Raw genomic sequence first — 57,671 nt, 5'->3', positions numbered from 1 at the left:
CCCGAGCCGGCTCTCGGATCGTTTCTTCTCGTCGTGCTTTTGCTGCTCCTACCGGGCTGCGGCGGCGGCGGCGGAGGAGGAGGTCCGACGGCGCCGCCGCCACCGCCGCCGCAGGGCATCGTCTTCACTCCGGCCACCGGCGGCGGCGTGACCATCTCCATGGTTCAGGTGGGGCAGAACGCGACGACCCTGACCTTGGACGTCACCGCCACCGGCGTGACGGATCTTTACGGTGTCGCCTTCGATCTGCAGTTTCCCTCGCAACTGTTCGACCTCGTCAACTCGTCGGAACAGCCCTTTCTCAGCCAAAGCGGCGGAACTCCCACCACCCTCCAGGTCAACGAGGTGTCCGCCGGCCAGGTCGTGGTCGGCTTCACCCGCCTCGGCGGTGTATCCGGCGTGTCCGGAACCGGCGCGCTGGTGCGCCTGACCTTCCAGGCCAAGGCCAGCGGCAGCGGCGGTTTCGCCTTTTCCCGCAATCAAACCTTCTCGCCGGCGGGAACTCTCGGCGGAATTTCCTGGCTGGGCGGCTCGGTGCAGGTCACTCTGTAGGATCTGAAGACAGCCAGGCGGGCACGCCCCGAAAAGGGCGTGCCCAGGGGAGCACTAACTGCTGCAGTTGTTGATGCAGTTTTCCCAGTAGCACTGGGAACAGCAACCACCACCGCCGACACACCACTCAAAGCGGCACCAGATGTGCGGTTCCGGCCAGCAGCTCACCGCGCACAGGCAAACGAAGCTCTGATGCTCCTTCGACTTTTCCCGCGCCCGCTCGCCGGCGCCGTCGGGGTTCAGATTGAGCTCTTCGATAAAGGTCTCGGTCTTGTGATCCACAGCGTCGTCGGCGGGTTCCGCGGAGGCGATGCCGGTGAAGGCGAAGCACATCAGGATGGCGAATACCAGCGCTACGGTCCTTTTCATCACAATCTCTCCAGTCGCGTCGGTCTCGTTGCGAGAGCTCTCCTGACGGCCCGGCCGGAACTCCGTCGGTGGACCGACGAAACACCGCGAAGCCGTCGAGTCGTCACCGGTAAGAGCGCGAGAACTCGGCGAGCTATGACAGGGGTCACTGCCCGGCCTTTCGGAAGGGCCCTTGCAGGCGACTCAAACCGTCTGAAGGCAGTCAGGCGGACGCCTGGATGCAGCGCTCGAGGATCCGGCGGGCTTCGAGGAGGCTCGGGGCTTGTGGCGGGAAAGCCTTTTCCAAAGAGGCGATGGCCCGGCGCGCAAGGAGTTCGGCGTCGGCGACTCTGCCGGATTCGACCCACACTTCCGCCAGCCGGTACTCCAACCGAGCCACCATGCGGTGGTCCTCGACGAAAGCCCGCCGAGCCATCGGCAGGGCTCGCTGGAGCAAGGGCTCGGCTTTCTGCCACTCGCCCTGGGCGGAGTACAGCTCGGCGAGAAAGAGAAGGGTGATCGCGATGTGCCCATGATCGTCACCGACCAGGCGCTGATTCATCGCCAGAGCTTCCTGAAACATCGACTCCGCCAGTGCGAAACGCCCCTGCGCTTGGTGCACCCGGGCCAGGGCATTGAGGCTGCCGGCGATGTGGACATGATCCCCGTCGAACAGACTGCGATTCATGGCGAGGACCTGGCGATAGCGCTCTTCGGCGGTTGCGAGATGGCCGCGGTGTTGATCGATCCATGCGAGACCGTAGAGGATGCGCGCGAGCTGGGAGTGGTTCTCTCCGAAGACCTCTCGCCCCAGCTCCAGGCCCTCGAGAAAGAGCACCTCGGATTCTTCCTGATCACCGCGTAGCGAGGCCGCATAGGCGAGGTCAGCGAGACCGGCGGCGACACTCGGATGATGGGGTCCAAGGCTCTTGCGGTTGATCTCCAGGGCTTCCTTCCAGTAGCCCTCGGCGGCGGATCCGTCGCTTTCGTCCCACGCCCAGTCGCCCAAGCCCCGCAGGCTCTCCGCCACCTTGGGATGATCATCGCCGAGCCACCGCCGGCGTAGCTCAAGAGCCCTGCGGAGCATCGGCTCGGCAGCCGCCCGGTCGCCGCGATCGCGGGTCAATTGGGCCAGTTCGTGGAGGCAGTCGGCAACCTCAGGAGACTCTGGGCCGGAGGCGCGAACGGTCCATTTCAGAGCACGGCGCAACATCAGATCGGCTTTGGCGAAGCGGCTTTGGTCCGCCCACAGGCTACCGAGTTCAAGCTGACTCTCGGCGAGGTCCGGATGTCCCTCCGGCAACACCGCGATCCTCAGCGCATGGGCGTCCCGCAGCAGGGGCAGGGCTTTGTCGAACAGGCCCATCCGTCCGTAGGCCGCTCCGATCTGGGTCATCAAGGACGCCCGCACCTCCGGCTGCGAGGCGAGTTCCGAACGGATCCGCCGGACTCCCGCATCGAGCATTCCTTCGCGCAGGCGGAAATAGCTCGACCCGGCCATCGCAGGATCGGCCTCGGTAAACAGCTCAACGGTGAATCGTTCGACCGTTTCCGCCCGCGTCAGAGCGGCCTGTGAAACGTCGCGTTCCGCCACCAGCCGCCGTTGCTGCACCGCCAAGAGACCGGTGGAGAAGGACAACACCAGGACGGCGATTCCGACGATGGCAACGAGAGCCTTGTGCCGCCGAATGAACTTCACGCTGCGGTAGACGGCAGTGTGGCCGCGGGCCGACACCGGGAGGTGGTCGAGATGGCGCTGGAGATCGTCCGACAGGCGCTGAACCGAAGGGTAGCGCTCCGCCGGCTTCTCTTGGAGAGCGCACAGGACAATGTGATCGAGGTCCCCGGCCAGGCGCCGGCTGAGAAGACGGTTCGATAGGCCTTGCGGCCCGTCCCTGGATCCGGCGGCGGGCGAGGGCGGGTCCAAGGCGACGCTGGGCTGGATCGGAGTCCCTCTGGAGAGGTACTTCACCAGGCCATGGGAACTGCTCTCGCCGCGGAACAGGCGGCGGTCGGTCAAAAGTTCGTAGAGCAACACGCCGAGGGAAAAGATGTCCGTGGCGGTACTCAATGGCTCGCCGCGAAGCTGCTCCGGGCTGGCGTACTCCGGCGTCAGGGGACGCAGGGCGCGGCGCGGCGCTTCGATCGGCTGTCGGCGGGTCCAGCGGGCGAGGCCAAAGTCGAGCAGCTTGGCCGTGCCGGTGCTGGTCACCAGGATGTTGCCGGGCTTGATATCGCGGTGGATGATCAGGTTCTGGTGGGCAAAGTGGACCGCTTCGCAAACCTGCCGAAATAGCCCAATACGAGCCTCGATCGGCAGGTTCCAGTCGCGGCAAAAGCGGTCGATCGGGATACCCGCCACATACTCCATCACCAGGTAGGGGAGGCCGTTTTCGGTGCTGCCTCCGTCGAGCAGACGGGCTACATTCGGATGTTCGAGCTGCGCCAGGATGTGGCGCTCTTCGAGCAGGTGGTCGAACACTTCGGGGAGGATCGCTCCCGGGCTCACCAGCTTGATGGCGACGAGTTTCTGAAAGGCCTGATCGGCGCGTTCCGCCAGGAACACCCAGCCCATTCCGCCCCGGCCGAGTTCGCGCACCACCGAATAGGCGCCGACCCGATCGCCGGCGGCGAGGGGAGGAGCCTCCGGCGAGCCGCGGGAGGGCCATGGCTCAGGCAACCGACCCTCCGCCGCGCGATGGGCTCTCAACAGCTCGCGGACATCGGCATGGAGAGCGCGGTCGCCTCCGGCCGCCTGTTCCACGAAGCGGGACCGCACGGCGGTGGGCCGATCCAGGGAAGCCTCGAAGATCCGCCGCGCGCGGCGCCACGTTGTCGCCGTCATGACGGCGGCGACGGGCGGCCCAGCTCCCGGACCAGCCACGCCCTCGCCCACGCCCAGCGACGCATTACGGTTCGCTCCGAAATTGCCATCGCCTTCGCCGTTTCCGCCGCCGAGAAGCCGAGGAAGAAGCGCAGATCGACTAGGCGCCGGAGCTCCGGATCGAGGCCTTCGAGCTTGGCGAGGGCGCGTTGGAGGTCGAGAGAGTCGGCCAATCCGTCCTGCGCCGGGCGAAGGGCTGGACCTTTCGCCTCTTCTGGAAACGGGCCCCGTGATCCTTCCGGGCCACGCTTTGCGGCCCGTTTCCAGCGCGCATGATCGACCAGGATACGACGGATCTGAGCCGCCGCGACGGCGAAGAACTGACCACGATCCCGCCAGCGAGGCGCCGTCTGGCGGCACCAACGCAGATACAGCTCGCTGACCAGAGCGGTGGGCGATAGGGAGATTCCTCTGCGTTCTCCGCAGAGCTGACGCCGTGCGATCTGCCGGAGCTCTGTCAGCACCGCGGGCATCAACCGGTCGAAGGCCTCGCGGCCAGCGGCGCCGTCGCAGGCATGAAGCAGAGCCGTTATGCCGGTCGACGCGCTGCTCATCGCGCACCGCCGAGGCCTATGTAGCGCCTCGAGCCATAGCGCCCTGAGCCGCTCAGCAGAAGCGGGGCTCCTGGGGACAACACGCTGCCATGAAGTGCGAGCATCGTGAGTTGCACATCCTATGAAGTCTTTGCTTGCCTCGGGATCGTATCAGGTGCATGAGTCGATGCCCGATCGCCTTCGCCGCGCCGGTCCTGCGAGCGGCGGTCGGCGCTTCTTGCGTTCTCAGAGGGGAAAGGAGGATCGATGGCGATTCGACTGGAGCGGTTTCGTGGACTCCTCGACACCGCCTCCCGCGGCAGATTGGCGGAGCGGGAGGCTCGGCGGTGGCTGGTGCGGAACGGGTTTCGCATCCTCCGCAGCAACGTAGCCTCCCGCTCCGGGGAGGTCGATCTGGTGGCGGTAGAGGCCGGAGTGCTGTGTTTCGTGGAGATCAAGGCACGGTCCGGCCCGAGCTTCGGCACCGCTGCCGCGGCGGTCACCCTGACCAAGCGGCGAAAGCTCGTGCGCGAGGCCGAACGGTGGCTGCGTCGGCACCCTTGGGAGGGCCCGTGCCGATTCGACGTGCTGGCTTTGGACCGAGTGCTCGAAGGCGGATCCGCGGTTTGGCGTATCCACCTGATTCGTGGTGCTTTCGAGCTGGACGAGAGGCACTGAGAGGGGCGAAAGACAGACCCGGGAAGTGCCCTTGACAGTGGCCAAGGGCCTAGCTATCCTTTGCACCCCGAGCGGGAATAGCTCAGTGGTAGAGCACAACCTTGCCAAGGTTGGGGTCGCGGGTTCGAATCCCGTTTCCCGCTCCAATAGAATGCTGACTGAAGCCCCGTGAGGGGTTCTCCCAGCCGGGAAGGCCGCTCACGTGAGCGGCCTTCGCGTTCTCAGGGCTTCCGAGGCCGTTTTCGGCAGCGCAGCACCCCGGGGCGACGTAGCCAAGTGGTAAGGCAAGGGTCTGCAAAACCCTCATTCGTCGGTTCGATTCCGACCGTCGCCTCCATTCCAACGCCCGGACCTCTCCCAGCCTCGGGACTCTCATGACTCCACGGCGCACCTCCATGGCTACCGCCGGCGCCCTCCGTTGACCGGCCTGTCGCTTCTCGAAAGTCCCTCGGAGCGCCTTGGCAATGCGCCCCGCGGCCGGCGGGTGTGGCCGTGAGTCACGTCATCGTCACCCGCTTCGCCGTGCCCCGGCCGGAGGGAAACACGGCCTCGGCCTTTCGCGATCCGGACTGGCTGGCGGAGCGCCACGGGCTGTTCCGTCGGTTCTTCGTACCGTCCGTGGCGAGGCTCGGAATTCCCGTCAAGCTACTGTGCGGCCGCGAAGTCGCCGGAGCCGTGGCGGAGCGGGTGTCCGATCTTCCCTGGGCGGAGGTGGTGGAGCAGGACGACTGGCGCGGTGGCTGGACCGGAAGCGTGGAGCAGACCGTCACCCGTCTGGACTCCGACGATGCCGTCCACCCGGACTGGTTCGACGCGGTACATCGCGCGCCGGCGGCCGCTCCCGCCAGCATCACCGGCCGCTCCCTGCGCCTCGACCTCGCCAGCGGTCACCTCCAACACTACCGGCGCCGAGAACCGGCGCCTCTGGCGGCATTCCGCCGGGGCGCCAACCCCTACGCCGTCGACCACAAGCATCTGGCGCGCCTGCCCGGAATCCATTGGATCCGGGGACCGCACCTTCTGCAGGTGGTCCACGGAGGCAACGTCAGCAACCGACGGCCGAAGCGCTGGCGCGTCGACCGCTGGGCATCGCGCACCCGGCTGGCCGAGTTCGGCCTCGCCGATCCCGTCGCGGGCTAGGCGGTTCCGCCGGATCTTCGAAGGTTGCTGGGACCATGGACCCAGCATGATCCTGGCCGATGGCGCACCCACCCTGCAGGCCATCTGCGAGAATGCCTTTCTCTGAACGGTCTGGAGAAATCGTGCTCGAATGGGGAACTTGGACGTTCACTGACGAGCACGCCCAACCAACCATCGAGTTGAGGCCGAATCTGGTGATTGTCCAAGCAGAAAGGCCCCGCATGATGGCGACCGACCTCCCAACCGCCCGCTCCGGCGTTTCGATTGCAGCGTGCACGCTACTCCTCGTCGGAGGCTGCTGTGGGTGGCTGCCGTTCGTGGACGACTGTCTCGTCGTCGCCTTCGACAGTCTCAGACGACACCGAGGAGGCCTACCTCCGCCGGCTCGGATTGAACTAGCCTTTCGGAGAACCCAAAACGGCCGCCCGTGGCTGATCTGGGCGGCTCGTACCGGCGCGCCTGCCTCGAGGGCAAGCGCTGCCGTGGGCGAACTCGCAGAGCGCCGGTGGACTCGCCGCTGGCCTAGGCGGACGGCCTAGCGACCGACATCCGAGCGGGCGGCTTCGAGGGCGTAGCGTAGGGCGTCGTCCCAGCGCAGATCGCCGCGCAGAGCGGAGCGGAAGGCGGAGCGGGTGACCTGCCGGACGTAGCTCCGGTGGGTGGGGTAGAGCTCATCCAGAGTCTCCTCATCGAACCGGAAGTGCGCACCAGCCACCGGACACGGTAGCGGCCCCAGGTTGCCCGGTTCGTAGGTCCCCAGGGGCACCTCGAGGGTCGGCACCCGAAGGCCGCCACGTACATTGCCGTTCTCATCGCGGATCACGTTGCCGGCGGCGTCGGTCTCGAGCCAGCGGCCCGGCGGCGGCGCGACGCCGTAGCGGATCCAGCGCACCAGGTTGGTCAGGCTCGCGCGATGCACCGGCCCGATGGACAGTGGGCTCAGGGGTTCACCGCACGGCGGTAGCACCGGTCCACCGATGTCCCGTGAGACCACCTCGCCGGTGCGCCTCAGGCCCTCGCCGTCGGCGTGGGAACCGCCGGCGATTTCGTACAGCCGGAAGGTCTCCGAATCCGGCTGCCGGGTGTTGACGCTCGAATAGAAGAAGATCGCCACCTCGCTCTCCGATTGCACCTGGATCAGCGGCGCATCCACCCGGCGATAGCGGCGCTCGTCGAAGTAGCGAATGGGATCCGAACTGTTGATTCCCCGGGCGGCGCCATTGCCGCCGGCGTTGAGATAGCCGTCGAAGGTGTGCCGACCGTCCGGTAGGAGAGACGTTTCGTGGAACTCGTTGGCAAAGGTGGTCAGGTAATCGGCGGTTTGGGAGTAACCGGTGCCGATCAACACTTCCACCGGATAGCGGGCCAGGGGATTGTCAGGATTGCCGAGGTCGCGCAGGAGGGCGCCGAGCTGGGTAGTGAATCCGTAGGCAAGGCCGTTGTCCACCATGTGGAGGGTCGAGTAGCGATCCGGATCCCAGTTGCGGAGATAGTCGATGGCGACGTCTTTGATGGTGGCGCCGACCCACGCATACCCCTGACGCAGGAGCATCTCCCGGTTGTAGTGCCACTCGAAGTCGATGTCGTGGCCGGCCGTCGGATTCAACAATTCCAACAGCACGACGCCGTTGAAGTGCCCGCGCCTCGGCCGCCTCACCAGGATGCGGCTCTCGTAGGGAACGTCGGCGGTCTGCACCCGCACCTTACCCAGTGGGCCGTATTCGTAGACATTGGTGGAACCACGAACGATGAACTCTTCTTCGGTGAACCCGTAGGCGCCCAAATCGACCGGCGCGGCGAAAAAAGGCTGAGAGCTTGGGGTCGTCGGGATCCGCTCACTCTCGATCCCCAACAGGCCGGTGGACCAGGTCCACGCTGCGATCACCAGAAGCACTGTTCCCAGACTGTTTTTGCGATGCATGACTCATCCTTTCGCGAAGGGTTGAAGGTTTCTCGGAGGGCACCGAAGCCGGCGCATGGACTTCGGTGCGGACTCCCGGTCATGCCAATTTGTACGCACAGAGAGTTCAATGGTTTCGCCAATAGGCGAATCAAATTTTTCTAGACGACTCCCGCTATTTGTGTCTCAGCGCGCCCGTCATGCTACGCTGGTGGACATGCAAACCTCTCATTCACAGCATTTGGACTCGCTATTCCAAGCCCTTTCGGATCCGACACGTCGGGGAATACTTCGCGAACTGGCGAAAGGAGAGGCAACAGTGGGCCAGCTCTCGCTGCCTTTTTCCCTCGCTCCGTCGACCATGACCAAGCATCTGACGGTGTTGGAGCGTGCCGGGCTGGTGGAGCGCACCCGCGACGGCCGCCACCGCCGCAACCGGCTCACTCCGCGTCCGCTATGGGAGGGGCTCGGCTGGCTGGAAGAGATGCGCCATCTGTGGTCTGAGCAACTGGACGCCCTGGAAGCGCTGCTCGATCGGGAGAGGCGCGGAGGAACGGAGAATTGACCGCTCTCCGCCCGCCCGGCCTCGCCCTCGAACTCGATCGCTGGTTCGCGGCACCGATCGAACGCGTGTTCGAGGCCTTTACGGACCCGGCCCTGCTCCAGCAATGGTGGGGGCCGAACGGTTTTGTGATCGAAGAACTGACCTTCCCGGCGAGGGTGGGGGAGAGCTACCGGGTGGCCCTGAGGGCGCCGGACGGCTCGCGCTACGCGCACGTCGGTCGCTTCCGGGAGGTCTCACCGCCGACCCGCTTGTCCTATAGCTGGGAGTGGGTCGAGGGTCCTCTCCAGCGGGGGGAGACGATGGTCGAACTCACCTTCGAACGGGAGGGCGACGGTACGCGGGTGGTGCTCAGACACAGCCACTTCGGCGATTCCGCCTCGCGCGACGCTCACCGGGGATGGCCGGATTCCTTCGATCGTTTGGTTCTGTGGCTGGCGGATCGAGATCCTCAATACCCCTCAGGGCAGGTCCAGCACTAGGCGAAAGGCCTCCCCGTCGGCGGCGCGAAAAGTCGAGAAACAGCGCCGATCGAGAGTCAGGAGAACTGTCAACTACGTAGTAATGCAGGCAATGTAGCGCGGCGTATGACAGCTGGTCAACGACAGAGCTAGAAGCCCGGAACCTTCTGGTTCTTCGACGAGAGAAACATTTGGTCATCCTTGTCACGAAGCTTCCCGAACCCGAAGCCATTCGGGCCTCGGATTCGGGAAGGGAACTCCTCGACAGGACTAGGAGTCCGCGGGCCCCGGCTGCGTCGGCGGCGTGGGCACCGTGAAGCAGGCCGAGAATTCCGACGTGGACTCCAACCGGGTCGCGGTGGCGGTGACCGCCTCACCGGGTTGGAAGAGGGTCAGCACCTCGACGGTCCAGTCGCCATTAGGCTGGGTGGTCAAGGTGAAGGGCTTGTAGTGCCGCTCCCCCTCGCCATGGCCCGACGGATCGCAGGCGGTGTTGGCGTAGACGTCGATCAGGAAGGACTGATCGAAGCCAAAGCCGAGATCCAGCGTTCCCGTGATCACCGTCTTGGTGGCCTGTACATCGACATTCAGGATTACCGGGAAGTTCTGCAGGTTGTTCGGCCCGCTGTCGCCGTCGCCGGCGTCGTTTGGGGTCACGCCGTCGTTCGACAGGTCGATGCCGAGACCGCCGTTGTCGAAAATCCGGTTGGCGTAGATGTCGTTGCGGGTACCGCCAAGAACGGAGATGCCGTCGCGGCCGTTGTGGGCGATGAAGTTCGCCGTCATGTCGCGAATGATCACCCCGCGGGGCACGCCGTCGTTGATCACGTTTCGGCTCGCTCCGTTGACGATCACAATGCCGTGCCGATCGTTTCCGAGGGGTCCCTGGTTGTATACGGACAAGCCGATGGTGTTGCCGAAGATGAGGTTGCCGGAGGAGCCGGAGCCGGTCAGCCGCAGGCCGAAGCGGTTGCCCGACAGCACGTTGCCGCCGCCCGGCCGCAGGGCGCCGATGATGTTGTCCGCGGAGTTGCTGACCTGCACTCCGGCCAGGGTGTTGCCCCGATCCAGCAGTCCGCTTTGATCGGTGCCGATGCGGTTGCGCTCGATGATGTTGCCGCTACCCCCGCTCAGGTGGATGCCGTTGCCGTCGAAGCGGTTGATCACCAAGCCGCCGATCTCCGAGCCGCCGGCCGTCACCAGCAGTCCGTCAACGGACGCTCCGGCGCTGCTGCCGTCGATCTCGACCACCCCTTGCGGGGTCTGGGTGTTGCCGTCGATATGGATCGGATCGGTGACGGTCGGCAGCGGTGAGGCCGGCTGGAAGGTGTTGCCGCCGGGCAGGGCGAAGGTCAGGCGCTGCTGTCCGATGGAGGCGTTGGCCTGCTCGATGGCGGCGCGCAGGGTGCAAACGGAACCCGCCGTAGCACAAGCGTTGTCCTTCAAATTGGCGTCACCGGCGTCGCCGGTCGAGTCGATGACAAAGCCCGCCACGGTGATCGAGAAGGCTTCGCTGTCGTCGAACACCCCCGGGTCCGCCACGCTCGAAACCCGGACCACCGCCGTATCGGCGACGGGACCGGTGACCAGCCAACTCTGGACCCCGTCGTTGGGGGTGTTGGCAAACAGCGTCTGGAAGGCGCCGCCGTTGCGCGACAGGGCGATGCGCACATTGCCCGCCACGCCGTCCGTCGTCCAGCGAATGAAGCGGCCGTTGCCGATCGTCCAATGATCGCCGGACGCCGGCTCGGTGACCGTGACCGAGGCCGAGCAGTCGTTGTCCTGATTGGCCGGATCGCTCGCCGTTCCAACGGCGATCTCGTGCCGCGACAGAGCCGTGAAGATGGCCTCGGCATTGGGCGTGCCGTTCGACGGATCACCGTCGCAGTCGTCGTAGGCCCGGAAGCTGTGGTAGAGCGAACCGGCGATGGCGCCGCCCTCGCGGGTCGTCTGGGCGAAGCTACAGGTGAACATCGAACCCGCCGTCGGGCGGGTGGAGTAGAAGAGGTCTTCCAGCCGGTCGAAAGCGACCGACTGAGGATCTCCGGCCAGGATGAACTCCTGGATCAAGTCCCACACCGACTCCACCGCCGGCGGCATCTCGCAGTGCGGCAGCTTGCCGCAAGGGCCGATCCAGCCGCCACCCCAGTTCTGACAGGCCAGGTTGGTCTCGGGGGTGTGCGGCACCGGCGGCTGGTGAAGCTGCCAGTCGGCCTCCCGGAAACCGTCGCAACCGGCGCTGCAGGTGTAGTTCATGAAGGCGCCGCAGCCGTCGGCGAAGGCGGCACCGCGGCCGTTGCAGGCGTCCTCCGTGTGCAGGAAGGCCACGATATCCGCGTAGCCTTCACCGGAGCCGCCGTCGGTCCCCGGGTGAGAACCGTCCGTGAAATCGATGGCGTGTCCCACCTCGTGCAAGATGTGGGTGACGTTCTCGCCGGCGTTGTTGCAGCGCGGAACGTCCCGGCTCATCTCGATCTTGTGATCCGGCGCCTCGAAGTACTGGCCGAGGCACACGCCCTCGTCGCGGTTCACTTCGATCGTCAAGGGACCGGTGGCGCTCCCTGCCTGCCAGGTGAATCCGGGGATGAAGTCCTTGATCCGCTTGAGAATGTCGTTGGCCCAAAAGTAGCTCGTCCGGCTCGCCGAAGTGTTGCCGTCGGTCGGTCCGGCGGTGCTGTTGCAGTCGTTGCTGAACGGGTTGGCGGCGCCGCCGAAGTCGAGATCACCCACCGGGGTGCTGAAATCGATCGGGCCGCAGACGTCGTCCATCTCGATCTCCTTGCCCTGCATGAAGGAGCGATTGGCAACGGAGGACGTGAACTGCCCGTCCTCGTCCGCGAAGAGAACCGGGCTTCGGCGGTAGTCGACCAGCGGAAAGTCCATCGAGGTTTCCGTCGTCAGGCTGCCGTTGGGCCGCACCTTGCCCTTGGCCACGTTGTGGACGGCGGTGCCGCGGAAGGAGATCACCTGACCGGTGCGGGCATCCACCAAGCCCTCCCAAACTTCGCTGTCTCCAGGCACCTTGAAGGAGTGTTCGCGGACCAGCCGATATTCGATGCCACGGCCGAAGGTCCCCTCGTACACCGGGGCTCCTGCACCGACCTTGTTCTGCGGCGAGGTGGCGATCAGCTTGAGATCTCCTGGCTGGAGTTCGAGATCGGCCTTGCGGTCTCCTCCCAGGTAGCTGTGAAGGGCCTTGCGGGTGTCCGCCGAGGAGACCAGCAGCGCCGGGATATCGGCTCGCGGGACATCGAGGGCGCTGGTGATGTTCTTCATCTCCCAGTGCACCAGATTGCCGTGGTTGACGCGGAAGATCACCCGCGCGCCTTCTACCGGCAGGCCGTGGGGTGCCCAATCAAAGGCCAAGTGCCAGAGGCGATGACGGGTCGTGCCCTGGGAGTCCGTGAAGGGACCGACGCCCTGGGACGCCGCTTCGTCCAGCACCAGTTCCGTTGAGGTGATTCCCGCCAAGTCGGAATAGGAGTCGATCCAGGATCGGCCGAGGGCTTCCAGCGTCGCGAGGGTGTCGTGGCCCTCGACCTGCGCACCGGCCACCAGGTCATTGCCGGCGCCGGGGATCCAAGGCACCGACAGCTCGACGATCTCCGGCCGGCCGGTCCGTTCGTCGAAGAATGCACGCTCGGCACTCTCGCGGCTTAGGCCGACGGCTTCCTCGAATCGCTTCCACGCGTCAGCCTGGGGACCGTCTGGGATCTGGGTCGACCGCATCGGTACCGCCAACCGGTGACCAAGTTGCTCACCGGTGGCACGGGCCGCCAGATCCGACTCCGCCCCCGGCGGAGAAGGTACGGCGGCATTGGCCGCGCCACCGCTGAGCAAGAGGAGGATCAGCAGTACGGGATAAGTTCGATGGAGAAAGGGGGATTGAGGAGAAAACGAGGAGCGGAAACTCATGAAGATCTCCTTTTTGCTTTCGGTGGTCGCCCCGAGGCCCGCTCGGGGCGACCGATGTCCATTCCGGGCCGGAATACCGATTTCATCTTTTCCGGCCGGCAGATGAGTACGTACATAAGATACGAAGAGCGCAGCGAAAAGGTTTACTCGCGGTGAGGCTTGAGTGAAAGGTAAAGAATTTGCGGCTCAATGGCTCCCAAGCCGGGCGGCCTCACCTCCCATTCGCCGGTCTTCGCCGAGCGGTGGCGGGTGGCCTTCGGCGGGTGTTCTTCGGTAGCGGATCGTGGCGCTGAGCGATATGCTCTCGCCGACCTGTCTGCAGATTCCTGTTCCTTTTCGCCAGCCGAAGATCCAACTCCGGGAGCCGTACCGCCATGCCGAAGAACCTCGCCATCCCCACTCTGCCCACCGCCGATATCGAATTGCCGGACGAGGTGGCGAGGCTCTACGACCTGGCCTACAACCTGTGGTGGACCTGGAGCCCGGAGGCGGACAATTTGTTCTCCCGCATCGATCGCTGGGCCTGGGAGCAGTACCGCAATCCGGTGCAGATGCTGATCAACGTCAAGCCCTCGGACTGGCAAGCGCTGCTCGACAGCGACTCCTTCATGAGCGACTTCCGAGACACCCTAGAGGCCTTTGATCGCTACCGCGAAGGGAACACCTGGTTCGAGCGCCAGGGTGGGGCGCCGGAGGGACGGACGGTGGCCTATTTCTCGATGGAGTACGGCCTGCACCAGAGCCTGGCGATCTATTCCGGCGGCTTGGGGGTGCTGTCCGGCGACCACACCAAGAGCGCCAGCGATCTCGGCCTGCCGCTGGTGGCGGTGGGTTTGCTCTACCGCTGCGGTTATTTCCGCCAGACGATCGATCCGGAGGGTCGCCAGCAGCACTTCTACCCGGAGTACGACTTCACCCGCCTGCCGCTGCGGCCGGCGATCGGCCAAACTCGCCGGGAAGTGCAGGTCAAGGTGCCCCTGGCGGACCGTGAAGTGACGGTGCAGGTGTGGGTGGCGCAGGTCGGCCGGGTGCCCTTGGTCCTGCTCGATACGGACGTGCCGGACAACCCTTCCGCCCTCCGGCCGATCACCAACAATCTCTACGTGCGCGGCCGCGAGATGCGCCTGGCGCAGGAGGTGATCCTCGGCATCGGCGGCGCCCGGGCGCTGGCCGCCCTCGGCATCGAGGCGACGATATGGCATATCAACGAAGGACACTGCGCTCTGCTGCAACTCGAGCGATTGCGCCAGGTGGAGAAGTCCGGGGTGGGCAACCTCTCCGATGCCCTGCGGCAGATCGCCGCGCAGACGGTGTTTACCACCCACACGCCGGTGCCGGCGGGCAACGAAACCTTCGACCGCCACCTGGCGCAGCGCTACCTGGTGCCGTTCTCCGGTACCTTCGGGATGAGCACCGAAGATCTTCTCGACCTCGGCGCGAGCGGCCGAGCCGGCGACGATGCCTTCAATTTGACCGCCCTCGGACTGCGCTCGAGCGCCTTTTCGAACGCCGTCAGCCGCCTCAACGCCGAGGTGACCAATGACATGTGGCGCCATCTCACCCGGGTGCCGGACGGCGAAGAGGTGCATATCCAGCCGATCACCAACGGCGTCCACGCCTCCACCTGGATCGGCCGCGAGATGAAGACGCTTTTCGAACGGCGCCTGGGCTCCGAATGGCGAGAGGATTTGTTGATCGATCCGCAAGGCGCCAGCGCCCGGCTACGGGAACTGACGGACCGCGAGCTGTGGAGTGCCCGGCAGGCCCAAAAGGAGCGCCTGGTGCGCTTTTCCCGCTCCCGCTGGCGCGACCAGTTCGCCCGCCACGGGCGCTCGCCGCAAGAGTTGGAAGCGGTCTCGGAACTGCTCGATCCGACGGCCCTGCTGATCGGCTTCGCGCGGCGTTTCGCCACCTACAAGCGAGCGCGGCTGGTGTTTCGCGACCTCGACCGGCTGAAGCAAATCCTGTGGCACCGCGAGCAGCCCACCATGCTGCTGTTTGCCGGCAAGGCCCATCCGGCAGATATTCCGGGGCAGGACTTGATTCGGCAGATCTTCGAGCTGAGCCAATCACCGGACTTCCAGGGTCGAGTCTTCTTCATGGAGGACTACGACATGCGCATCGGCCAGATGATGGTGCAGGGCGTGGATGTGTGGCTCAACACCCCGCGCCGCCCGATGGAGGCGAGCGGCACCAGCGGCCAGAAGGCAGCGATGAACGGCGTGCCGAACCTGTCGATCCTCGACGGCTGGTGGCCGGAGGGCTTCGACGGCACCAACGGCTGGGCGATCGGCAGCGCCGAGCCGCGCTCCGGCAGCGAGGAAGACCTCGACCGCCTGGACGCGGAGTCCCTCTACGACACCCTCGAACAAGTGGCCGAGGAGTACTATGACCGGCCGGCAGACGGCCCCTCGGAGCGCTGGTCGGAGCGGGTGCGCAGCTCCATCGCCACCGTTACGCCGCGTTTCTCGAGCGGCCGCATGGTCAGCGACTACGCCCGCGACGCCTACCTGCCGGCGCTCCAGCGCGGTTAGCCGCCGAATGCCGCAAGACGGCCAGCACTTTCCGTCAGTGCCCGCAGCCGCGGCCCGGATGCTTCGCGCCAGGGATAGAGTCCGGCGAGGCGCCAGCTCCAGTTTCCTGAACCTTTGCCTGGAGTGTTGATTCGAGCCTCGGAGCCCAGTTCTAGAAGGTCCTGGAATGGAGCGATGGCGAGGCGGGCGGGAGAGGCGTAGATCGCCCGCAGCATCGCCCAGGCGATCGGCTCACCGCCTTCGGTCCGGAGGTAGGTCTGCACGGTTCGTTGTCGCTCCGCCGGCAGGGAGGCGAACCATCCCTCCGACGTGTCGTTGTCGTGGGTTCCCGTGTAGGCGACGGACCGTTTCGGCGCGGCGTGGGGTAGGTGTACGCTTTCAGGCTCGTCGAAGGCGAACTGGAGTACGCGCATACCGGGTAGGCCGAGGCTATCGCGGAGTTCTTCGACCTCCGGCGTGATCACCCCGAGATCCTCGGCGACCAAGGGCAGGTGTCCGAGATCGGCGGCCAGCGCCTCGAACAATGCCCGCCCAGGTCCCGGCCGCCATTCCCCCTCCGCCGCGCTGTCGGCATCCGCTGGCACCGCCCAGTAGGCCTCGAAGCCGCGAAAATGGTCGAGGCGCAGGAGGTCGACGCGCCGTAGGGCGCCTTCGACCCGCTCGGTCCACCAGCGATAGCCTTCCTCGGCCAGTCGCTCCCAGCGGTAGATCGGACTACCCCAGAGCTGACCGTCATCTGAAAAGTCGTCCGGCGGGACGCCGGAGATGGCCCTGGGACGGCCCTTCTCGTCGAGGTCGAACAACCGTGGGTTCGCCCAGACCTCCACGCTGTCGAGGGCCGGGTAGATCGGCAGGTCGCCGAACAGAGTGATGCCGAGGCTTTTGGCTACTCGGCGTAGGCGGTTCCACTGCAGAGCGAAGAAACCTTGGCAGGTGCGGTGGAATGAAATCTCCTCGGCAAGACGCTGCCGGGCATCGGCGAGGGCTGTGGGATCCCGATCTCGAAGAGCGCCGTCCCATTCGAGCCAGGACCGGCCGCCCAGGCTGTCTTTCAGGGCCGCGAACAGACACCATTCTTCCAGCCACGGCCCCTGCTCTTCCATCGCTCGCTCCACCCGGAGCCGGCGGGAATCTTGCCGGTCCAGCTTCAGCCAACGGCCGTGGGCCTGCCGCAGGAGTCGGTCCTTGAGGGCGCCCGCCCTGGCGTAATCCACCGCCCCGTGGAAGTGACACGCCGTAACTTCCTCAGGCTCCAGCAGATCATTCCACTCGAGCCAGTCCGGGGAGATCAAGAGCGGATTCCCGGCGAGGCCTGAGAGGGCGCCGTAGGGGGAATTGCCAAGGCCTGTGGGGCCGAGGGGGAGCAACTGCCACACGCTCTGGCCAGCGTCTCGGAGCCAAAAGAGAAACCTCAGCGCGCTGGGACCGAGATCGCCGATGCCGAAGGGACCGGGCAGAGACGTGGGGTGGAGCAGAATGCCGGCACGCCGGGAGCTCAGGACAGAGTGCCTCCGAAGGGTCATCTCGGAGGCACTCTGTCACAGGAATCGCTAACCGGTGCTGGCGGACCAGGCGGCGGTGGTGCCGGACTCGAAACCGTCTTCGAAGATCGTCTCTCCCACCTGCAGATCCGGTCCCTGCACTACGCCGAGGGGCGAGTAGCCGGAGTAGCCGGGGAAGATCTGGCCGATGCTCGGATTGCACATGCGGCGGATGAGAATTTCCGACAGCACCCTGCGGTAGTCGGTTGTGACGGCGAGATCCGTACCGTCCACTAGCTGGCCCGGCGCCAGGCCCGGCCAGTTGCCGTGCAGACCGCCGTTGACGTTGCCGCCCAACACCAGCATCAAATTACCGTAGCCGTGTTCGGTGCCGTCGTCGGCGTTCTCCAGCAGCTCGCGACCGAACTCACTCTGCACCACCACGGTCAATCGCTGGGTGTAGTGATCGGCGCCGGCGCCGTCCAAATCCGTGTAGAAAGCCGCTAGACCGCTCGACAGGACGGTGAAGAGATCCGCCAGATAGCCGGTCGAGCCCTCACCCTGGCCATCGTGCGTATCCCATCCGCCGAAGTCGACGGTGGCCACCTGCAGGCCAAGGTCCAGTTTGACCATCTGCGCCAGCACCCGTAGCTGGTCACCGAAATCGCCGTCCGGATAAACGGCACCGTTTGCCGGGGTGTACTCGTCGCCGGCGTTGAGGCTGATGATGTCCACCGCGTCCAGCGCTTGGAGACCGGCGTCGTGAAGCCAGGTGCCCCCTTCCTGGTAGATCGCCCGCAGGGCGGTACGCTGAGCATTGCGCCACTGCCAGGGGCCGTTGTCTACGTTGAAGTTGTCCGGGTTGGCGACGTTCACCGTGTCGAGGCTGGCGAGGAGCGAAGCCGGCTGGAGATCGCCGATCGCCAGCGACGGCATCACCGGGTCCGCCGGCAGGTTGCCGGCGGACGTGAGATGGCGGGTCAGCCAACCGGTGGAGATGGTGGTGGATCCCGGGGTACCCAACTCGACGAACTGCATGGCGTCGAAGTGGGATTTGTTGACCACGTCCGCCATGCCGATCGCCTGCACGATTGCCAGGCGGTTGTCCTGGTAGAGATCGAAGAGGGGAGCGGCGGCCGGGTGGAGGCCGAACTGTCCGTTGAGATCGAGCGCCGCGCCGGGGCCGGTGGTGGGGATCTGCAGTCCCGGCCGGGCGGCCTGGTAGTGGCCTCGATCGGCACCGCTGATGGGCGGTACCAGGGATAAGCCGTCCACCCCGCCGCGCAGGAAGACGACCACCAGAATCTCTTGATTAAGCCCCGGATCCCCGAAGGCTACGGTATTGAACCGGGAGCCGGCCAAGCCGGCGATGCCCGCCGAACATCCCACCAGAAAGCCGCGCCGCGTGATGTCATGGCACATGATTCAAACTCCTCAGCGCCAGAGAAAGGAAGGCGATTGCAGGATCAGCGCGATCAGGGCGCGCAGGCGAATCTGAGTACCCTCGTCCGTGTCGAGGGGGAGGTCGAAGGACGGGTTGTGGCCCTGGGCCATGAACTCGACCAGCTTGGTGTGTTCCGAAGGGGGCGTCGGCCGGCCGAGCATGCGCTCCGTCCAGAAGGTGACGATGGCTTCCGCCGAGCGCACGTCCGGAGGCATCTGGCTCAGGAACTCGAAATATTCATTCTCGCCGTCGTTGACCTGGATCAGCATGTTGGCGAGGCGCCAGCTCATCACCCGCGGAGCGGTGGTGTTCCAGGCGCTCTTGAAGTCCGGATAGCCGTTCGGCGGATGCCAGCCGAAGAGCGGCTGGCCGGTTTGGTAGTACTCCCAGTAGAACCAGTTGGTGGCGTCGTCACCGCGCAGAAAGGGAATGTCGCCGGTGGTCGCCCGGAAAGCGCCGACGGCGATCTCGAAGGGGCGCTTGACCTTGTCGCCCCAGGTCTGAAGGAACTCCGGCGACAGCACGATGGTGCGGATCACCTGGGCGAGCTGATCCGGTGCACTGATCTGCGCCGCGAACACCGCCGCCGCCGCATCCACCACCGACGCCGGCGGGACATCCCCGAGCAGCCGCCGAGCGATCTTGCCGGCTACATGGCGGGCGGTGCCCGGATGACCGGCGATCAGATCGAACAGATCGTGACCGTCCTTCATCGGCGCCTGATTCCCCGGCAAGTCGATCCCGAGAAGGTGTTTCGGGTCGTGGTCGTGCCAGGGGTCGTAGTACAGGAACTCGCCGCTATTGCCGATCTCCGGGTCCCAACTCCGGTCACTCACCGTCCAGCCGGTCAAACAACGGGCGGCGGCGACGACGTCGTCCTCGACGAAGCCGCGGGGGCGGTTCTGTGCGTCTCGCGGCACCGCTCCCTGGGGGATGTTGCCGAAGTAGTGCTCCGCCCCCAGGCCGTGCAGCTCCAGCAGCTCGCGGGCGTAGTTCTCGTTGGCGTCCTCGAAGGAGTTCTCGGCATTGTCCAAGTAATGGAGCATCGCCGGAGTGCGCGCCACCGCCTCGATCATCTGGCGGAAGTTGCCGAAGGCGTGGGCGCGGATGGCGTCCCGGTCGCTGTGCACCCACATCGGGGCGAAGGGCCATTCATGAGCGTAGACATTGAAGTGGTTGTGCCAGAAATCGACCATCACCTCGAATAGCTGCCGGCGGCTGTAGATGGCACGCAGGAAGGTCACCAGTTCCGTTTCGCGCAGCGGCCGGATCACCTCGTCCCAAGGGATGTCCTGGGCGATGGCGTGCTCCGTCCAAAGCTGGGTGACGGTCTTGCCGAGGGTGGTGAAGCCCGAGGCCGCGATGCGGTTGTCGATGTGGCTGTCGTCGAGGCTCGCCGGATCGAGCTGTTGGTCGACCCAGGCCTGAAGGCGGGCGGGGTCGGTCCCGGCGAGGGCGTTGAAGGCATCGATCTCGCCGGGCCGCGGGCCGAAAGCAAGGCGCGAGTAGGCGATCACCCCGGCCGACGGCGGCGACGGCACCGTCGCCGGCTGGCCGGCGGGGGTGAAGAAGTCGCGACCCAGCCGGCGACGCAAAGGACTGACCGGGCGGCCGGTGCGTTCGCGCGATGCGAGGGGCGCCGCCACCGCCGCGAGGCGCGCGCGCCTTTCGCCCTCGCGTCTCAGATTTTCTACGGAGGTAGAGAAGAACCGGTACGACATGGCAGACCTCCTTCAATCGAAAAATTCATCCTACAAACGGGTACCGCATCACCGGATAGCCACTCCATTGTCTTCCATGCAGATCCGTCTATGCAAGGGTTGGGCGTCGCTTCTCCCCGAAGGTCGGTGCGTGGCGGACCGATGGCCCGTGCTAATCTTCGACTCAAATGGGCGTGGCAGCAAGTACCGACGCACCGGTCCGGTGGGCTCCTTCCCCGGACACCGGGAAGCTCACCATGGAAGATTTTCCGCCGTGGGAATTCCTCGTCATGAAGGGTGGCCGGGAGGGCGACTCGTGGATTCAGGCCTACCTCGAGAGCGATGCGGCGAAAGCGCGCGCGGCGGTCGACGAGGCGGTTCAGTTGCTGCACGGCCGTCGCCTGGCGGAAGCCGGTGAGGCGCTCTCCCGGGCGCGAGAAGGCATGGCTACTTTCGAGCAGGAGCGACCCGACTGGGCGGGAGTAGTGGGCCGCTGGTACTTCACCGCTGCGGCCTACGAATCGTTTCTCAGGGGGCAACATCAAGCGGCCTGGAACGATGTTTCGAGGGCGCGGGACTGCCTGCGCGAGGTCGTCGGATTTCTCCCCTTCCTTTTGCCCTTGGCCCATCATGGGGTGGAGTTCTTTTTCCTGGAGGCGCGGATCGCCCGGGCGCAGCGCCGTTGGGAGGTCGTCAAGAGCTTCTACCGGACGATCTGCGCCCTCGCCGCCGGCCGAGATCCGTTGCTCATCGACCGTCGCGGCAAGCCCATCTACTACTCCACGCTGGATTCCTATGTGCTTTCTCTGCCGAGCCTGACGATTCCGGAGCGCCGGTCACTGGAACACATCCTCAAGCATGGGCTGCGGGCGGAATATCTCTGCGGCAAGGCTCGTCAGCTCTATGAGCTGGACGACATCTTGATCCCTTACCCCTGAGCCGACGTTCCCTGCGTTGAGCTCCATAGAAGCGGGACCCCACCTCGCCGGGAATGTCTATCGCTGGCACCTGCCGGAGCAGACGGCTCTGCTGGTGAACGGCCTTGTACCGGCAATCCGCGACCTGCGCCGGACCGGATCCATCAGCCACTTCTGGTTCGACCGGTTCGATGCCCGAGGCCCCCATCTGTTTCTCCTCCTGACCGTCTCTCCGGGGCGTCTTGGGGAGGTGAGGCGGGCTCTCGGCGAAGCGATCCGTCACCACCTGTCCGAGCATCCCGCCAGCGGCGAGATCGGCGAGGACGAACTGGCCCTTCGGCACCGCCAATGCCTCGGCAAATCCCTTTGTGTGACCGATGCCGAGGAGGGCTTCGCCGAACGCGATTCCGTTCGGTGGTGTGCGCAGCCAGCGGACGGTTACCCGCTCCGCCTGCTGCGGGCGACCTCGAGGCCGGACGAAGCCTGGCGGATCTTCGACCGCCTCGCGGACGACGTTCTGCGAACCCTAGGAGAGGGTACATCTGCGATGGCGGCGGCGGTCGCCTGGCTGTCGCGGCTGGAGGCCGTACTCGGACGGGCCTGGAGCCATCCCTCGGTCTACTGGCGCCACCATGCCGCGTCGATTATCCGCCGGATGCAGACCGAAGACGACATGGCGGCCCGCCTAGCCGAAGTCCTCGGACCGGCAAACCTGGACCTCCTATCTCGCGCCTGGGAGAGCGAGTCCTCAAGCGAGGGCCCGACGGCGGCGGCCCTGGAGCGCCTGCTGGCGATCATTCCGCCGGGCGAGCATCGTCCTTCGGAAACCTCGCCCTACACCGGTGCCGCCCTGCTGCGAGAAGTGGTCCACGTCACCCTCAAGCAGCTCGCCCTGCCGATCCATCGCCAGCGCCCGCTCATCCTCTACGGCTGGAAGCGAGCCCTCGACGTTGCCGCCGGCTGACCGGATTCCTTCGGGTTAGCTCGAGCCGCCGGTCTTAGGGTACCGGGCAGAAAGCTATAACCGAATACGGTAGGCCGCTCACCCGAGTGCAACGAGTTCCGGACGCAGCCGGTACTCGCCATAGAGGACGACGTTCTCCCAGCTGATCGGGCTGACATGCACGAGGAGGTCAGTGGGCACGTCGTCCGCGGCTTCCGCGGTCACGCGCTCGATTTCGCGGATCTGCCAGTAGATGATCGCAGCAAGAATCAGGAGGAGGCAGCTGGCGGTTGACATCTGCCGCCGGAAGTCGCGCCAATCCGCCTTGCCGAGCTTCCCGTAGAACACGCTTCTTGCCAAGGCGTGTAGCTCTTCGGACTTCAGAAGGCCGCGGCGAACCCGACGCCGCAGGTCCGGCTGGCTCAGGTAGTCGAGGAGGAAGACTGTCTTGAGGGCTCGGCCGAGCTCTCGGATCGCTCGGTAGAGACGGTTCCTGGGCCCGAAGCCGACGATGCGCTTCATGGAGACAGAGGCAGTCGCGTGGCCGGTCGCCATCGAGCAGAAGAACTGCCCCATACGATCCCACTGCTCGGCGATCCAGTCTAACCGGAGGAGTCGGTCCCGCGGCCGCAGCATCTCGGCGAGTGCCCCGTAATCCCGCTGCCTGTCTGCGTGGTAGAGACTCTGCCGTCGCAGTCCCCGGATCCGGGACGCAAAGCGCAGGCCCAGCATCGCGAATCCGGCAAAGTTGGCTTCCGTGAGGCCGTGGGTGTCGACGTAGTGCTCGTCGATCTCGAGATCGGCTTCGTAGTAGCGCAGGCCGTCGAGGACGTAGGCGGCGTCTCTCTCGGAACACTCGATCGGAAAGGAGAAGAAGGGGGCGTAGTGGTCGGCGATGAAGGAGTAGAACTCCAGGGCATAGTCCCCCATCCGGTGACTGTAGGTGCGCCGCGCGGACCGCCGAGGGAAGAGGAACCGCTGACCGTCACTCGACGCCGTCTTGGCTTCGCCCCAAACGTTCGACGTCGAGAGCCCTCCGATCGCGTTTACGATCTGCGCCAAGGCTGCGCGCAGTGCCTCTTCAGGGAGATTCCAGTCAGCCACCCGCTTGATCCGCGCGTAGCTCACGCCTGGCGTGAGCCGGGCCATCGTCTCGGGACCAAGGTTGCAGCCGTAGGCCATCACTGCAGCAACAGCCTGGCAGACGCTCTCTTGCGAACGTTGCCTTGGATCTCGCGAGAGGAACCGCGAGAAACGGACCTCATTGTCGACCGCGATGAGCAGGTCTGGCAACCGGATCCGCCGCATGTGTTCCTCGAGGAAACCGTTCAAACGAGCGAGCCTCTCCTCCGCAATGGCATCCATCTGCTCCGCCGGATCGGATCCGAGTTTCCAGCCCGCCTCCGCGTTGACCTCGACGAAGGCGTTGCGAGGGAGCGTGTCCAGGAATCGATCGTAGGACTGCCCGACCAGGCCGGACACGTGCCCGGCTGCGGCCTGACCGAGCGCAGGCAAGCCGGCCTTCTCGAATAAGCTGGACCGCTCGATCTCCCATGCGCTCGGAGGCATGAAGAGATCCTCGAGGCGACCGAAGCGCTTGCTGCCTCGGACGGCGATGTTCCCGCTGCGGACCTCGTCTCGAATCGCGGTCAGGACCGCACACTCGTAGGCTGCCCGATCGATCGAGCCATCGACCTCGAGGAATGGGCGTACGCTCTTCGGGACGAAGCCTGGCGGCGCTCCTTCCGGCACCGAGCGTTTCCGTTCAGCGTTGAGTCGGCGGAGCAGATCCACGGAAGCGACCAACTGGCGGGTTTCGCTGGCATCCGTGGTCGCCTCAGGCTCCAGGTGAAGGCGCTCGAGCACCTGGCGCGAGAACCGCCGGAAGTAGGCGTAGCGCGCGGCCACCTTCGGGAAGAGGTCGCTCTTCTCGCTCAGCCATCTGCGCGTCTCTTTGACCTGGGACTCGAAAACCTCGCGCAGTACGCGAGAGAACACTGCCCCGCGGAGATCCCGATCCGGTAGCTCGGGATCGAGTAGGATCTCTCCCACCGCCGCCAACGTCGACAGCTTCGCCACTAGCGATCTCCGATTCCGGGAGTACTCCTTGTCGAGCCGGTTCTTCGTACCACGGTAGGTCTGAGTCATCACCTTCGCGTGGAGATCAACGACCTGATCGATCGTGTCTCCGTGGACCTCCTGCAGGAAGCACAGCATCGCGGCATAGCGATGCCCGGGCACGAGCTCGCGGAGGCGATGAGCGCTTGACTGGCGGACGCGATGGGACAGGGACTTGCGCAGTGCGCCGCGAACCCAAGAGAGATCGACGTCCATGGCCCCTGTTGCGAGGATCGCATCGAGCTTGTCCCTCTCTGCCAGGATCGCTCGAGGAGATGCCGAGCCGGGTGGTTCCTTGATCGACTGAAGCGCGGAGGTTTCGGATTCATCCCGCTCCGCGATGAGAAGCCCGTCGATGGCGTCCTTGACCGCCTGGGGTATCGTGGACTCCACCTTCTCGAAAAGACTCTTGCGGAAGGCCCGTCCCTCCTCGCCGACGACGCGGCACAGGGTGGATTCCGCCGGTAAGAGGAGCCCCTGCCGGCGCAGGTGTCCTTCTGCCGCCGCAAGAAGTCCAGAGACCTGCTCGAGGTGCTCGACCTCCTTGCGGATGAACAGACGCAGCTCTCGGCGGTCTCGGGATTCGAATGGGCGAAGGCCGAGGTAACGACTCGTCCGCTCGGCATGTTCCGAAATCGTCGGATGTCGCAGTGCGTACCGCGCGATCAGGTCGGCCGCATCGGGTGCACGTTCAGCTGGTCCGCGACGTGAGCCAGAAGGTCTTCGTCGACCTCGAACGGCTTCTGGCGCGGCAACCTTCCTCACGGGTCAAGCGATCAACGCTGCCTTTGCGTCGACGCGGCGGCTTCAGGCCGACCAGGCGTCGCGCCTCGGCGACCAGATGCTTCGCCTGGTCATAGGAGTAGCCTCCGTCCCGAAGGATCTTGGCGAGTCGCTGGGCATCTCGGTTGCGGGGTGTCGATTTCGCTTTTGCGATCGTACCGCGCAATCATACCCCGTCACGGACTCTCTGGACTGGTGCAGAGCCTCGGAGAGCGGCCTCGACTTCGCTCTCTCTACGGTCTGCGAAATCGTATTAGCTCCCGAGAAGGTCTTCTAAGGACTCGAATCGCGACTCGTCGATGCTGAGAATCTCCTCAGACTTGAGGTGCTGCATCCAGGCGATCCGCCGCTCCCGGTTCTGGGCGTTCGCTTCCTCCAGCAGCTTTGCGCCGTCCATCAAGTCCTGCTGAAACGCCGCTATGTCGAAGGAGGTCCCCTGGTTCAGGGCCTGAAGGCCGTAGGCAGCTCCGAACACTAGCGCTAGGGCACCAGAGCCCAGGTCCTGGCGCTCCGGAACCAGTTTGGCAGCAGAGACCCCAAAAAGGTCCACGAAGAACCGCCCCAGCTTCCGGTAGACCGCACTTTCCGCGGCTCGGCCCCACTCCCAGAAGACGAGCGTGGCAACCTTGAGGTTACCGGATTCGTGTTGGCCGTTGAAGCCTATGAAACTGTCATCAAAGCTGTTGTTTCCGCCATTGTGCTGCTCCACACTTCGGATTGCATCGAACGAGACCCGATACGGCTTTAATGGATTCCCGTAGGACTGCTTCGATTTCTTGCATCCAGTGCCCATCAAATTTTGCCGAAAGCTCGTTTCGATTGGCCGCTGCTCTTGGATGCTCACTGTCCGCTGTCGACTGTCAACGACCAATCGGTAGTGGAAGTCTCTGGAGTGCGCCCAAAAGCCTAGGCTACCCTTCGCCGACAAGATGGCCTCGCCCAGTCTCCGCACAGGCTCGTAGTCGTCCGTGACGAAGAGCGAAGACAAGAAGATAAGGTCTAGCACTCGGCCGTCTAGGGGTGCGAGCTGTGCCACATCGTCAACAACTCTGACGAAGTCTTCGAGGGTGTAGTTAGGTATTGACTTGGTGCAGTAGCCCCAGTGGGCAGACGACTCTGGCGAATCTACAAAAAAGCGAATCTCGCTGTCCCACAACTCTTCAAAACGCTGGGCCTTCTCCCGAGTCCGCGATGTGAGGTCGTCTAGAAGCTTCTTCTGCGAGTAGCTCGAAACCTCAGCGCCTGAGATGGCCCCAAGCGCCTCGGAAAAGCGCCCAGAAAGGGCCAGAATCTGCGACTCTAGGAGTTTCTTTTCCAGCTGCGTAAAATGGGATTCACGGATCACGTCTATTGCCGAGTCGGTCTGGAAGTGCGCAAGAGCGGCGATGATCTTGGCCTCGTCCAGCTCCCTAGCCTCAAACCGCTCAAGGATTCTCTCTGCACTTTGCTTGAAGCGCTCATGCGCACGGTCGTTGGGCAGGTCATCCAGTAGCGTCCGAGCGAAATGAGCATCCCCAAGCTTGAGCAGCGCAGCGAGCATCAGCTTGCGGGCACGCAGATCCTCCGGGGCCTCTTTGAGGCGATTCTCGGCAAACTCGATCGCACCACTGTAGTCGCCACCTTGGTATCGAGCCTCAATTGGATCCTCCGCGAGCGCCGACGTCGCGGAGAAAGCGAGCAGAAGCGCCGCAAGAGCGAGATCCAGGACTGGCCGAAGGTTCGATTGTCTCGTAATGGTATACATGCGCGCTCCTCCAGTGTTGTTTCTACCTGGCTGTATGGGAACGGGTAGGCGGCGAGACCGGGGACGCATCAAGACAAGCTCGATGAACCGCATGGCCTCCTATCCGAGCGGTTCCGGAAGCTTGACTTGACAGGAAAGGACTTTCACTGCGATCCCCTCAAGGGCCGAGGATCGGCACGAAGAGTGGAGAGCTTGTATCGCCTCTTCAACCTCGCGGCGACTGTTCGCGAGCTGCTTCAGCTTGGCGTCACCCTTCCTTAGCTCGCCTTCGAGACGAAGCATGTTCCCGCGGACGATGTCCCTGAACTCGTTGATATCCTGCAGGTGCGAGTAGTTCTCAGCGGTGCTGATCACAAAGTCCAGTCGACCCTTGATGCCGGAGATGGTCGCGGCGATCTGTGATCCAGTGCAGGAGGCTGCCTCCAGCCATAGACTTGCGTGCTTGTTTAGGAAGTCGTACAGGCAGTTCCCGCCGGCGAGGCAGGAGGCCGGGGAGACAATCTCGGAGATCGTGGCGTTCGCCAAGCCGCCGACGCAGGTGCTGAGGCTCGAACCCATTAGGTACACCTCCAGGGTCTCGGCAACCTGCTTAAACGCGAGAGCGATATAGCCCACAGCTACCCATGTCTCTGTCTCTGAGAACTCCTCGCGATAGCGGCTGACCTCTGACAGGTAGGTGTCCAGAACGTCGTACTTGGTTGAGAGCCGAGTCCAGTTCTCTCGAAGCTGCCGGCTGGCTTCTTCGAGATTGCTGCATGGGGAGGACTCGGTCGCAGCATCGCGCCTGGCGTGCGCCAGTGGGATGGACAGCTCGGCGAACCCTTCGGTGGTTTCCAAGAACACCGGATCTCCGAAGGGCCGCTCTGTGAGGCCTGGGTTGGAAAGCTGAAAGGAGACGTTGGCACTCGGTTCATCAGAGCTGGCGCGAACGTCAAGGAAGACTTGTCCCGTGTTGTCAGTCTTGAGTCGCGCAGTGACCTGAGCCTTACAGCCGGTTTCGGGACCGGAGTTGGCCCCTGATTCGGTCTCTTCTCCTGGGTCGTTTTCCCAGTCCAGGAGGCCCTCTAGCAGCTCATCCAGGGCTGTGTCGAAAGCCTCACCCAGGTCCGCCCGCGGTAGATCGTCGGTTTGGGAGCGGCGGGGGCCCCAGCCTCGGGACCTCGGCTCCCTGCCAACCGGACGGACGGTCTCGCCGAAGAGAGTCTCTTGCGATGACCTCGAGCCGGGGGCGCCTGTGGCGCCTCCATGCGACCGCCGAGCGTGACAGGCGAGGACTTGGGCTGCGGCTCGGTTGAGTTTGAGACCGTCTCGCGTCAGGGAGGCGGCCTTCCTCCACTGCGCACCGTTACCTTGCGCGATCCCGGCTTCGTATTGGCGCAGCTTGCTCTCGTGCTCTCGAATCTGAGCCTGGACCAGCCGAAGAGCCCTTTGGTAGTCACCGCCTATCTGAGCCCAGTTCGGCGCCTGCCCTGCCTGGGCGCGGATCTCGGCGTTCTCGAGGCTCTGAATCACAGTCGCCGGTACGTTGGTCGGGCAACCGGCTTCCTGCGCTAGAGCTGGCGCCATCCCCGCGAGGCTTATGACAAGCAATACCGACAGCAGGGCGCTGCCACGCGGCGAAGCAGTTTCGACTGTGGCTCGTGAAGCGTTGGAGGTTTGCGGCATTCGACAGTCTACCGGGGCCTTGAGTACCGACATGTGACAATCCCGGCACGAATTTCCTAAGCAAGAGAATTCCCGCGAAATATAGCACTAACCACCCATGTCATCAGACTACTCCAACGCGATGTGTCGCATGATTCGAGCCAATTCAGCAACTTCGCCCGGCAAAGAAGGAGCCCGCCAGGGCCGGCAAGAAAGGGACCCTGGGCGCGTCGAAAAGACTCCAAGAACTTCCCGGACCGCTCGGGGGAGCGCCCTACCGTATACGGTTGCAGCTTTCTGCCCGCTACCCTGTCTTCACGGCGCCCTCAGCGGTTGCGACGGCACGGCCGGCGACCCGCAGCAGTCCCTCGGACACCAGGCGCCGGGCGAGGGAAACCTTCGCCTCTGCACTCAAGTCTTCGGAGAACTCCGCCACCCGTAGCCGCGGCCGATCGCGTATCCGTTCGAAGGCCTGTGCCACACCGGCGGGTCCCTGGAGCTTGATGGAACCGCACCGCAGTTCGACCTTGTCGCCCCGGTGGACAATCTCGCAGGGGGAGCCGGTCCGAGCTTCAAGGACGGTCTCTGCGGTGATCTCTTCGAGGTGCAGGAGGGTATGGAAATGGCCATCTCCGGGAAGCTTCTCGGTCCGCTGAGCAAAAGCCTGAGCCACGGTAGCGAAGGAAGTCCCCCGCCGCACCAGATCGACGGCGCTCTCGAAGGCTTCCTGCAGAGTGGCGTCGACGCCGGCCCATTCGAATCCCGGAGGCAGAGCCGCGGCGAGTTCCGGACGCTCCAGCGAAGCAGCCTCAATGGCCACCTTGAGGAAATCCACCCAGTAGATCGGCGTTGCGCACACGGTCAGGTGGAGCGACGGGCGATCCGCCGGGGCTACGGCGCGGTGGAGGAGGCCCCTCGGCATATAGAGCAGATCGCCGGGCTCGAGGGTCACCGGCGGCATGGCCTCGGGTTCCTTCGGCATGACCGGCCTTCTGTAGCCGAGTTCCGTCAGGTATTCGGTGGTCTCCACCGGCTCGTACATGGACTCGCCATACAAGTGCCATTCCTTGGCCCCTTCGAGCTGCAGGACGAAAACATCTTGAATGTCCGGGTGAATCGGTGCGCCCTGGCGGCCCGGGGGCGTCAGGTACACGTTGACCTTCACTCGCGCACTGAGTGACCGAGCGAGGTCCGCCGCCAGCTCACGCACCGGCATCCAGAGGTGATCGATCTGCTCGAAGAGAAGGGTCGAGCCGTTGCCTAGAGCGGAGTAGAGCTGTCGGACGTCGAGTCCCCTTGGCCGCAACTTTCGGGTGACCTTGCCGTCCCGGATGAGGGAGATGTTGCCCAGCCCTGTTTCCGCCGCCAGCGTCAGGTAGCGGTCGATGTCTCGAAGGCGAAACAGGTCGCCGTAGTGAGAGGAGTGATCACGCTGCAGCAGCAGGTGTTGCGACTGCCAATACTGGGCGACAAAAGTGCTGAGCCCGAGAGGAGAAAACAACCGTTCAGCCGTAAAGATGGTCTCTACCGACCCTGTCATGGTCCCCTCCGCTGTGCTCGAGAATCCACCGGCTGAAGTGTACTGGAGTCACCGGACGAGGCGAAGCGGTCGAGTCCTCCGTTGACGAGTTCAGCCAGCGAATCGGGAGCGCCCGCCGATGGCTGGCCGGAGGTCGGCGGCAGGGCAAGATCCTCCTCCAGCCACTGGCCCGCGGCGCACTCGAGAAGCCGCAACAGATAGACTTCGCGGAGGTTCGACAGGCCAAGGCGATTCGCCGTCATGTGGAGCTGGCTCATCAGGACCGTCGATGCCGAATCGCCGACCTCGCCCAACTGCCGGCGCAACAGCCGGAGTCCCGCCTGGAGACGGTCCACGGCGTCGGAAGCTGGGCCACGGAGCTGACCGTAAAGACCGCGAGAGAAGGCCCGGCCCGTCTGGGCGAACCGTTCGTCCGCCTGGTCGAGGGCCGCCGGAAAGCGCCGCCGTGCTCGCTCACCGAGGCTCTCCATCAAGCGGCTGAAGTCGAGCGTATCCTCGACGCTCGCCACCGCTTGAGCGGCGAGTACTTGGAGGGCGTATTTCGATTCCTTCGGGGAGAACTCCGCACTGGCCAAGGCGTCACAGACGGCTAGACTCGAGAGGCAAAAGACCTCCAGCGAGGCGGCGACGAGCGCCTCGCCACCGTAGCGGTCGGTCTCCGGTTCGAAAATCACCTGCCGCACGTAGTGGTCCGGATAGACCACGTCGTCCACTTCACTGGGATCGTGCGCAAGAATGCCTCGGTTGCGCTGCCGGATGGTGTCCGGCGACCAGCTCGAGGCGGAGGGGTGCCGCTCGAAGAAGCGGGTGGCGACGCGGGTGAGTTCGTCCTGAAAGCGGCCTTCGGCGTTCGTATCCCGCCAGCGGCAGCGCAGCCGAATGTGGGGTCCGCCGAGGGCATAGCGGACAAAGAAAAAGCGTTCGAGGGAACCGGCGGCAAACCACCGGTGGAGGATCGGGATCAGGAGGGAAGCGAGAAGCAGGTCCTGCTCCCCATGGTAGTGGAGGTGATGGCCGGTCCAGTGTCCGGCGGCGAGACCATTGCGGATGGTCATAGGGAAGGGAAGGCTCCTTGGACTGGCGCCTGCGGAGGATGCCCGTTGGAGATTCGCCGCAAAAGGAAACGGCCCGCGCAGCGTCGAGGACGCGGGCGGGCCGCTTGCGGGTTGTCCAATCAGCTTATGCGTTGGTGTTCGAACAGCACCACCACGAGTCGCAGTCGCCTTCGTCGATCTCGGCGCCACCGGACACTCCTTCGAGATCCTCGTCCGAAATCTCGGTGATGTCGACGTTCTCCAGTTTGTCCAGGCCCTTCTTAACGTCATCTGACATAAACAACCTCCTTAGTCGATTTCGAGAATGAGCAGCTATCGCGGCTCGCGAACACCGGTCGGCTACGAAGCCGAACACGCGTTGTTTTACTACTGACCTCTGTATTTATCCATACAACCATATCAAAAAATCTCCTGATAACCTAGCAAGTCGATGAAGAAATATTCTTTTGGCGACTTCAATGCTCCCTGTAGGCCGGGAAGCCAAGGAGGAGAAGTGCCGTGGTAGAGGCGGCGCAACCTCCGAGAGGCACTCGCGAAGGCGGCGCGTCCACCGACCCCAACCTTTCCGCCAATCTCTATGCCGCGAGCGTCTTGGACTCCGCAGCGCTCGAGGTTTTGGTGCCCCTGCGCAGCGAACTCGAGGCTCTACCCGACGAGGCGCTACTGTGGGCTATGCGCTATGCCCGCAATGGCGAGCACCTCAAGATTCGCATCCACCTTCCAGAATCGGAGGTCGACGCTATTCGCTCCCGGATGCTGTCGTTGACCGAAGGGTTCTTCGGCCGACTGCCGCCGGCCGACGACGAGGCTCGCCGGCCCTCCCGGTCGGAGTCGCCGCCGATCGACGGTAGGGACTTTGGCGACGAGCCGGCGCCGGACCGGTCCCTCGACTTCACCGACTACCGCTTGACCAAGATCTCCTTCGGCGGTGAACCGTACCTGGAAGACCCCGCCTACCGCGGACTGATGGTGCGCGCCTTCGATCGGGGATGCTCGATGTTTCTCTCCGAGCTGGCGGATCAGCGGGCGGTGATCGATCATCCGCGACGCCAGCGCTTGATGTGGCGGGCGATGATCCAGGCGGCCTACGCGCTCGGCCTCTCCCCCCAGGAAACCGCCGCCTACGCCGCGTACCACCGCGACTGGTTGATCCGTTCACCGCTGCTGCGCGAAGGAAAAGAGGAAGACCAGGGCCAGGAGTACATCGAGAACCTCGAACGGTTGGCGTCGCGCAACGCCGGCGCCGTCGAGGTTCTGCGCGAATCGATCGCCGTGGAGGGACCGCGGGAGCCGGTACCGGATACCCCCTGGGGCGCGACCCTCCTGCGGATCGCTCGCCACGTCGACGGCCGCTACGACGACTCGGGTATTCAGCTCGATCCCTTCGCCGCCCAGCCGTTTTTTCCACCCTTGATCAAGGTTCTGCACGGCTTTGCAAACCTCATCGGCCTCAAACGGCTCGATCAGGCCTTCGCGCTGCATCTCATCGTCCGCGCCGCGGCCGAGAACCTGGAACCTTTCCAAAGGATCCACCTCACCCCTCCGTGAAGGACATCGAGACGACGGACGAGTCTCAGCAGCCGCCTTTGCTGGCGGCACGCATCGCCGGCCAGTCGGCATCGCCCGCCGACCCATTCGACGGCCGACGGCTCGAGCCGCTGCTGGCTAGGCGGCGAGATCTCGTGCGGCAGCTCGATGCCCGGCGTGCCGGTCTGATCGAAGCACTCTTCATCGCCGTGGGCAATGCGCCGCCGGAGCACCGGAGCCCTTTGCTGCGGCTCAAGCGCGACCTGTTCAACGGTCGCCCCCCGGGCGGCGACTGGCGGGAGATGCCGTCGGAGGTCCTGCCGGATTCGACGCGCAGTGCTCTCAGCCAGCTCGCCTCGCTGGCAACGCACCTCCACGCGGTCGACTCCGACCTCGATGCCACCTACCGCCAGTGCTCGCGCGCCGAGGACGCCTTTCTCGTTTCCACCCTCGATCAGCCTGCCTTTCGCCGCGCCCTGGCTCTCTCGTCGCAACCGCTGGCTTCGCGCCTGGCGGCGGTGCGAAAGACCCTGCTGCAGGGCCGCGGCCGTAAAGCACGACGCGCCCGCGCCAGCCTGGTGCGCTACTGGAGCCGCGGCGTCTTCAAGCTTTCGCCCTTCTCGACCTTCACCCGCTGGACTCGCGCCGGCTGGTCGCCGCCTGCCGGAGGCAGCGCTCGGCCGGACTCTCCGGAGGGAATCCAGCTGGTCGGGTGTCCGGGGGAGTGGGAGGAGCGGTCGCTGGTGAGGGTACGGCGCTACCTGGTCGAGCAGATCGAGGCGGCGTGGCTCGCGTCACCGGAGGTTCTGCGCCAAAGGCCCGTTCAGCTCAACGATTCCCTTCGCCACCTGGAGGGTGACCGCCACCGGTTGATTAAACCGGTGCGCTGGCTTCCAAAGAGCGAAGATCAGAACTTGCGCCTGCGCCGCATCGGCGGGCTGCCGGCGACGGTGACCATCGATCCGACGATCGTCGAGTGGCTGCGTCAGCCAGTTGCCGATGCCTCGACGCTGGGAGATCTGGAGGACAAGCTGTGCGGAGAGTTCGGCGGCGATCGAGAACGCTCGCGGAGCCTCCTCGACCGGCTGGTTGCAGCGGGCGTGTTGGTCCTCACCGCACCCTGGACAAGCGCCGGACCGCGCCTCGAATCGAGCATCGCCCACTGGCTTGGCGGAGTCGAGGGCGATCCGGGGAAAGACGCCTTCGCCACCTGGCTGGCGGCGGAATCGGCCTTCGCCACCTGTGAGGAGCCGGTCGATGCCGCCCGCTCGATCGACCGGGCCGTCGAAGAGGCTTGGCTTGTCGCCGGACGCGCGGCGGGCTATCCGGCGACGACAACACTACATCGCTACAAGCGGTCGGAGACCTACGAAGACGTCGCTCTCGCCGCCGCCGATGCGCCGACGCCAGTGTTGGGGCGAGCGGAGGACGCGACGATCTTGCTGCGTCAGGTGGAACCGTGGTTCCGCGTTCTCGACCTTCTCTCTCCCCGCTACGACATTCTGCTGACCCTACGGGAAATCGCCCGCCGCGAATGGCCGGAACGCGACGAGGTGGCCGCCCTCGACCTCTTCGAGCACGCCCTACCGCTCTGGCCCGCGGTGCGTCGGACCTTGGGAGAAGGGGCCGACCCGAGCGATGGACACGGCTTCAACCCACTGGCTGTGGCTGACCTCGACAAACTCCAGAAACAGCGCCGGAAACTGTGGCGTGCGCTCCCGGAAATGAGCCTGGGCGACGCCGGCACGGCCGGCGAGGCGGTGATGTCTCGCCGAGGCCTCGAGGCCCTGCTAGACGAGCTGCCGGGCTGGGTGACCCCGCTGTCCGGCCCATGCCTGTTCGCCCAGCCAATCGGCGGCGAAGGCGGGCGCTGGATGGCCCATCGGGTCTTCGAGGGCACCAGCCGCTATCCCGGCCGCCTTCTGCCAATTCTGGAACGGGCCGACCGTCGGTGCATCGCCAACGGTTTCCGCATGGGCCCGGGGACCGGCCTGCGGAGGCTGGGTCAGAATCCACTGGGAGGGGAGCCCGTCGACCTTTATTCAAGCCAGGGTGACACGCTCAACGTTCACGAGGTTCCGACCGAACGTGCCCTATGGCTACCGGGAGAAACGCCGCCGGTAGCGGTGGACCGGGGAATTCCACTCGCCTCCCTGCGGGTGCGCTTCGACGATTCCCTGCCGGTCCTAGTCGATGCGGCGGGCTGGCGCCTGTTGCCGCTCCATCTCGGCGCCGCCACCCTCGCCTTCATGCCGTCGTTGATCGGTTTCCTAGCGCAGTTCGGGCCCGGTGAGATCCGCAGTCGCACGCCACCCCAACCGCGGCGCACCGACGGCCAGGTCACGCACCTCGACCGGGTGGTTCTCGACCGGTTGGTGCTGGCGCGCCGGCGTTGGGTGGTGCCGGCGGCGGAGCTTGCCGACATTCTGCAGCGACCCGGCGCCCAGGCGCGTGTCGGCCTCGATCGCTGGCGACGCCTTCACGGCGTCGCGGCGCGAGTCTTCGTCATCGAGCGGGTGATCTTTGGAGACAAGCAGACCTTCAAACCACAGTTTCTCGACCTGCGGTCGCCAACTTTCCTCGAACTGCTGGCAGGCATCGTCGAACGGGCCGGCGGGCCGGTGGAGTTCGAGGAAATGCTGCCCACTCCCGAGGCCTTTCCGATGGACGCCCGGGGGGAACGCTGGGCGACGGAACTGGTGTTGGACTCGTCCTGCCTGAGGGCCTAGCCTCGTTCCAGGCTCTCGGTGGTCAGCGCCAGGAGGTGATCCAAGGCGGAGGCCACTTCCTGTCTTGCGAGGGTGCCGCCGGTGAATCCCTGGGCCAGGCGGCAGACCACATGTTCCACCGGCGAGTAGGGCACATCGTCCGGTGGCCCCGGCAGCCTCTCCGGCAGGGCCTCCAAAGCACCTTCCAGGTGCTTCTTCGAAAGCGTCTCCAGTGGTTCCGCCCGCCAGTACCGAGGATCGAGAGCACGATTCGGATCCGGCTGCACATAGGCATCGCTATCCGGATTGATCGTGCCGCCCCAGTTGCTCGGCTGCTGGAGCACCAAGCTGAGGAGCGGCCCGGTGAAGCGGTCGGAGAAGCGGAAGCCACCGAAGTCGAGCAGCAGTGGTTCAACCCCTTCCTCGAAGCGGGTGAACTGGACGGCGACCCCCTTGAAGCGAATGAAATCTTCACCGGGTTCGGCGTAGGTCCGGAACCGCTCCCACAGGCCGCGGGCAACCCCCGCGGGAGTGTCTCCCGGAACGAATCCCCCGAGGTGGGCACAGAGAAACTCCAGTCTCCCGTCCGCGTGCCGCTTGAGCTGGAAGGTTCCCTTGTCGGAAGTCGAGGTGATGCCGTAGCGCCGGAGTTCCAGCTCGGTGTCGAGCATCAGCTGTTGGCCTGGGCTGCCGAGCAGCGGAAAGTCCCAGCCCTTGACCTGCCGGCGGTGGGCCTGCCGAACCAAAATCCCCGCCGGCCAGGTATTGCCCTCGCTGTCGCGAACGGCGAACCCGCCATCGAGGGCTCCGTACACCGGCAAACAGTTCACCGAACTGCCGGCGTACCGCAGCACCTTCTCGACCACCCGCTGGATCAGAACTTCGTGCAGAACCCCTTCCAACCACTGCAGTCCGTTGCTGTAGTTGAATAGGTTGGCTTCGGGCACCACCCCCGGCTTGACCCCGACCGCCTTCAGGCTGAGCAGGCCGCCGCCTTCGATGGGATCCACGTAGTCGCTGGCAACGGAGCGCAGGGGAACGGAGAAGGCGCGGCCGCCGCGCGGCAGGCGGTACACGGTCACCGCCACGTCGCGGATCGGGATCCGGGTATTGGCCACTTCCTGCGCCGCCTGGGTGGCGGAGATCAGTCCGCCCTGCCGGGCCAGCCAGGTGTGCCAGCCGTCTGTCGTCGTCGGCGCATCGGGAAGGTGGCCGAAGTCACGCCGCAGCGCCGGCACGTTGGCCCAGACGGCCTCCGCGCCCGCGATCGGATGGGCGGTCTCGGCCTCGAGCTTGGGGTCGTCGAGATCGGAAGGGCGTCGAGGAATCATCCGGCTCCTGAGGGAAAAGAGAGAAGGGATCGCGGCGACGCAGTGAGATGACGCAAGGGCACCAGCGCATATATTTACCTGAACGCCAACGGTCTACGCAACCGCTGCCCGCGACCGAACCCTGCCGTCGTCGGCCGGTTGCACCGAATGGCTGTGGACACCCGGCTGGGTGAGCCCTCCGGCCCTCCCGTGGCAGAATGAACGCTCTGCCGCTACTCTACATAATGATGGATCATTTACATCCTGGGGAAGATCCCTACGCCTTCGGCCGAAGCTTCGCGCGGCAGTTGCGCACCCTCCACCAGACGGGTGAAGAACTGCGGCAGGGCGAGGAGCATCGGCTGACCCTCGGGCCGACTGGATTGCCCGCCCTGCTGCTCTCTCTACCGGAGGAGTTGATCGAAGGTGGAGACCGCTGGTCGCTTCTCCAACTCTCGACCGCTTGGCTGTCGCGCCTCCGTGTACAGCCAGCGGTCTACCGGTACGGCAAGTCCGACCTGCCGGGCCTGTTCGCCGATGCGCGAGAAGGAAAGCCGTTGAGCCCTGCGGGGGAAGGCGTCAAGGAGGGTGACCTCGGCCCTCTGGCCGCGGAGTTGCTGTGGATCGACCATCCCAAGAAGCGGCGATCGGCCTTCGACCTGTTGACCGGCTTGCTCACCGGCTACGGTGCCTCCTCGAACGTCTTGCCGCTCTACGCCGCCCGCCACGGGCTCCGCATGGCGGCGCAGAAGGGTTGCTCGCCCGATCGACGAAAGGCCCTGACCGACTGGGCCGTTCGGCTTTTGGCGGCCTCGCCCCGCCGCCGCGATGTCCATGAGTTTCTGCCGGAACTGAACCCGCAGTGGGCTACATCCCGACCTTCCTCGGCCCTCCCTCCCGACGTCCACAGCGAGCCGGTGGCGGCGACCTTCACTCCGCACCTCCTTCCTTCGGAGGAGGCCGCGGAGAAGCTGCTGGAGGATCCGACATCGACTTCGACCGTGGTGGCGGGTCGCGTCGTTCACCTGCGGCGCCACCGCACCGTCGCCTTCATCGATCTGGCGGCCGGCGGCCGGCGGTTCCAGATCGGACTCCCGGCGAATCTTCCAGGAGAGGCTCGGACCGAGCGGATTCGGATTCACGACTACCTGGTGACCGAGGGCTCTCTGGAGCGCTCGCGGGCCGGCACGCCGACCGTGTTCGTGACCAAGATGTTATGCCACATACCCTGCCAGCTTTCGCCCCAGGAGGCACCGGTCTTTTTCGACCGCTACCGCCTGAACCACGGCGTGGCAGGGGTTCTGTCCACCCTCCGCACGGGCTTCCGGCAAGCCGGCTTCATCGAACTCTCCACCCCGGTGCTGGAGCGAGGATTCTTCGGTGGCCGAGCCCGGCCCTTTCGAACCTGGGTCGCGGCCGACGAACGCTGGGGCTACCTCCGGCTGACCTTCGAGAAGGGACTGAAGGCGGCCATCGCCAGCGGGATCCCCCGATGCTTCGAGATCGGGCCGAGCTTCAGGAACGAGGGAAGAGATGCCGCTCACAGCCCGGAATTCACCCTTCTCGAAGCCTACGCCGCCCTCGCTTCGATGGACGACATGGCGGCCCTCGCCGTGCGACTGATCCGCAACCTCTTGCCGGACCTGCCGGAGGCCGTCGAGGTCAGCGCCCGGGACGCCTGTTATCAAACCCTGGGCGTCGACCTGGAAGACCGAGAAGCTGTGGCGGACGCTCTAGAAGCCGCGGGCCTGGAGTCGGATGAGGTCGAACGGGGGAGGATGACGCTGACCAAGCGCGCGGTACGCCAGCTCGACGGCATGGTGGTCCTGACGGACATCCCACTGCACCGGAGTCCGCTGTCGGCCCAGCCAGGAGAAGAAGCAAGTCTGTTCTGGCTGGTGGTGAACGGCGAAACCTGCGGCGAGATCGTGCGCGAAGAGCTGAGCGCCTCGCGGGTGCGGGAGGACTTGGCGAACCACGCACGCAGCCATCCGATGGTCGAACGGAACGACGAGAGTTTCGTTCGCATTCTCGAAGCCGGCCTACCGCCTTGCGTCGGACTCGCCCTGGGCGTGACGCGGTTGTGCGCGGCGGTCCTTGGGGTCGACAACGTCAACGATTTATCTCTATAGGTCCGGCGGTGTGATTCGAACCACGGTCGACGCAAAAAGGGCCTCGCTTTCCACCATCATGCATACCCCCACGTCGACGATGCCTCGCATCCCGACGCGCACCAAATTCAGCTCCCGATCGGGTTGACCCGCGCTGTCGGCGGGCCAGGGCAGAGCGCGGCGGCGATCGACCCGTTGAGCCTTGAGGATAACGCCAGCGGACCAGCACCTTGCCGGCCGGGTGCCGACCCATCGAAGGCCGGTCTCTGTTCGGTGCAGCGCCAGGGCGAATCCCCCCGGAACATCGGTGACAATGCCGCACACGGCGCAATTCAGCACCAACCGATCGGCGATTCCTCGGCCGGAGAACCGCGCCCGGGCGGCGAACACCCGGTTGTCCGGAAGACGGCAACTCGGGCAGGTCCGAAAGTTGCCGAGTGGAACCGTAGCGGCGAATTCTTGCCAGTAGGCGCTGGCCAGCGGATGGCCTCGGCCGAACCAAAGATCGATCGCTGCTTGCCGCAGGCGCGGTCCCGGCGCGTCGCCTCCCCGCTCCGGGTCACCGCCGTCTTGCCGAGCCCGACGATATTCGCCGATCTCGTAGAGCAGGCGCGATCTCACGGCAGTATCGGCTTGCTCCAAGTCACCCTGAGACCAGAGAATGAGGAAGGGAGTGCCATCGGGCTTCGGATCTTTGCCGGTACCGGCTGCGATAGCTCCCCGTATTTTCGGCCGTGAACCGAAGATTTCTGCCCCCGATGGGCCTCCGGGGCGTCCTGTTCGCAAAGCGGGATCTCCAAGAAGACAGTAGCCTCCGTTGACCGAGAGATCGGGTCGCGCTCGCAGAGCCTGAGCCAAGGCTTGGCCGACCGGGACCCCCGAATTGATGCGGCGGGCCAGCGATTCCAGCCAGACAGGATCGACGGTCTGCACTCGCCACGCCGTCACCACCGCTCCGATGCGGTCGCTCTGCAGGAAGCGGCGCCCCAGCCCATGGGCAGCGCCCACCACGGTTCCCGCCGGAAGGAATCCGAGGCAGGAGGCCCAGAGCAGTACCTTCGCCGAGATGTCACCGGGAGAAAGCAACGCCTCTCCCCCGATCGCTTCGTCGTACGGCAGTTCCAAGCGGTGACAATAGTTCTCGATCTGGCAGCCGTTTCTCTCCTCGCGATCACCGAGCTCGCGCAGACGCTGCGGGTAGGGGCAGAGAGTGTTTTTCTCTCCGAGTGAAGCGTCGACTCCGTCACCGTGAGCGACAACGGTCAGGACATTGACACCTCCCCCAAGTAGAGTTCGAACCTCGGCTGGCTCCGCGTTTCCGCCGAGAACTTGCTCCTCCTCTCTCCCTCGGCCGAACGGCAGGGTGCCGTAGATGGCGGCATCGGAGGGTTCATTGAAGCCGCTCAAGCAAAGGGCAGCCGACCGAATCAAGATCTGCTGGCGAAGGTCCTCGGCATCCTCCGCCAGCAGGAGGCCGGGAGCGCTGTCGTCGAGATCTCGATAGCTCCGGTGGAGGAAGGACGGCGTCGCGTGCTGGAAGAATCCAACCAAGACGGCCGGCTTCATCGACGGGCTGGAGGCCGCCGGAGCGGACGTCCTACCGGTCAAATGTGCATACAGCCCAGCGAGAGGCTCTACTTCAGGGCTCAGAGAGCCAACCGATCGGGATCGGCGAAAGGGCGGAGATCTCACAGAATCACCCTCTGTCTCCACCGACTCGAGCAGTTTGCAAGAGGCGCCAAACAGCCCAGCCAAACGATCCAGGCGCGCCTTGTCGTCGGCCCCGCCGAGTGGCCAGACCGGTCTTCCCCGAGGGTCGATGAGTCGCGCCACCGGGTTCGACGCATAGGCGCAGAGAAGGTGGGAAGACGACCCGCCTGGCTCGTTCATGAAGATCCGCCAGCAGCGATCGGCCCGCGGCACGAAAGGCGGGCAACGGCGTTGCAAGTCAAGTCAAAGCGTGATAACAACATCTGCTTAGTCGCCTGAGATTTAAATCAGTGCAATTTTAATGGGAGGCAACTATGCCAGAGATTTCGCAGGAAGTGCAGGAACTGCTGGTCGAACGAGAGGCAATCATCGCGGATCTGCTCACGGCCCGCCAAGGTTTGGACGAACAACTGATCCGGTTGAGTGAGGTCAAGAAGAAGTTGTTCGCCAGCGGAGAAGTCGCCGCCATGCTTCCTGACGTCGTGCGCTGGTAAGGCGTCCTCGAGGTTTGTTGCACGCCGGCCTGCGGCTGGAATGGCCGAGGCCGGCCTTAGTACACCCGCTCGTTTGTTCTAGCCCTGGTCCTTCCGCAAGACCTCCTCGGACAGCAGCTCCCCACGGAATCTTGAATAGCTGATTCAGCAATGCTTGACAGTGATGGTGCGAAGCGATAGAAATCGAATGATCAATACAGACGTGTATACGCCGTGATGCGTCGCCCGCCTACGGCCCCCTAATCTCTAGCACCCGGTGGAGAATCTTGCGGCTTACCGAGCACCAGAAGCACTTTTTCGACACTTTCGGATTTCTTCGTTTCAACGGCCTGATGGCCGACTGCATCGACGAAATCACCAACGCCTTCGAGCAGGTGTGGGTAGACACCTCCGGCCATCACGGTTCGCCCCACGACGGCACCAAGCGGTCTCTGATCGTCCCGTTCATCGACCGCCATGAGCGCTTGTGCCGGCTGCTCGACGACGAGCGGATCCATGGCATTCTCAGCGGTCTCTTGGGTCCGGACTTCAACTACTGCAGTTCCGACGGCAACTACTACGTCGGCGACACGCCGTATCACTCGCGCCCATACTTCGGCGGCCTCAAGGCCCTCAAGGTGGCCTTCTACCTGGATCCCCTGACCGCCGACACGGGCTGCCTGCGGGTCATCCCCGGCAGCCACCGATATGGGGACTCCTATGCCGACTCGCTGCACGAGACGGCCCCGGAACCGGAGGAGGCCTGGGGAATCGAATCATCGCAGGTCCCGGCCATCGCTCTCGAAACCCGCCCCGGCGACATTCTGGTTTTCAATCACGGCGTGAAGCACGGCGCCTTCGGCGGCGGCAGCTATCGGCGGCTGTTCGTGATCAACGCCGCCGAGCACTGTCCCGACGACAAGCTCGACGGTTTGCGCACCATGATCAGCTCTTTCGCGCGCTTCTGGATCGACGAGTACTACGGCAAGACGATGATCGAGACCGCCGACGAGAAGCGCATGCGAAACCTCCAGCAGATCATCGACAACCAAGGTCACCTTCCCGCCCTCGCGGCCAAAGCGCGATCGGAGATGTCGGAGCCGTCTCGTAAGTGAGCACCGATCGCGGGTACCAGCTTCTGTACCGATGTCTCCTTGGGTCCCCGGCGAGGGATGGCGGGTGAAGGTGATCGCCCGGCGCCTGCTCGAAATGGCGGCTCACCGGCCGCACGGGCTGGCGCTGGTGGACGCAGAACCGTCCGGGGCGGATCCATCCGTCGACTACCGGACACTGGACCGAGGGTCGAACCGAATCGCAGGCCTCCTCAGCGCCCGTGGGGTGAGGCCCGACGAGCCGGTAGTGGTGTTCACCTCCAATCGGGTGCGCGACGTCGTCGCCCTGCTGGGTGCCTGGCGGGCCGGCGCCGTAGCGGTACCGGTACACCGCTCGAATGTGGCGGCTACGGTAGAGCACGTCTTCGCAGCGACCGGCGCTCGGCTGGCCGTCGGTTGGGACGAGTCGGCGAAGGCTCCGGTGCCCGCAAGCGCCGCGGTAGACGGAGAGGTGCTGAGGTTGCGGCAGGAGCCGCCCGCCGCTCGAGACGAGCTGCGCGACGGCCTCCTCGTGGTCTTTACCTCCGGCACGACAGGCGTTCCGAAAGGCGTCGTCCTTTCGGATACCGCCTTCGCCGGCAAGCTCGACGCGATCGACCGCGTGCTCACCTTTCGCGATAGCGCCCGCACCTTACTGGTGCTGCAGCTCAATTTCTCCTTCGCCCAGTGGGTGTGCCTGCTGACCTTGAGCAAGGGCGGCACCGTATTCGTCCTGCGCAAGTTCGCCGCACCACCGTTCCTCGAGAGTCTCCAGCGCTTTGACATCGACTACACGGCGGTGGTTCCCACCATGCTGCGGGCGGCGCAGCCGCCGCTCGAAGGGCCGGCCAGCGTACCCCTTGCAGGGTTGCGCGAACGCCGCTCCCCGCGGCTGATCATCGCCGGCGGTGAGCCGCTATCGGCGGACCTCGGCCGGCGCTACGTTGAGCTGCTGCCGGACAGTCAACTGACCGATGTTTTCGGATTGACCGAGACCTGTACCTCGGACTTCATCGTGCCCCCGGAACGCTATCCGGAATGGGCGGGGAGCATCGGCCGGCCGAGTCCCAACGTCGACTTTCGTCTCGTCGACCCGGAAACCGGCACCGTCGTGCCGGCCGGGGAGGAGGGCGAGTTGGAGATTAGGACCCCCTTCGCCATGACCGCCTACCTCGGGGCTCCGGATCTCACCCGGAGCAGCTATCGGGACGGCTACTTCCGTACCGGCGATCTGGCGGCGATCGACGACAACGGCTGCGTCCGGCTGGCCGGTCGCCGCAAGGACGTGATCATTCGCGGCGGCAACAAGGTGTCTCCGCTCGAGATCGACAACGTCCTCGTTCGGCACCCTGGGGTACGGGCTTGTCTCTCCACGGGGGTGGAGGATCCGGACCTTGGACAGCGGATCCATACGTTGATCGTGCCGCAGGGAGAACCACCGGAGGAGGATCGGCTGCGGGAATGGCTATCGCTACGGCTCGAGAAATACAAGGTGCCGGACCGGATCCATCGGGCCCTCGAACTTCCCCAAGGGCGAACGGGCAAAGCCGACCGGCGAGCCCTTCGCGAGTGGATTGAGTACGATAGCGCCCTGTCCTCTAAGAGAAACTGAAACGATCGCTTTGAAGGGAAAAGGGAATGCTGTTGCCGCAAACTTCTGAAGTAGAGACCCTGCGAGGCCTGGCCGAAGCCGAAGACCGCGAAGGCGCCATCGCCGAATCGAGCCGCTGGACGGAGGAGCGCATCGCCGCTTCCGGTCGCGGCCTGGACTTGACCGAGGCGGCGCTGGAGGGTCTCGATCTCTCCGGCTTCGATCTTCGCCGCAGCATTCTCAACCGAGCCCTCCTTCACAGCACCAACCTGAGCGGCGCCAACCTGCGGGAAGCGAGCCTCATCTGCCCCGGAATGGAGCGGGCCAACTTCAGTGGCGCCGATCTCACCGGCGCCTACATGCACGCCTTGGCGGCTCAGGTGGTCAACTTCGAAGGCGCTGACTTGACCGACCTGGTGGACGCCACCGGAGCGCTCTTTCACGGCTGCAACCTGGCCGGGGTGCGGGCCTCCGGCGCGGTCCTCGCCGGCACCACCTTCTACCAGTGCGATCTCAGCCGAGCGGACTTCACCAGCGCCAATCTCCAGGGGGCGGCGATCAACGAATGCGTGCTCGATCAATCCAAGCTGGAGAGCGCTCTGGTCTCGCAACTGACCATCACCAAGTGCCGCATGCAGGACGTCGATCTGCGCCACGCCAGCGGCCAGGGCTTGAACCTGCAGCGGCCGACGAGCTGCGACGGCCTGCTCCTGGACCACGCGAATCTGCCACGGCTGCGCTGCGATGAGGTCCACGGCGATCGCCTGAGCGCCGTTCGGTTCACCGCCGTCGGAGCGGACTTTCACGGCTGCCGCTGGAGCGCGCCATCCTTCGCCCACGCCGACCTGACCCATTCCAAGTGGCTCTCCTGCAGTGCCGACGGAGCGGACCTCCGAGGCGCCAAATTGAGCGGCGCCTCGATCCGCGATTGCTCCCTCACGGAACCCTGCCTGGAGGGCGCCTCAGGGGAGAACCTACAGGTGGTGGAAAGCGACCTGAGGGGCGCGAAGATGGCGCATTTCGCCGGTCGCTGTGCGGTGTTTCGCGATGCTGACCTGGAAGGCGCGGATCTGCGCCACGCCTATCTCTACCGGGCGATGCTGACCGGCGACCCACCGCTGGCGATGCGGATGAAGGGAGCCAATCTCGATTCCGCCGTTCTCGGCCAGGCGTATCTGACGGCGGATTTGCGCGGCGCCTCGCTGCGCAATGCCAACGGGGTCTATGCCCGCCTCAATCAGTCGGACCTGACCGGCGCCGATCTGGCGGGCTTCAACGCCTTCCAGGCGAGCATGGTCAAGACCCACCTCACCGGTGCTCGCCTGCACGGTCTGTCGGCGCCGATCTTCATCGACCGCTGCCCGGGCTTCGCCGAGGCCATCGCCCAGACCCGCCAGGAGGATCCGGAGGCAGCAGGGCTCGAATCCTTCGTCCGCACCCTGGCCGAGGCCCTCAAGGCGGCCCACCGGGGCTCCACTTGATCGGCCCCGGAGCGGTGGGCAAGGCCTTGATCCTGGCGGCCCATCCGGACGATGCGGAGTTGGCCGCCGGCGGCACCATCGCCTACCTGCGATCTCGCGGAACGGCGGTGACGGTGGCGAATTTCACCACCTCGGCGTATTCCGAGGAAGGGTTCACCCGGCGCCGGCGGGCGGCCGAGCGCGCCGCCCAGATCCTCGGCCACCGGCTGGTGTGGGTCGAAGACGGCCGCCTCAATCAGGTCGAAGACCTCCACGAATACGAAACCGTGCGCCTGCTCGACGCCCTGGTCGAGGAGGAGCAGCCGGACCTGATCATCGGCCCCTGGGAGGGCGATTCCCACGGCGATCACGTGCAGCTCGCGCGCGCCGCCCTGGCGTCGTCGCGGCGCTGGTCCGCAAGCCTGTTCGCCTGCTCGCCGAGCGAGTTCCGAACGCCCTGCTTCCATCGCTTCCAACCGAACGTCTTCGTGGACATCACCCCCTTTCGCGATCTCAAGATCGCCGCCATCCGGGAGTTCAACTTCGACAGCGACGACTACCGGGAACTGGCGTTCGATCAACTGAGTCGCCAGTGGAGCTATTTCGGCGCTCTCTGCGGCTGCGACTGCGCCGAAGGATTGATGCTCCTGCGGCAGCAATGGCCGGCGGCGGCCGGCACCGGAGGTGACCATGTCTGAGGTCGACACTCCGCGGATCTCCAACTACGGCGACCTCCTGCGAACGGGACGCTTCCGGGTAGCCGTTTGGGGAGTGGGGTATATCGGCTATTCGAGCCTGATTCACTTTGCCGAGGAGGGCGTGGCGGGCATCGCCTACGATCCGGACGAGGCTCGCGTTGCGCAGGTCCTCGGTGGCGAGTACCCGGTGCCGGGGCTCGAAGATTGGCTCCGGATCGACCCCAAACCGCTGGTCGAAAAGGGCCTCCTGTCCGCCACCAGCGACCCGCAAGCGGTGCTCGGGGAAGAACAGCTCGTGGACCTCGTCTGCGTGCCGACGGAGCGCGAGGGGCGTCCGTGGTCCTTCCCCTTGAGCGACGTGATGACCCGCCTGGCGAAGTCCATCGCGCAGCAACAGGACCGCCATGTACGGCCGCGGCTGGTGATCGTCGAGTCGACCTTGGAACCGGGCACGGTGGATCGCCAGGTGCTGCCGATTCTCGCCGAGCACGGCGTCGAAGCGGGACGGGACGTGTTGCTCGGAGTGGCGCCGCGGCGCGACTGGTTCGTCGACCCCAGCCGCACCCTGAGAACCCTGGATCGCATCTACAGCGGCCATGGACCGGGCGGCGCCGAGGCGGTGGAATCGGTGCTGGGAATCCTCTGCGACCGGCTGCATCGGGCCTCTTCCTATCGCGTCGCCGAGCTGGTGAAATGCGTTGAGAACGCCTACCGGCACGCGGCCATCAGCCTGGCGAACCAGCTCACCCTCGGCTTCCCGGAAGTCGACATGGACGAAGTGCTCGACCTGGCGAGCACCAAGTGGAACATGCAGCGCTACAGCCCGAGCTTCGGCGCCGGTGGCTACTGCATTCCGCTCGCCGGCCAGTACTTGCTACAGGGCGCCAGCCGTCCGGACAGTCTCGGCATCCTACGCGCCGCCTTCGACGGTGACCTGCAAATTCGCCAAGAGGTGGCGGAATCGGTGATCCGGCGTGGTCGCCGGAGCGTCGGCATTCTCGGATTGGCCTACCGCGGCGATCTCAAGGTGTCGGTGATGAGTCCGAGCCTGCACATCGCCGAAGTGCTGCGAACCCGCGGCGTGCCGGTCAAAGTCAGCGATCCCTACTACAGCGCGCGGGAGGTCAGGGACCTCACCGGCCTGGAGACCTTCGACCCGGCGGCGACCCTCGACGAGTTCGATACCTTGATCGTCAACACAGACCACCGGCGCTATCTCGAAAGGGATGTCCTCGAGACGGTGCAGTCCATCTCGCGCGACTTCCTGATTCTCGACAACTACGGCATCTGGAAAGATCTCACCTGGCCCTCGGGTACCCGCTACTACCGCGCCGGAGCACCCGGCTGGCTCGCATCGCTGGACGATCGGCCGGAAATCCTTGCGGCGGTCAACGCCGGGTCCGGCCGGCCGTGACCCGGGTCGGGGTCTCGACCGGCGTTCTGACCGACAAGCGGGACCTCGACACCCTGCTCGCCTTCCGGCCCGAGGTGGTCGAGTTCTACAACTATCCGACTTCTGCCCTGCCGTGGATCGCACGGATCTGCTCGGACCACGGCATCCAGCCGGCCCTCCATACGCCGGTGCCCTACGACCAGCCGGAGCCGCTCCGGCGCTTCGCGCCGACCGGGCCGGACCCGGAAGAAGTCCGCCAGGCCCGCGACCTGGCCCTCGCCACCCTGCGCTGCGCAGCAGAGCTGAGCGCGCTGCACGTGGTGGTGCACTATCCGAGCCCATATCCGGAGGCGCACGGTGAGATTGACCGCGCGGCGGAAGCGGACTTCCTCGCACCGCTCGCGGAGGAGGCCGATCGCAGCGGCGTGCCGCTGTTGATCGAGAACCTGTCGGCCCATCCCACCTGCCGCCTGCCGGAGCACTACGAAGAGCTCCTAGAGCGCTATCCCGAACTCGGCTTCTGCCTCGATTTTGGTCATGCTCACGACACCGACTCCGTGGCCGGCGTGCCCCGGTTCGCTCAGGCCCTCGGCCGGCGGATCCGCTCCTGCCACGTGTACAACACCAAGAACGACGGCGCCACGCCCCACGAGCCCTTTTCCCGTCATCACCGCGCCGCGGACGGCTGGCTGAACCCGCGGGCCGCCGTGGCGGCGGTGCTGGAACATGCCGACCCGCCGGTGCTGATCCTGGAACCCCGACCTCTCGCAGCCGATGAAATCGCCGCCGCGGTGGCCGGAGCGGACTGGCTGCGGGAACTGGTGGCCGCCGGCGAGGATCGGCAATGAGTGGAACCGACGAGCCGAACCTGCCAGGGCCGGGGGAAAGCACCCGCGCCCTGGATCGCCGCTATCTCGACCGGCCTCCGGGCGAACACCACCGGCCGTACTTCGACTTGATTCGAAGCCGGATGGCCGATCGGCTGGCGGCGGCGGAACCGATCTCGGTACTCGATATTGGCAGCGCCAACGGCGCCTTTCTGCACTTTCTCCTCGCGTCCTACCCCAATGTGCGCGCGGTGGGCATCGATGCCCTCCCTGAGCTGGTGGCCTACGCCACGGCCCAGGTCCCCGCCGCCTCCTTTCGGGTAGGGGACATCCGCGACCCGGCGACGCTGCCCGCGGAGCGCTTCGACTTCGTCACCATGCTCACCCTGCACAGCCATTTCGACCACCTCGATCCGTGGTTCGAAGATGTCCTCGGCCGGGTCGCTCCCGGAGGCAGGTTGCTGTTGTTCGGCACCTTCAACCCGCAGCCGGTCGATCTGCTGGTGCGGCTGCGGCAGGTGGGGGAGGGAGAGGCCCTCTGGATGCCGGGCTGGAACATCCACTCCCGGCAAACCTTCGAAGACCGGCTGTCGGCCCTCGGCCTGCGTTTCGCCTTCCACGAGTATCGGCCGCCGGGGAAGCTGCTAGAGCAGCCCGACCCCCTACGCAGCCGGCCGGCGGTTCTCGACGGCCGCGAGGTGTTGGTCAACGGGGCTGGGTTGATCTTGCCCTTCGCCCTGCTGGAGATCTGGATTGACCCCTCCGACGACTGACGACGGTCTGCTCGGCCTGCTGCGGAGCCCCCTCACCGGTGGCCCCCTCCGCGAGGTCGCACCATCGCTCCTCGACGACGGCGAAACCCTGTGGCCGGTGCTCGATGGCATCCCGTACCTACGCCTGGGACGGGACGAGCTGCGCGGTGCCGCGGTCCGGGCACTCCAGCGCCAAGATGCCGAAGACGCCCTGGCGTTGCTGCTGGCGGACCGCAAGGACGAGACCATTCCGCCGGCCGATCCGGAGAGCGTTCGTCGTGCCCTCAGTGCTCCGACCGCCCGCCAGGCGATGACGGAGCTGGGCTACGGCTCCCTCGCCGAGTACTTCCTCCACCGCTGGTCCCACCCGAGTTATCTGAGCGGCTTGGCGCTGCTTGAATCGCACTCCGCGGCGGGCGAATCCCTCTTCGAGGTCGCCTGCGGCGCCGGGCATTTTCTGCGCCCCTGGCTCCTCGCTGGCGGCCGGGCGCTGGGGGGCGACACCGTCTTCTCTCACCTTTGGCTGAGCCGCCGGTTCACCGCTCCCGACGCCCGGCTGGTTTGCTTCGATGCCGAAGGACCCTTTCCCTTCGCCGACGGCGCCGCGTCCCTCACCTTTTCCAACGACTCCTTCCACTATTTTCGGCGCAAGGCGCACGTTTTCGCGGAGCTGCAGCGGATTTCCGCCGGCGGCCGGGTTCTGCTCGGCCATGTTCACAACGCCGCGCAGCGGAACTTCTCGCCGGGAGAGCCGCTGCCGATTGAGGAGTATCAATCGATGCTGCAACCGGCCGTGGCGTACGACGACGCGGAACTCGCCCGATCCGCCCTCGAGGGGCGGGCCGCCCGTCCGGCCACGGTGGAGGATCTTTCGCCGGCCGCGGCGGCGGCCTTCGTGTGTGGCCCCGCGGCGGTGGGGGAGGGGCCGGCCCTGGTGCTGCCGCCGGCCGGAACCGCCCTCGACGTGAACCCGCTCCTCTCGCCGGCCGGTCCCCGCTGGCCGAACCAACGCTTCGAAGAGGAGTTTGCCCGCTCCTGGGTCTACTTGAGCGCTATGAGATATCCTCCAAAGGCCATCATTGAAGCCGCTGCACGGGGCGAATTCAGCGCCGAGGCAGAGATCGAAGGGCTCTGCCGAAAACGAACCTTGCTCAACCTGCCGGAGAGGTGGTTATGACCGAAAGAGGCGCCTCAGGCACCCCACCGCGCCGGGTCGATCCGGCTGCGCTGCCGGCCTCTTGCCGAGTGGGCAGCGGGTCGCGGATCTTCGCCGGCGATCTACAAGTGGGGGAGGACGTGGTGATCGGCGACAACGTCACCCTGGTCGGGGATCGCGTCGTCCTCGGCTCCGGCGTCACCATCGACTCCGGCTGCGACCTTCGGGCCGGGGTGTTGGAGATCGGCGAGCGGTCGGAAATCGCCCCGGACGTTCAGGTGCTGGTGGCGGAATCCTTCCTCCTCGGCATGGCCGCACGGGTTTCGTCACGGGTGCGCATTCTCTGTCGCGATTTCTCCGCCGGGCGGCTCTACTACATGGGCGACGAGGCCTGCGTCGGCTACGGCGGCACCACCACTTCGACGGCGCGGGTGAAGATCGGCCACCACGTCACCATCGGCCAGCACTCGATCCTCAACTCGAATCACCTGATCGAGATCGGAGACGACGTCGGCACCGGCTCCTATCTCGCCCTGTGGACCCACGGCTACCACTTCGGACACGGTCCGCTGGAGGGCATTGAGCCGGCCTATGCGGCTATCCGCGTCGAGCGCAACGCCTGGCTGGGATTCCAGGTCACCCTTCTGCCGGGGGTCACGGTGGGGGAGAACTCGATTCTCGCCGCCGGCTCGGTGGTGACGCGGAGTATCCCGCCCAACGTCCTCGCCGCCGGAGCGCCGGCAAAGGTCAAGAAGGAGCTGGGCGATCAGAGCGTGCGGGGAGCCGAAGCGGTCGAGGCGGTAGCGCGAGTGCTGCGCGCCTGGCAGCGGGAGCTGGAGTGGAAAGGCTGCTCCGTGACCGGCGATTTCGAGCGGCCGGAAGGCGCGGAGATAACCGTTCGCCTGGCCGACGGCTCGGGATCCACCCGCGTGGTCCTGCTGGCGGACGGTCAGGGGGTGCCGGAACGCCAGGCTGACGCCGAGACCCTGGTGCTGGTCACGGTCGACGAGCGGCCGGAGATCGGCGCCCTAGCGGATGCGAGTACCAGCGTTTTCCACCTGCGGGCGGGTCGCCTCCGCGGCGCCCGAACGCCTGTCGTCGAAGATCTGCGCGATCAGTTTCGCCGCTACGCCATGCCCTGCGGCGACGACCGCACCTTCTCCTCCATCGAGCCCCAGCCCTTCGCCCGGCTGCGGGCGGTGACCTCCGGCGGATGAGTTTGACGATGGCCCTCTCGACGAAGGACCTCGCAGCCCGGAGAGGCGCTTCCCCGGAGCCCCGAGTCGTCGGCCTGCTCGGCGGCATGAGCTGGCCGTCCTCGGAGGTCTACTACCGTGAAATCAACCGGGCCGTGCAGGCGCGCCGCGGCGGCTCCCATTCGGCCCGCGTCCTGCTCTGGTCGGACGACTACCGCACCGTTGAACAGATGCAGCTTGCCGGCGACTGGGCCGGGGCGGGGGAGCTGTTGGCCTCGGCGGCGCGGCGCCTCGAAGCTGGCGGCGCCGATTTGCTGGCCATCGCCTGCAACACCATGCACCGAGTGGCGGCGGCCGTGCGCGAAGCCTCGAATCTGCCGTTCATCGATCTGGTCGAAGCGACCGCCCGGGAGGTTCAACGTCATGGAATCTCCCGCGCGGTGGTCCTCGGCACCGGTTTCACCCTCGATCTGCCGCTCTACCCGGAGAGGTTACGGGCCCACGGCATCGAGCCGATGCGGCCCGCCGCCGGCGATCGCGCCCTCCTCGACCGCCTGATCTATGACGAACTCTGTGTCGGCGTGGTGACCGATGGGGCTCGACGGAGGCTGGCCGAGCTGATCGAGCGCGCCGTCGATCAGGGAGCGAACGGGGTCGTTCTGGCCTGCACGGAACTGGGACTGATCGCCGACCGGGCCACCGTCGCCGGCGCTCCCATCGTCGACTCGACCCAAGCGCACATCGCAGCTCTGGTGGACGCCTCCCTCGAGCCGCTGGAGGCGACCTCGTGACGGAGCCCATCGTCAGCCCCTGGCGGGAAGACCTGCCGGAGATCGACAGCGCCGATCTCGAACGCCGGCGCCGGTTGCCGGAATCGCTCCTCGAAGCCCTGCGACGGCACGGCTTTCTGCGCCTGGTCATCCCGCGCCGTTACGGCGGCCGGGAAGGCGATCTGCGGTTCGTTATCGACCGACTCTGCGACCTCGCCCAGCGCGATGCCTCGACCGCCTGGAACGTCATGGTGTGGGTGCAGGGGCAGATCGTGCTCGCCCGGCTGCCCCTCGCCACTTATGAACGGGTGTTGGCCAATGGCCCCGATGTGCCGGTGGCCGCCACGGCGGTCGGCTCCGGGCGCCTTCGCCCCGAGGGCCAAGGACTCCGGCTCACCGGCCGCTGGTCTCTCACCTCGGGCATTACTCACAGCCGTTGGGTCTTGGTGCACTGTGACCTTGACGACGGGGAAAGCTCCCGTATGGTGGGAGCGCTGTTGCCCCGCGAGGCGGTGGAAGTGGAAGACGTGTGGCACGTTCTCGGGCTGCGGGCGACCGGCAGCAACGTGATCCACGCCCGGAAGGTGCGCCTTGCCCACACCGATCTCTACGACCTCGACGGCGACATCTGCGCCACCGCCACCGCTCACAGCCGCCTGCCCATCCGGCCGTCCTTTTCGCTGCACCAGGGTGCCGTGGCCCTGGGCACCGCCGAGGGGGCCGTCGCCGACCTGCTCGCGCAGTTCGCCGACAAGGGAGTGGCGCCAGGCGGAGACGGCGACCGGCAGGCCCTGCTTCGCCTGGAGTTGGGCACCCACCGCGCGGACCTCGACGCGGCGAAGGCCACTCTTCTCTCCTACGCGGACACCGCCTGGGAGCGGGCGTCGCAACACCAGCCGCTAGAAGAGAAAACGCACCACGGGATGTGGGCGGCCGGCGCCCATGGCGTGCGGGTCGCGTCGGAGGTGGTGCAGTGGTGCTTTCGGATGTCCGGGCCGGCGGGGCTGTACGACGGCCATCCCCTCCAGCGGCGCCTGCGCGACATGTTCACCATCGCTCAACACGGCAATGTGGCACCGAGTCACTCGGCGTCCCTGGGAGGGGCGCTGCTGGCCGGTGAATGATCTAGATCTTCGACTCGATCAAATCGATCGAGTTCTCCAGCCCGAACACCTTGAAGAAGGTGCCCATCCGCGGCCCGGCGGACTGACCGATCAGGCATTCGTAGAGAGCTTGGAACCAGTGCCGTAGGGACTCGAAAGGGTAGGCCTTGCCCACTTCGTAGACCACCGTCTGAATGTCTTCGGCGCTCGCCTCCGGATCGAGGGAACGCAGGCCCTTCGCCAGCTCACCGAAGGCTTCGGCTTCCAGCTCCGAAGGGGTGCGTAGCTTCAGATTCGGCTCCACGAAGTCGGCGTAGTAGCGCACCGCCCGCTTCAAGAGCCGCTCGGTCTCTTCCGACGGATGTTTCGGCGAGTCCGGCAGGTAGCGCCGCACGAACTGCCACAGTTCGTCCGTTTCGCGCACGTGCGCCACGCTCGCTAGGTTGAGTAATACCGAGTAGCTCAGGCCGAAGGACTCCGTCGGCACGTCGCCGCTGTGAATGTGGAACAGGGGATCGTTGATCTGCTTCTCCGGCGGCAGCTTGGCGAAGCCTTCCTGGTGCTGCTGGTATTCGTCCATGGTGCGGGGTATGACCCCGCTGTGCAGGCGCTTGGCCTTGCGCGGTTTGCGGTACAGAAAAAGCGAAAGGCTCTCCGGCGTGGCGTAGGCGAGCCACTCGTCGATGGTCAAGCCGTTGCCCTTGGACTTGGAGATCTTTTCGCCCTTCTCGTCCAGGAAGAGCTCGTAGGTATAGGTCTCCGGTGGGCGGCTGCCCAGCACCCGGGTGATTTTGCTCGACAGGATCACCGATTCGAGAAGATCCTTGCCGGACATCTCGTAGTCCACCGCGAGGGCGTGCCAGCGCATCGCCCAGTCGACTTTCCACTGGCACTTCACCCGGCCGCCGGTGACCTCGACGGTCTGCCGCTCACCGGTGGCGTCGTCGAAGGTGATCGTCCCGGCCGCCGCGTCGGTCTCAAGAATCGGCACCTGCAAAACCTCACCCGTGGACGGACACAGCGGCAGGAAGGGCGAGTAGGTGGCCTGGCGCTCCGGGCCGAGGGTGGGGAGGACCACCCGGCGAATATCCTCGTGATGGCGAAGCACCGCCAAGAGGGCCTCGTCGAAGCGCCCGCTCCGGTAGCACTCGGTCGAGGAATAGAATTCGTACTCAAAGCCAAATCCGTCGAGGAATGCGCGCAGCCGGGCGTTGTTGTGGTGGGCAAAACTCGGGTACTCGCCAAAGGGATCCGGCACCTGGGTCAGGGGCTTTCCCAGGTGCTGGGCGATCCGTTCTTGCTGCGGGATGTTGTCCGGCACCTTGCGCAGTCCGTCCATATCGTCGGAATAGCAAATCAGCCGGGTCGGCAGGTCGCTCAGAATCCGGAAAGCGTTCAGCACCATCAGGGTGCGCGCCACCTCGGCGAAGGTGCCGATGTGGGGCAATCCCGAAGGCCCGTAGCCGGTCTCAAACAGCACGTAGCCCTTCTCCGGCGCCTTCTCTGCGTAGCGCTTGACCAGGCTTCGGGCCTCGGCGAAGGGCCAGGCGGGGGACGAAGCGGCCAACTCTTTCAAGGGGTGCATAGGGAAGCTTTCCAACGTGATCGGGTAGGGATTCTGTGACTCCGCGGCGGCGGTTTCGGCGGCCCGCGACTGGAAGCTTCGTACCCTATCAGGCCGCGTGCGGTCAGGACCGCTCCATCGGGAAGGCGACCACCTCGTCAATATGGTCCGCCCCGGTGGCCAGCATCACCAGCCGGTCCACACCCATGGCAATGCCGGCGCAGGGTGGCAAACCCGCTTCAAGGGCGGCCAGCAGGTGCTCATCGATCGGCACCGCCGGCAAGCCCACTCTCGCCCGCGCCCGCAAATCGTCCTCGAAGCGGCGCCGTTGCTCCAGCGGGTCGATCAGCTCGTGATAGCCATTCGCCAGTTCCGTGCCCTCGACGTACACCTCAAAGCGTTCGGCGACCTCCACGCCGTGCCGCCGCACCACCCTCGCCAGGGCCGCCTGGGAGGCGGGGAAGTCGTCCACCAGGGTCGGCCGCCCAAGGCCGAGGTGCGGTTCGACCACCTGGCTCATCAGCAGCTCCAGCCAGCCGTTGCGGTCCTCCTCGCCGAGGCCGACGACGGCGAGGCCCGCCCGCTCTGCGGCGGCGGCCAGCGAGGCAGGGGTTGCCGTGTGCGGATCGATCCCCACCTGCTGCTCGAAGACGTCCCCGTAGCTGGCGAACACCGCTGGCGGCGTGCCGAGGATCGCGCTCAGGAAATCGCTGACCTCGGCCATCAGGGCCCGGTGATCGAAGCCGACGCGGTACCACTCCAACAGGGTGAACTCCGACGCGTGAAGATGGCTCCGTTCATCGTCCCGGAAGGCGCGGCCGATCTGGAAGATCGAGCCGCTACCGGCCGCCAGCAGCCGCTTCATCGCGAACTCCGGCGAGGTCTGCAAGTAGAGGTCACGCGCCCCACCGCCCATTCGAACGCGGGTCGAGAGGCTGTGCAGATGAAGATCCGTCACCGTCGCACCGGCAAGCAGCGGAGTCTCGACTTCGAGGACTCCGCGCTCGGCAAAGAACGAGCGCACCTTGGCGAGCACCTCGGCGCGGGCCACCAGGGCCTCGTGGCTCGCCGTCGGCCGCCAAACCTCCATTGTCAGAGCCCGTCCGCCATCGCTAGCCGAAAAGCGGCCATCTCGCGATCGTTGCGCACCAGCAGATGGTCGCCGACGAGCACCGGGTGATTCCAGGTCTTGCTGGCGAGGGCCGGAAAGCGCGCGACCTCGGCAAAACCGTCCGGTTTGGCCTGCACCAGGGCCAGTTCGCCCTGCTCGGAGATCACCAGCAGAAGGTCCTGCCGCGGCAGCAAGACGAGTTGCCCGCTGCCGTAGCGGCCGCCCTTCCACTGACGTTCGCCGCTTTCCAGCTCGATGCAGGAGAGGATCCGCCCGTCGAAACCGTAGGCATGGCCCCGGTGGACGACGAAGTCGCTGAAGTAGGGCTTCAAGCCTCGCGACGTCCAGAGCTCCTCCGTCGCCCAGCCCTCGGAGCCCTGGTCGACGGCGATCCGACGGATGCCACTGCCGGCGTTGACGCTGATCAATACGTCGCCTTGGTCCGTCAGAGCGGGCTGCAACACCGGGTCGCCCGACCAATCATGCTCCCAGAGCAACTTGCCGTCCGCCACCGCAACGCTCACCAGGCCCTTACCGCGAAGCTGCAAAATCTGCTCGACGCCTCCGAGGGTCAGCAGATGGGGCGAGCTGTAGCCGCCCTTCAGGTTCGGACCGAGCCACCGTGGCTCGCCGGAGTCGAGGTCATAGGCCGCCAGCGCGCCGGAGGCCGCCACCACCACCAGGTCACCGGCCACCAAAGGTGAACTGGCAAAGCCCCAGGTGGGCGGGTTCACCCCGGTATCGGCGGCCACGTCACGGGACCACAGACGGGAACCGTCCTCTGCCCGCAAAGCGTTGAGAACGCCGGTGGCACCGAACGAGAAGATCCGTCCCTGATGGAGGGTCGGCGTCCCCCGGGGGCCAGGACCGGCGTTCGACTCCCAAAATCGCACCGGGTCCCGATGCCTCCACACCGGCTCGCCGGTGGTCAACTCATAGGCTGAGACCACTTCCTCTTCGCCGCGTTGCTCCTGGGTGTAGAAGACCCCGTTCGCGACGGCGAAAGAGGACCAGCCCGGGCCGACCGGCCGCCGCCAAAGCTCCATCGGTGGGGAAGCCGCCCAATCCGTCGCAATCCGTTCCCCGGGCACATCACCGTTTCGATCCACCCCCCGGAACCCCGGCCAGGTACTCCCCAGATCTGCCTCCGCCACCGAGCCCGTTGCAGCCACCTCACCCCGCGCCAGCAACCGCTCCTCCGGCGTGTCCGCCCACCGCCACATGAACTCCGACTCGGCGTTGCCGGTCATCCCCGCGGTCTGGACCAGCGTCCACACTCCACAGCCGAGGGCGATCGCCCCCGCCATCGAAGCCCAGCGCGCACGGACCGAAAGACCTCGAGAGGCCACCGTCCAGACGACGAAAGCCAAACTGATCACCGGTACCGAATAGACGATGAACATCAAACCCATCATTCCGGTGGCGATCGACGGATGGAGCAAGAACCACGCCGACACCATCAGCACCACCAGCAAAGCGACCGCCCCAAAGCGCTCCGCTCGCGGCGCCCGGCTGAAGAACATCCACCAGACGACGATTCCCAGCCCGCAGAGCAGCGCCGCCATCGCCCCGATTGGAACGGCGGCCGGAACGATCAGCGGCAGCCCGAAGCGGGCCAGCCACTGGGTGACGACGAGGACGATGCCCGGCCATAGGCGGAGGGGATGACCTGGGGTCCGTGGTTCTTTCGCAGATGGATTCATGGTCTTGTCCTCACAAGAAGCGGGCGGAAGAGCTCACGCTACCCCTTACTGGGTCGTCCACCGATACGTTCCACTCTCTCACGGACGGACCGAGGATCGGCCTCCGGAGCTTGGGATCGGCCTTCGGAGCTTACGCGCTAGGTCACGAGGGAGTGGGCGTCCTCCCCGCAGAGAGCTTCCCTCTCGAAGGGCTGCTGCTTCGTGAGAGACTGCGGCTTCGTGCCGGAGTGGCGAAACGGGTATACGCAGGGGACTTAAAATCCCCCGGCTGCAAGGCCTTGCGGGTTCGAGTCCCGCCTCCGGCACCAAGTCCGAAGAATTCGGACTTGGTGGCGAAGGCGGGTCTCGGCGACATTGTCCGCGCCTTCGACGCGGACAAAGTGGGACGAGTCCGGCGACATTGTCCGCGCCTTCGACGCGGACAAAGTGGGACGAGTCCGGCGACATTGTCCGCGCCTTCGACGCGGTCAAAGTGGGACGAGTCCGGCGACAATGTCCGCGCCTTCGACGCGGTCAAAGTGGGACGAGTCCGGCGACAATG

At 65.5% G+C, this 57,671-nt stretch carries 42 protein-coding genes and 3 tRNA genes (1 of these 45 running past the window's edge); 26 read left to right on the top strand and 19 right to left on the bottom strand.

The genetic code is table 11. From position 1 onward, the window contains the following. A protein-coding gene (locus AAF481_16155) for a cohesin domain-containing protein (protein MEM7482709.1) crosses the window boundary here: on the top strand, positions 1-552 show its 3' portion. The gene continues 36 nt to the left of window position 1, outside the view; 552 of the gene's 588 nt are visible here — the last part of the coding sequence; its start codon lies beyond the left edge, outside the window; its stop codon occupies positions 550-552. Positions 553-606: 54 nt separating this feature from the next. Here the strand turns inward: AAF481_16155 and AAF481_16150 are convergent, their stop codons facing one another. From AAF481_16150 to AAF481_16140, 3 genes are all read right to left on the bottom strand, one after another. After that, positions 607-921, bottom strand: coding sequence for a hypothetical protein (locus tag AAF481_16150; GenBank protein ID MEM7482708.1), 315 nt, complete (start codon positions 919-921; stop codon positions 607-609). Between the two features lie 202 nt (positions 922-1,123). Then, positions 1,124-3,745 (bottom strand): serine/threonine-protein kinase, encoded by a 2,622-nt coding sequence (locus AAF481_16145; protein ID MEM7482707.1) that lies wholly within the window; start codon positions 3,743-3,745, stop codon positions 1,124-1,126. Beyond that, positions 3,742-4,338 (bottom strand): ECF-type sigma factor, encoded by a 597-nt coding sequence (locus AAF481_16140; protein MEM7482706.1) that lies wholly within the window; start codon positions 4,336-4,338, stop codon positions 3,742-3,744. The genes AAF481_16145 and AAF481_16140 overlap by 4 nt, the downstream gene beginning before the upstream one ends. A gap of 246 nt (positions 4,339-4,584) precedes the next feature. On the opposite strand from AAF481_16140, the gene AAF481_16135 reads away from it, so the two are divergent. The 4 genes from AAF481_16135 (at position 4,585) to AAF481_16120 (ending at position 6,135) form a co-directional block, all read left to right on the top strand. After that, on the top strand, positions 4,585-4,995 hold the full coding sequence (locus AAF481_16135) for a YraN family protein (protein MEM7482705.1): 411 nt from the start codon (positions 4,585-4,587) through the stop codon (positions 4,993-4,995). A 71-nt stretch (positions 4,996-5,066) separates the two neighbouring features. Beyond that, a tRNA-Gly gene (locus AAF481_16130) sits at positions 5,067-5,141 on the top strand. Positions 5,142-5,257: 116 nt separating this feature from the next. Further along, a tRNA-Cys gene (locus AAF481_16125) sits at positions 5,258-5,332 on the top strand. Between the two features lie 155 nt (positions 5,333-5,487). Continuing rightward, positions 5,488-6,135, top strand: coding sequence for a hypothetical protein (locus AAF481_16120; GenBank protein MEM7482704.1), 648 nt, complete (start codon positions 5,488-5,490; stop codon positions 6,133-6,135). Between the two features lie 535 nt (positions 6,136-6,670). Here the strand turns inward: AAF481_16120 and AAF481_16115 are convergent. Further along, entirely contained in the window at positions 6,671-8,056 is a 1,386-nt protein-coding gene (locus tag AAF481_16115; GenBank protein ID MEM7482703.1) for an alpha/beta hydrolase domain-containing protein, read from the bottom strand. Between the two features lie 55 nt (positions 8,057-8,111). Between AAF481_16115 and AAF481_16110 the strand changes: the two genes are divergently transcribed. Both AAF481_16110 and AAF481_16105 read left to right on the top strand, forming a co-directional pair. Next, a complete protein-coding gene (locus tag AAF481_16110) occupies positions 8,112-8,600 on the top strand; it encodes a metalloregulator ArsR/SmtB family transcription factor (protein ID MEM7482702.1) in 489 nt (162 codons plus the stop codon). Continuing rightward, positions 8,597-9,079: an SRPBCC domain-containing protein gene (locus tag AAF481_16105; protein MEM7482701.1), complete on the top strand. Its 483-nt coding sequence runs from the start codon at positions 8,597-8,599 to the stop codon at positions 9,077-9,079. Before AAF481_16110 ends, AAF481_16105 begins: the two co-directional genes overlap by 4 nt. A gap of 249 nt (positions 9,080-9,328) precedes the next feature. On the opposite strand, the gene AAF481_16100 is transcribed toward AAF481_16105, so the two are convergent. After that, positions 9,329-12,973, bottom strand: a complete 3,645-nt coding sequence (locus AAF481_16100; protein MEM7482700.1) for a hypothetical protein — start codon at positions 12,971-12,973, stop codon at positions 9,329-9,331. A gap of 374 nt (positions 12,974-13,347) precedes the next feature. Between AAF481_16100 and glgP the strand changes: the two genes are divergently transcribed. Beyond that, positions 13,348-15,507 carry an alpha-glucan family phosphorylase gene (gene glgP, locus AAF481_16095; protein ID MEM7482699.1) on the top strand — a complete coding sequence of 720 codons (2,160 nt, stop codon included), beginning with the start codon at positions 13,348-13,350 and terminating at the stop codon, positions 15,505-15,507. On the opposite strand, the gene malQ is transcribed toward glgP, so the two are convergent. Genes malQ through AAF481_16080 form a run of 3 tightly spaced genes read right to left on the bottom strand, consistent with a single transcriptional unit; the run spans position 15,504 to position 20,153 of the window. Further along, entirely contained in the window at positions 15,504-17,030 is a 1,527-nt protein-coding gene (malQ, locus tag AAF481_16090) for a 4-alpha-glucanotransferase (protein ID MEM7482698.1), read from the bottom strand. The two genes, glgP and malQ, sit on opposite strands and share 4 nt — an antisense overlap. A gap of 27 nt (positions 17,031-17,057) precedes the next feature. Next, on the bottom strand, positions 17,058-18,410 hold the full coding sequence (locus AAF481_16085; protein ID MEM7482697.1) for a DUF1501 domain-containing protein: 1,353 nt from the start codon (positions 18,408-18,410) through the stop codon (positions 17,058-17,060). Positions 18,411-18,422: 12 nt separating this feature from the next. Continuing rightward, positions 18,423-20,153, bottom strand: a complete 1,731-nt coding sequence (locus AAF481_16080) for a DUF1800 domain-containing protein (protein ID MEM7482696.1) — start codon at positions 20,151-20,153, stop codon at positions 18,423-18,425. A 236-nt stretch (positions 20,154-20,389) separates the two neighbouring features. On the opposite strand from AAF481_16080, the gene AAF481_16075 reads away from it, so the two are divergent. Further along, complete coding sequence (locus AAF481_16075; protein ID MEM7482695.1) at positions 20,390-21,070, top strand: hypothetical protein; 681 nt, start codon at positions 20,390-20,392, stop codon at positions 21,068-21,070. A 16-nt stretch (positions 21,071-21,086) separates the two neighbouring features. After that, entirely contained in the window at positions 21,087-22,013 is a 927-nt protein-coding gene (locus AAF481_16070) for a lantibiotic dehydratase C-terminal domain-containing protein (GenBank protein ID MEM7482694.1), read from the top strand. 78 nt (positions 22,014-22,091) lie between these two features. Here the strand turns inward: AAF481_16070 and AAF481_16065 are convergent, their stop codons facing one another. The 6 genes from AAF481_16065 to AAF481_16040 form a co-directional block, all read right to left on the bottom strand. Continuing rightward, positions 22,092-24,875, bottom strand: a complete 2,784-nt coding sequence (locus AAF481_16065) for a Tn3 family transposase (GenBank protein MEM7482693.1) — start codon at positions 24,873-24,875, stop codon at positions 22,092-22,094. A 271-nt stretch (positions 24,876-25,146) separates the two neighbouring features. After that, the gene (locus tag AAF481_16060; GenBank protein MEM7482692.1) at positions 25,147-26,637 is read right to left on the bottom strand and encodes a hypothetical protein; all 1,491 of its coding nucleotides are present in this window, start codon (positions 26,635-26,637) and stop codon (positions 25,147-25,149) included. A 99-nt stretch (positions 26,638-26,736) separates the two neighbouring features. Beyond that, entirely contained in the window at positions 26,737-28,335 is a 1,599-nt protein-coding gene (locus tag AAF481_16055) for a hypothetical protein (protein ID MEM7482691.1), read from the bottom strand. A gap of 250 nt (positions 28,336-28,585) precedes the next feature. After that, positions 28,586-29,821: a cupin domain-containing protein gene (locus tag AAF481_16050; protein ID MEM7482690.1), complete on the bottom strand. Its 1,236-nt coding sequence runs from the start codon at positions 29,819-29,821 to the stop codon at positions 28,586-28,588. Beyond that, positions 29,818-30,876 (bottom strand): thiopeptide-type bacteriocin biosynthesis protein, encoded by a 1,059-nt coding sequence (locus AAF481_16045; GenBank protein ID MEM7482689.1) that lies wholly within the window; start codon positions 30,874-30,876, stop codon positions 29,818-29,820. The genes AAF481_16050 and AAF481_16045 overlap by 4 nt, the downstream gene beginning before the upstream one ends. A 124-nt stretch (positions 30,877-31,000) precedes the next feature. Then, the gene (locus tag AAF481_16040; protein MEM7482688.1) at positions 31,001-31,153 is read right to left on the bottom strand and encodes a hypothetical protein; all 153 of its coding nucleotides are present in this window, start codon (positions 31,151-31,153) and stop codon (positions 31,001-31,003) included. 221 nt (positions 31,154-31,374) lie between these two features. On the opposite strand from AAF481_16040, the gene AAF481_16035 reads away from it, so the two are divergent. Together AAF481_16035 and AAF481_16030 are read left to right on the top strand one after the other, a co-directional pair. Next, entirely contained in the window at positions 31,375-32,424 is a 1,050-nt protein-coding gene (locus AAF481_16035; protein ID MEM7482687.1) for a hypothetical protein, read from the top strand. Next, the gene (locus tag AAF481_16030; protein ID MEM7482686.1) at positions 32,421-35,132 is read left to right on the top strand and encodes a lantibiotic dehydratase; all 2,712 of its coding nucleotides are present in this window, start codon (positions 32,421-32,423) and stop codon (positions 35,130-35,132) included. The genes AAF481_16035 and AAF481_16030 overlap by 4 nt, the downstream gene beginning before the upstream one ends. Here the strand turns inward: AAF481_16030 and AAF481_16025 are convergent. Then, positions 35,129-36,442: a hypothetical protein gene (locus AAF481_16025; GenBank protein MEM7482685.1), complete on the bottom strand. Its 1,314-nt coding sequence runs from the start codon at positions 36,440-36,442 to the stop codon at positions 35,129-35,131. The two genes, AAF481_16030 and AAF481_16025, sit on opposite strands and share 4 nt — an antisense overlap. 197 nt (positions 36,443-36,639) lie before the next feature. On the opposite strand from AAF481_16025, the gene AAF481_16020 reads away from it, so the two are divergent. Next, on the top strand, positions 36,640-38,553 hold the full coding sequence (locus AAF481_16020; GenBank protein ID MEM7482684.1) for an amino acid--tRNA ligase-related protein: 1,914 nt from the start codon (positions 36,640-36,642) through the stop codon (positions 38,551-38,553). Here the strand turns inward: AAF481_16020 and AAF481_16015 are convergent. After that, a complete protein-coding gene (locus AAF481_16015) occupies positions 38,548-40,098 on the bottom strand; it encodes a hypothetical protein (GenBank protein ID MEM7482683.1) in 1,551 nt (516 codons plus the stop codon). The two genes, AAF481_16020 and AAF481_16015, sit on opposite strands and share 6 nt — an antisense overlap. A gap of 458 nt (positions 40,099-40,556) precedes the next feature. Between AAF481_16015 and AAF481_16010 the strand changes: the two genes are divergently transcribed. The 12 genes from AAF481_16010 (at position 40,557) to AAF481_15955 (ending at position 52,773) form a co-directional block, all read left to right on the top strand. Further along, entirely contained in the window at positions 40,557-40,736 is a 180-nt protein-coding gene (locus AAF481_16010; GenBank protein ID MEM7482682.1) for a hypothetical protein, read from the top strand. A 266-nt stretch (positions 40,737-41,002) separates the two neighbouring features. Further along, a complete protein-coding gene (locus AAF481_16005) occupies positions 41,003-41,830 on the top strand; it encodes a phytanoyl-CoA dioxygenase family protein (protein MEM7482681.1) in 828 nt (275 codons plus the stop codon). A 31-nt stretch (positions 41,831-41,861) separates the two neighbouring features. Beyond that, a complete protein-coding gene (locus AAF481_16000; GenBank protein MEM7482680.1) occupies positions 41,862-43,418 on the top strand; it encodes a class I adenylate-forming enzyme family protein in 1,557 nt (518 codons plus the stop codon). Positions 43,419-43,444: 26 nt separating this feature from the next. Beyond that, a complete protein-coding gene (locus AAF481_15995; GenBank protein MEM7482679.1) occupies positions 43,445-44,878 on the top strand; it encodes a pentapeptide repeat-containing protein in 1,434 nt (477 codons plus the stop codon). Further along, entirely contained in the window at positions 44,875-45,555 is a 681-nt protein-coding gene (locus tag AAF481_15990) for a PIG-L deacetylase family protein (GenBank protein ID MEM7482678.1), read from the top strand. Before AAF481_15995 ends, AAF481_15990 begins: the two co-directional genes overlap by 4 nt. Next, complete coding sequence (locus tag AAF481_15985) at positions 45,548-46,969, top strand: UDP binding domain-containing protein (protein MEM7482677.1); 1,422 nt, start codon at positions 45,548-45,550, stop codon at positions 46,967-46,969. Before AAF481_15990 ends, AAF481_15985 begins: the two co-directional genes overlap by 8 nt. After that, positions 46,966-47,796 carry a sugar phosphate isomerase/epimerase family protein gene (locus AAF481_15980; protein ID MEM7482676.1) on the top strand — a complete coding sequence of 277 codons (831 nt, stop codon included), beginning with the start codon at positions 46,966-46,968 and terminating at the stop codon, positions 47,794-47,796. Before AAF481_15985 ends, AAF481_15980 begins: the two co-directional genes overlap by 4 nt. Then, the gene (locus AAF481_15975) at positions 47,793-48,548 is read left to right on the top strand and encodes a class I SAM-dependent methyltransferase (protein MEM7482675.1); all 756 of its coding nucleotides are present in this window, start codon (positions 47,793-47,795) and stop codon (positions 48,546-48,548) included. Before AAF481_15980 ends, AAF481_15975 begins: the two co-directional genes overlap by 4 nt. Then, the gene (locus AAF481_15970; protein MEM7482674.1) at positions 48,529-49,704 is read left to right on the top strand and encodes a methyltransferase domain-containing protein; all 1,176 of its coding nucleotides are present in this window, start codon (positions 48,529-48,531) and stop codon (positions 49,702-49,704) included. The genes AAF481_15975 and AAF481_15970 overlap by 20 nt, the downstream gene beginning before the upstream one ends. Beyond that, positions 49,701-50,900 carry a DapH/DapD/GlmU-related protein gene (locus AAF481_15965; GenBank protein ID MEM7482673.1) on the top strand — a complete coding sequence of 400 codons (1,200 nt, stop codon included), beginning with the start codon at positions 49,701-49,703 and terminating at the stop codon, positions 50,898-50,900. The genes AAF481_15970 and AAF481_15965 overlap by 4 nt, the downstream gene beginning before the upstream one ends. 8 nt (positions 50,901-50,908) lie before the next feature. Beyond that, positions 50,909-51,670 carry an aspartate/glutamate racemase family protein gene (locus tag AAF481_15960; GenBank protein MEM7482672.1) on the top strand — a complete coding sequence of 254 codons (762 nt, stop codon included), beginning with the start codon at positions 50,909-50,911 and terminating at the stop codon, positions 51,668-51,670. Next, a complete protein-coding gene (locus tag AAF481_15955) occupies positions 51,667-52,773 on the top strand; it encodes a hypothetical protein (protein MEM7482671.1) in 1,107 nt (368 codons plus the stop codon). The genes AAF481_15960 and AAF481_15955 overlap by 4 nt, the downstream gene beginning before the upstream one ends. A gap of 1 nt (position 52,774) precedes the next feature. On the opposite strand, the gene AAF481_15950 is transcribed toward AAF481_15955, so the two are convergent. The 3 genes from AAF481_15950 to AAF481_15940 all read right to left on the bottom strand — a co-directional run bounded on the left by AAF481_15950 (position 52,775) and on the right by AAF481_15940 (position 57,130). After that, on the bottom strand, positions 52,775-54,337 hold the full coding sequence (locus AAF481_15950) for a lysine--tRNA ligase (protein MEM7482670.1): 1,563 nt from the start codon (positions 54,335-54,337) through the stop codon (positions 52,775-52,777). A 103-nt stretch (positions 54,338-54,440) separates the two neighbouring features. Then, positions 54,441-55,406 carry an EF-P lysine aminoacylase EpmA gene (gene epmA / locus AAF481_15945; protein ID MEM7482669.1) on the bottom strand — a complete coding sequence of 322 codons (966 nt, stop codon included), beginning with the start codon at positions 55,404-55,406 and terminating at the stop codon, positions 54,441-54,443. A 2-nt stretch (positions 55,407-55,408) separates the two neighbouring features. Next, positions 55,409-57,130 (bottom strand): PQQ-binding-like beta-propeller repeat protein, encoded by a 1,722-nt coding sequence (locus AAF481_15940; protein MEM7482668.1) that lies wholly within the window; start codon positions 57,128-57,130, stop codon positions 55,409-55,411. A gap of 221 nt (positions 57,131-57,351) precedes the next feature. Between AAF481_15940 and AAF481_15935 the strand changes: the two genes are divergently transcribed. After that, positions 57,352-57,438, top strand: a tRNA-Leu gene (locus tag AAF481_15935). Positions 57,439-57,671 lie beyond the last annotated feature (233 nt).

The organism is Acidobacteriota bacterium, from assembly GCA_039030395.1.
In the GTDB taxonomy this organism is placed as follows: domain Bacteria; phylum Acidobacteriota; class Thermoanaerobaculia; order Multivoradales; family JBCCEF01; genus JBCCEF01.
Note: the sequence above shows the minus strand (reverse complement) of the source record. Positions and strands in the feature narration are given on the sequence as shown.

Bases quoted from the DNA above. Each gene is read 5' to 3' on its own strand.
- AAF481_16150 (MEM7482708.1), bottom strand. From the start codon at position 921: ATGAAAAGGACCGTAGCGCTGGTATTCGCCATCCTGATGTGCTTCGCC.
- AAF481_16145 (MEM7482707.1), bottom strand. From the start codon at position 3,745: ATGACGGCGACAACGTGGCGCCGCGCGCGGCGGATCTTCGAGGCTTCC.
- AAF481_16140 (MEM7482706.1), bottom strand. From the start codon at position 4,338: ATGAGCAGCGCGTCGACCGGCATAACGGCTCTGCTTCATGCCTGCGAC.
- AAF481_16135 (MEM7482705.1), top strand. From the start codon at position 4,585: ATGGCGATTCGACTGGAGCGGTTTCGTGGACTCCTCGACACCGCCTCC.
- AAF481_16115 (MEM7482703.1), bottom strand. From the start codon at position 8,056: ATGCATCGCAAAAACAGTCTGGGAACAGTGCTTCTGGTGATCGCAGCG.
- AAF481_16110 (MEM7482702.1), top strand. From the start codon at position 8,112: ATGGACTTCGGTGCGGACTCCCGGTCATGCCAATTTGTACGCACAGAG.
- AAF481_16100 (MEM7482700.1), bottom strand. From the start codon at position 12,973: ATGAGTTTCCGCTCCTCGTTTTCTCCTCAATCCCCCTTTCTCCATCGA.
- glgP (MEM7482699.1), top strand. From the start codon at position 13,348: ATGCCGAAGAACCTCGCCATCCCCACTCTGCCCACCGCCGATATCGAA.
- malQ (MEM7482698.1), bottom strand. From the start codon at position 17,030: ATGACCCTTCGGAGGCACTCTGTCCTGAGCTCCCGGCGTGCCGGCATT.
- AAF481_16085 (MEM7482697.1), bottom strand. From the start codon at position 18,410: ATGTGCCATGACATCACGCGGCGCGGCTTTCTGGTGGGATGTTCGGCG.
- AAF481_16080 (MEM7482696.1), bottom strand. From the start codon at position 20,153: ATGTCGTACCGGTTCTTCTCTACCTCCGTAGAAAATCTGAGACGCGAG.
- AAF481_16075 (MEM7482695.1), top strand. From the start codon at position 20,390: ATGGAAGATTTTCCGCCGTGGGAATTCCTCGTCATGAAGGGTGGCCGG.
- AAF481_16060 (MEM7482692.1), bottom strand. From the start codon at position 26,637: ATGTATACCATTACGAGACAATCGAACCTTCGGCCAGTCCTGGATCTC.
- AAF481_16055 (MEM7482691.1), bottom strand. From the start codon at position 28,335: ATGTCGGTACTCAAGGCCCCGGTAGACTGTCGAATGCCGCAAACCTCC.
- AAF481_16050 (MEM7482690.1), bottom strand. From the start codon at position 29,821: ATGACAGGGTCGGTAGAGACCATCTTTACGGCTGAACGGTTGTTTTCT.
- AAF481_16045 (MEM7482689.1), bottom strand. From the start codon at position 30,876: ATGACCATCCGCAATGGTCTCGCCGCCGGACACTGGACCGGCCATCAC.
- AAF481_16040 (MEM7482688.1), bottom strand. From the start codon at position 31,153: ATGTCAGATGACGTTAAGAAGGGCCTGGACAAACTGGAGAACGTCGAC.
- AAF481_16025 (MEM7482685.1), bottom strand. From the start codon at position 36,442: ATGATTCCTCGACGCCCTTCCGATCTCGACGACCCCAAGCTCGAGGCC.
- AAF481_16020 (MEM7482684.1), top strand. From the start codon at position 36,640: ATGAACGCTCTGCCGCTACTCTACATAATGATGGATCATTTACATCCT.
- AAF481_16015 (MEM7482683.1), bottom strand. From the start codon at position 40,098: ATGAAGCCGGCCGTCTTGGTTGGATTCTTCCAGCACGCGACGCCGTCC.
- AAF481_16010 (MEM7482682.1), top strand. From the start codon at position 40,557: ATGCCAGAGATTTCGCAGGAAGTGCAGGAACTGCTGGTCGAACGAGAG.
- AAF481_16000 (MEM7482680.1), top strand. From the start codon at position 41,862: ATGTCTCCTTGGGTCCCCGGCGAGGGATGGCGGGTGAAGGTGATCGCC.
- AAF481_15995 (MEM7482679.1), top strand. From the start codon at position 43,445: ATGCTGTTGCCGCAAACTTCTGAAGTAGAGACCCTGCGAGGCCTGGCC.
- AAF481_15985 (MEM7482677.1), top strand. From the start codon at position 45,548: ATGTCTGAGGTCGACACTCCGCGGATCTCCAACTACGGCGACCTCCTG.
- AAF481_15975 (MEM7482675.1), top strand. From the start codon at position 47,793: ATGAGTGGAACCGACGAGCCGAACCTGCCAGGGCCGGGGGAAAGCACC.
- AAF481_15965 (MEM7482673.1), top strand. From the start codon at position 49,701: ATGACCGAAAGAGGCGCCTCAGGCACCCCACCGCGCCGGGTCGATCCG.
- AAF481_15960 (MEM7482672.1), top strand. From the start codon at position 50,909: ATGGCCCTCTCGACGAAGGACCTCGCAGCCCGGAGAGGCGCTTCCCCG.
- AAF481_15950 (MEM7482670.1), bottom strand. From the start codon at position 54,337: ATGCACCCCTTGAAAGAGTTGGCCGCTTCGTCCCCCGCCTGGCCCTTC.
- epmA (MEM7482669.1), bottom strand. From the start codon at position 55,406: ATGGAGGTTTGGCGGCCGACGGCGAGCCACGAGGCCCTGGTGGCCCGC.
- AAF481_15940 (MEM7482668.1), bottom strand. From the start codon at position 57,130: ATGAATCCATCTGCGAAAGAACCACGGACCCCAGGTCATCCCCTCCGC.